The organism is Flavihumibacter solisilvae, from assembly GCF_000814475.1.
Taxonomy (GTDB): Bacteria; Bacteroidota; Bacteroidia; order Chitinophagales; family Chitinophagaceae; genus Flavihumibacter; species Flavihumibacter solisilvae.
The window spans coordinates 1-57,671 of record NZ_JSVC01000001.1; the positions used below are offsets into that span (position 1 = coordinate 1).

General features: G+C 47.1%; 39 protein-coding genes and 1 tRNA gene. 19 read left to right on the top strand and 21 right to left on the bottom strand.

Translation table 11 applies throughout. From position 1 onward, the window contains the following. Positions 1-224: 224 nt before the first annotated feature. Genes OI18_RS00005 through OI18_RS00015 form a run of 3 tightly spaced genes read right to left on the bottom strand, consistent with a single transcriptional unit; the run spans position 225 to position 3,322 of the window. Entirely contained in the window at positions 225-530 is a 306-nt protein-coding gene (locus OI18_RS00005; protein WP_039135927.1) for a hypothetical protein, read from the bottom strand. A gap of 10 nt (positions 531-540) precedes the next feature. After that, positions 541-2,811: a cation:proton antiporter gene (locus tag OI18_RS00010; protein WP_039135929.1), complete on the bottom strand. Its 2,271-nt coding sequence runs from the start codon at positions 2,809-2,811 to the stop codon at positions 541-543. Positions 2,812-2,857: 46 nt separating this feature from the next. Further along, on the bottom strand, positions 2,858-3,322 hold the full coding sequence (locus OI18_RS00015; RefSeq protein WP_205409960.1) for a YceI family protein: 465 nt from the start codon (positions 3,320-3,322) through the stop codon (positions 2,858-2,860). Between the two features lie 176 nt (positions 3,323-3,498). Between OI18_RS00015 and OI18_RS00020 the strand changes: the two genes are divergently transcribed. The 5 genes from OI18_RS00020 (at position 3,499) to OI18_RS00040 (ending at position 10,575) form a co-directional block, all read left to right on the top strand. After that, complete coding sequence (locus OI18_RS00020) at positions 3,499-3,828, top strand: ArsR/SmtB family transcription factor (protein ID WP_039135931.1); 330 nt, start codon at positions 3,499-3,501, stop codon at positions 3,826-3,828. A gap of 50 nt (positions 3,829-3,878) precedes the next feature. Beyond that, complete coding sequence (locus tag OI18_RS00025) at positions 3,879-4,724, top strand: arsenite methyltransferase (protein WP_039135933.1); 846 nt, start codon at positions 3,879-3,881, stop codon at positions 4,722-4,724. Positions 4,725-4,745: 21 nt separating this feature from the next. Next, on the top strand, positions 4,746-5,162 hold the full coding sequence (locus tag OI18_RS00030; protein WP_039135935.1) for an arsenate reductase ArsC: 417 nt from the start codon (positions 4,746-4,748) through the stop codon (positions 5,160-5,162). An 87-nt stretch (positions 5,163-5,249) separates the two neighbouring features. Beyond that, the gene (locus OI18_RS00035; protein WP_039135937.1) at positions 5,250-8,369 is read left to right on the top strand and encodes an AsmA family protein; all 3,120 of its coding nucleotides are present in this window, start codon (positions 5,250-5,252) and stop codon (positions 8,367-8,369) included. A gap of 58 nt (positions 8,370-8,427) precedes the next feature. Continuing rightward, on the top strand, positions 8,428-10,575 hold the full coding sequence (locus OI18_RS00040) for a prolyl oligopeptidase family serine peptidase (protein WP_039135939.1): 2,148 nt from the start codon (positions 8,428-8,430) through the stop codon (positions 10,573-10,575). Here OI18_RS00040 and OI18_RS00045 read toward each other — a convergent pair. Both OI18_RS00045 and OI18_RS00050 read right to left on the bottom strand, forming a co-directional pair. Then, positions 10,569-11,486, bottom strand: a complete 918-nt coding sequence (locus tag OI18_RS00045) for a hypothetical protein (RefSeq protein ID WP_052272721.1) — start codon at positions 11,484-11,486, stop codon at positions 10,569-10,571. The two genes, OI18_RS00040 and OI18_RS00045, sit on opposite strands and share 7 nt — an antisense overlap. Before the next feature lie 34 nt (positions 11,487-11,520). Continuing rightward, entirely contained in the window at positions 11,521-11,979 is a 459-nt protein-coding gene (locus OI18_RS00050) for a pyridoxamine 5'-phosphate oxidase family protein (RefSeq protein ID WP_039135941.1), read from the bottom strand. Between the two features lie 139 nt (positions 11,980-12,118). On the opposite strand from OI18_RS00050, the gene OI18_RS00055 reads away from it, so the two are divergent. After that, positions 12,119-13,045, top strand: coding sequence for an SdiA-regulated domain-containing protein (locus tag OI18_RS00055; protein ID WP_052272722.1), 927 nt, complete (start codon positions 12,119-12,121; stop codon positions 13,043-13,045). Positions 13,046-13,090: 45 nt separating this feature from the next. Then, the gene (locus tag OI18_RS00060) at positions 13,091-14,782 is read left to right on the top strand and encodes a SulP family inorganic anion transporter (RefSeq protein WP_039135945.1); all 1,692 of its coding nucleotides are present in this window, start codon (positions 13,091-13,093) and stop codon (positions 14,780-14,782) included. Between the two features lie 37 nt (positions 14,783-14,819). Here OI18_RS00060 and OI18_RS00065 read toward each other — a convergent pair whose 3' ends face one another. The 15 genes from OI18_RS00065 to OI18_RS00135 form a co-directional block, all read right to left on the bottom strand. Continuing rightward, entirely contained in the window at positions 14,820-16,496 is a 1,677-nt protein-coding gene (locus tag OI18_RS00065; protein ID WP_052272723.1) for a glycoside hydrolase family 32 protein, read from the bottom strand. Between the two features lie 20 nt (positions 16,497-16,516). Next, positions 16,517-17,401, bottom strand: a complete 885-nt coding sequence (locus OI18_RS00070; RefSeq protein WP_039135947.1) for a carbohydrate kinase family protein — start codon at positions 17,399-17,401, stop codon at positions 16,517-16,519. Positions 17,402-17,473: 72 nt separating this feature from the next. Continuing rightward, entirely contained in the window at positions 17,474-18,376 is a 903-nt protein-coding gene (locus OI18_RS00075) for a DUF1338 domain-containing protein (RefSeq protein ID WP_039135949.1), read from the bottom strand. Continuing rightward, complete coding sequence (locus OI18_RS00080) at positions 18,373-20,688, bottom strand: aminotransferase class III-fold pyridoxal phosphate-dependent enzyme (protein ID WP_039135951.1); 2,316 nt, start codon at positions 20,686-20,688, stop codon at positions 18,373-18,375. The genes OI18_RS00075 and OI18_RS00080 overlap by 4 nt, the downstream gene beginning before the upstream one ends. Positions 20,689-20,692: 4 nt before the next feature. Next, positions 20,693-25,627 (bottom strand): glycoside hydrolase family 2 TIM barrel-domain containing protein, encoded by a 4,935-nt coding sequence (locus OI18_RS24115; protein WP_082037796.1) that lies wholly within the window; start codon positions 25,625-25,627, stop codon positions 20,693-20,695. Positions 25,628-25,633: 6 nt separating this feature from the next. Beyond that, a complete protein-coding gene (locus tag OI18_RS00090) occupies positions 25,634-27,190 on the bottom strand; it encodes a RagB/SusD family nutrient uptake outer membrane protein (protein WP_039135953.1) in 1,557 nt (518 codons plus the stop codon). Positions 27,191-27,221: 31 nt separating this feature from the next. Next, positions 27,222-30,602, bottom strand: a complete 3,381-nt coding sequence (locus OI18_RS00095; RefSeq protein ID WP_082037797.1) for a SusC/RagA family TonB-linked outer membrane protein — start codon at positions 30,600-30,602, stop codon at positions 27,222-27,224. A gap of 22 nt (positions 30,603-30,624) precedes the next feature. Further along, a complete protein-coding gene (locus OI18_RS00100) occupies positions 30,625-31,671 on the bottom strand; it encodes a FecR family protein (protein WP_039135957.1) in 1,047 nt (348 codons plus the stop codon). Between the two features lie 93 nt (positions 31,672-31,764). Next, positions 31,765-32,469, bottom strand: coding sequence for an RNA polymerase sigma factor (locus OI18_RS00105; RefSeq protein WP_082037798.1), 705 nt, complete (start codon positions 32,467-32,469; stop codon positions 31,765-31,767). 24 nt (positions 32,470-32,493) lie between these two features. Continuing rightward, positions 32,494-33,474, bottom strand: a complete 981-nt coding sequence (locus OI18_RS25130; protein WP_039135961.1) for a discoidin domain-containing protein — start codon at positions 33,472-33,474, stop codon at positions 32,494-32,496. Between the two features lie 30 nt (positions 33,475-33,504). Further along, a complete protein-coding gene (locus OI18_RS00115) occupies positions 33,505-35,379 on the bottom strand; it encodes a RagB/SusD family nutrient uptake outer membrane protein (protein WP_039135962.1) in 1,875 nt (624 codons plus the stop codon). Between the two features lie 18 nt (positions 35,380-35,397). Further along, positions 35,398-38,772, bottom strand: a complete 3,375-nt coding sequence (locus OI18_RS00120; protein WP_052272724.1) for a TonB-dependent receptor — start codon at positions 38,770-38,772, stop codon at positions 35,398-35,400. Positions 38,773-38,965: 193 nt separating this feature from the next. Next, positions 38,966-40,138, bottom strand: coding sequence for a FecR family protein (locus tag OI18_RS00125; protein WP_039135963.1), 1,173 nt, complete (start codon positions 40,136-40,138; stop codon positions 38,966-38,968). 67 nt (positions 40,139-40,205) lie between these two features. After that, on the bottom strand, positions 40,206-40,814 hold the full coding sequence (locus OI18_RS00130; RefSeq protein ID WP_039135964.1) for an RNA polymerase sigma factor: 609 nt from the start codon (positions 40,812-40,814) through the stop codon (positions 40,206-40,208). A 142-nt stretch (positions 40,815-40,956) separates the two neighbouring features. Continuing rightward, positions 40,957-41,832 carry a glutamate--tRNA ligase family protein gene (locus OI18_RS00135; protein ID WP_039135965.1) on the bottom strand — a complete coding sequence of 292 codons (876 nt, stop codon included), beginning with the start codon at positions 41,830-41,832 and terminating at the stop codon, positions 40,957-40,959. A gap of 74 nt (positions 41,833-41,906) precedes the next feature. Here OI18_RS00135 and OI18_RS00140 point away from each other — a divergent pair. From OI18_RS00140 to OI18_RS00150, 3 genes are all read left to right on the top strand, one after another. Further along, positions 41,907-41,980 (top strand) — tRNA-Asp (locus tag OI18_RS00140). 547 nt (positions 41,981-42,527) lie between these two features. Continuing rightward, positions 42,528-44,873, top strand: a complete 2,346-nt coding sequence (locus OI18_RS00145) for an arylsulfatase (RefSeq protein WP_039136564.1) — start codon at positions 42,528-42,530, stop codon at positions 44,871-44,873. A 272-nt stretch (positions 44,874-45,145) separates the two neighbouring features. Then, on the top strand, positions 45,146-47,509 hold the full coding sequence (locus OI18_RS00150; RefSeq protein ID WP_039135967.1) for an arylsulfatase: 2,364 nt from the start codon (positions 45,146-45,148) through the stop codon (positions 47,507-47,509). A 177-nt stretch (positions 47,510-47,686) separates the two neighbouring features. On the opposite strand, the gene OI18_RS00155 is transcribed toward OI18_RS00150, so the two are convergent. Further along, complete coding sequence (locus tag OI18_RS00155) at positions 47,687-49,228, bottom strand: ADP-ribosylglycohydrolase family protein (protein ID WP_039135969.1); 1,542 nt, start codon at positions 49,226-49,228, stop codon at positions 47,687-47,689. Positions 49,229-49,328: 100 nt separating this feature from the next. Between OI18_RS00155 and OI18_RS00160 the strand changes: the two genes are divergently transcribed. From OI18_RS00160 to OI18_RS00200, 9 genes are all read left to right on the top strand, one after another. After that, positions 49,329-50,786 (top strand): glycoside hydrolase family protein, encoded by a 1,458-nt coding sequence (locus OI18_RS00160; RefSeq protein ID WP_262493984.1) that lies wholly within the window; start codon positions 49,329-49,331, stop codon positions 50,784-50,786. Between the two features lie 5 nt (positions 50,787-50,791). Continuing rightward, positions 50,792-52,342, top strand: a complete 1,551-nt coding sequence (locus OI18_RS00165; RefSeq protein WP_052272725.1) for a family 43 glycosylhydrolase — start codon at positions 50,792-50,794, stop codon at positions 52,340-52,342. Between the two features lie 277 nt (positions 52,343-52,619). Next, positions 52,620-53,642: a fatty acid desaturase gene (locus tag OI18_RS00170; protein WP_039135975.1), complete on the top strand. Its 1,023-nt coding sequence runs from the start codon at positions 52,620-52,622 to the stop codon at positions 53,640-53,642. Between the two features lie 195 nt (positions 53,643-53,837). Further along, entirely contained in the window at positions 53,838-54,107 is a 270-nt protein-coding gene (locus OI18_RS00175; RefSeq protein WP_039135980.1) for an RNA recognition motif domain-containing protein, read from the top strand. A gap of 21 nt (positions 54,108-54,128) precedes the next feature. After that, on the top strand, positions 54,129-54,383 hold the full coding sequence (locus OI18_RS00180) for a hypothetical protein (protein ID WP_039135981.1): 255 nt from the start codon (positions 54,129-54,131) through the stop codon (positions 54,381-54,383). Between the two features lie 178 nt (positions 54,384-54,561). After that, complete coding sequence (gene ygiD, locus OI18_RS00185; RefSeq protein WP_240312685.1) at positions 54,562-55,443, top strand: 4,5-DOPA-extradiol-dioxygenase; 882 nt, start codon at positions 54,562-54,564, stop codon at positions 55,441-55,443. A 116-nt stretch (positions 55,444-55,559) separates the two neighbouring features. Next, entirely contained in the window at positions 55,560-55,898 is a 339-nt protein-coding gene (locus OI18_RS00190) for a hypothetical protein (protein WP_039135983.1), read from the top strand. A 315-nt stretch (positions 55,899-56,213) separates the two neighbouring features. Continuing rightward, complete coding sequence (locus tag OI18_RS00195; protein WP_039135984.1) at positions 56,214-56,666, top strand: chromate resistance protein ChrB domain-containing protein; 453 nt, start codon at positions 56,214-56,216, stop codon at positions 56,664-56,666. Between the two features lie 15 nt (positions 56,667-56,681). Further along, positions 56,682-57,647 (top strand): DUF1259 domain-containing protein, encoded by a 966-nt coding sequence (locus OI18_RS00200; protein ID WP_039135985.1) that lies wholly within the window; start codon positions 56,682-56,684, stop codon positions 57,645-57,647. The last annotated feature ends 24 nt before the right edge of the window (positions 57,648-57,671 follow it).

Below are 57,671 nucleotides of genomic sequence, written 5' to 3' on the forward strand. Positions count from 1 at the left end.
AGGTAAAACTCAATATTATGATACCGATGTTTCCCATACTTTTGATCATTGTTACTGTAATTTTTCTGCTTTCTTCTGCTGATAAAGATTGTACAAAATGATACTGACAAGGGACACAGCAATTACAGTAACAATGATCAAAAGTATGGGAAACATCGGTATCATAATATTGAGTTTTACCTTACAAAATTACCCGATGCTTTGTGCCTGACCATTGACAAAAATCAATCTTTCATTTCCAGCTTTTTTAACATCTCATCCGTTACCGGATCACTATAAATACCATACGCATTTACCAGTATACCTTTTAACTGCTGGCGGTCGGAAGATATCGCATACAGAATCGCCTGGTCCGATGGATTACTCTGACCTTCGAAACGGAAATACTTATCTATTTTAAAATCATCCGCAAACAATTGGAACTCGCCGTTGCGGCATTCCAGGCAGTTTTGCTTCAGGTTGAAGTCCTCCACATAGCCTTCCCTACGCAAATCGTTCATCGTTTCCGAGAGTGTTGAATATGAATACATACGCTTAATTTTAGATGGTGTTCAATTGACGGATCTTTCGTTTATCGCCTACGATCCATACTACATCGCCCCACTCGAGTATCACGCCGGAGTCGGGATTTAATATTCTTTCTTTGTCACGCTCAATACCAACAATAATTCCATCGGTTCGTTCACGCAACCCTGAACTCCGGAGATCTTTTCCTTTCAGCTTAGTATGCTCATTAACAATTATTTTTTGTAAAGAAATTTCTTCAATGTCCCTGTCTTCCATATCACTTGTTTCCAGTGCGTCAAAATTCGGTTTGAATGTCTTGATCTGGTTATCGGTGGCGATAATACCAACATGGTCGAAAGGCATTACTGCACTATCACGTCCAGGCGCCCGCAGCAACCTGTCTCCACGTTTTATGTATATAACATTTATTCCAAACTTCTCCCTCCATTGCAGGTCCAGTAATGTCTTGCCAACATATCCGGCATTCGGGTTTACTTTCATTTCCACAATATGCGCATCCCACGGCTCCAGGTTCGATTGCATTTCTTCGTTCTTCAGCATAATGCTTTGCGCTAGTGAGGGCTCGCTTACTTCTGTCGCAGCCCGTGCATTCAGGTTTGCAAGAAAACGTGTTTCCATTCGCAGGTAAACTTTCTGGATCCTCCTGGAAAACACAAGCAGGATGAGAATCGCTACCGGTACTATTACCAGGATGGCGATTGGCGCAGGCACCAGCCTTTGCACCCAAAACCCGATAAACAGTATACCCAACAGGCTTCTCAGGATCTCTATAACCAGCAATGGGCCACGGTTATAGCTTTTTTCCAGCCACAGCTGTTTATACGTGAGACTGTTTGGCCGTTTTGCCATGAAAGCCCATAAAAAAGGTGCGGCAACACCAAGCGAGATCACAAGAATGATGATGATCCTTAATGTTTCATTCGGCACATTCGCGTTAACAAACGGAACCAAAAAGTTTATGGAAAGCAATGCTGTTGCTAGCAAAAGAATGCCGTTGGTCAATGCGATCCTCAGGTACGATTTCAATACCAATTTCCACTGGCTGTCGGCTTGTATCTTCTGGGCGCCCATGGAATAATTGTTGAGGCGTTTTACCCATTTCTGCGGAAGATGACTGGTTGCGAAATCATAAATTGGCCCGGTGTACTTGATCAGGTAGGGCGTTGTGAATGTGGTTATCGCCGACGCTCCTACCGCAACAGGAAAAAGAAAATCAGAGATCACTCCCAAGGAAAGACCGAGTGTGGCCACAATAAATGCGAATTCACCGATCTGTGCCATACTCATTCCGACCTCTACAGATTGTTTGAGTGGCTGTCCCGACAACAAAGCGCCAAGTGTTGTACTGAACAGTTTTCCAAAGATGGTCAAAAGTGTGATCCAGAGGATTGGCCCGGCATACTGAACCATGGCCCCTGGATCAATCATCATCCCGACGGAAACAAAAAACACTGCGCCAAAAAGGTCTTTTACCGGTTTGATGACATGTTCCACTTTTTCAGCAGATGTGGTTTCGGCAATGATCGATCCCATCACAAAAGCTCCCAGTTCTGCAGAAAATCCTACCCGGGTCGCCAGCAGAACCATACCGAGACAAAGGCCCAAAGAAAGCGTGAGCAAAGTTTCTTCGTCCATCAGCTTCTTTGCTTTCCTGAGGAATGTTGGCAATAAATAAATTCCGCCGATGAACCAGATGGCCAGGAAGAACAGGAGCTTCAGGACAGTATATAACATTTCCGTTCCTTCAAATGCCCTGGTCACAGCCAGCGTGGAAAGTAGTACCATCAGGAGGATCACTACGATGTCTTCCACGATCAGGACGCCAAATACGATCCGGGCAAATTGTTTGGTCTTTACTCCGAGCTCATCGAATGCCCTTAAGATGATCGTTGTGGAAGAACTTGCCAGCATACCACCAAGGAAAAGGCTGTCCATCGTGGTCCAACCCAACATCTTCCCTAAAAAATAGCCACTGACTGTGATGAAAATAATTTCAACGAAAGCTGTTATCGAAGCTGACCCTCCGACACGCAACAATTTCTTGAAGCTGAACTCAAGTCCGAGGCTGAACAAAAGAATGATCACACCTATTTCGGCAAGTGTTTCAATATTCTCACGATCTACGACTGTAGGTGTGATCTGGAAATATGGGCCTACCAAAAATCCTGCGATTATATAACCTAATACGAGAGGCTGCCTGATCTTCCGGAACAACAGGGTAATAATTGCACCAGCCATCAGTATCAGTGCTAAGTCTTCTATCAGTTTTGGTAAATGGCCCATTCTTATATGCTTTTTATTTCAGATAGGCACTTTATCCAGGCCCGGTTTACTGTACAAATTCACCATCCGCTTTAATGTGCACCTCATCACTGATCATGGAAGAAGGAAAATTGTTACCAATATTAAAATCCGAACGCCTGATGCTACCTGTTAACTGAAACCCCACAGTTGGCTTTTTGTTCACCGGGTTTTCGGCATTCCCTTTATATTCCAGGTTCATGGTTACCTGTTTGGTAATTCCACGAAGGGTCAAGGCGCCGGTAAGTTTGTACTTATTCTTTCCTGCTTTTTGGATTGCAGTGCTGGCAAAATGCATAACGGGGAACTTTTCTGCATCAAAAAAATCGGCACTTTTCAGGTGTTTGTCCCTTGCTTCAACACGGGTATCAATAGACGCTACTTTTGCTTTCAGTTCAAACACAGCATCACTGAAATCAGGTTTTGTCGTATTAACTGTAACGTCAAAATCATTGAATACGCCTGACTGCTGCGATAAATGCTGTAAGAACAATAAATACCGACAGAAATATGAATATCTTCTTCATGCTTTGAAATTTGCAAGCAAAGGTACCCGGCGTGTATAGCCCGCTCCATTGCGTTTGAGCAGGAAAAAGCATTGATATTAATCAATGGGGATGAAAATAAATTTGGTTCATTGCAAACATTAATCGTAATATTGCGATACATATGGGAGCAACGAAAACAGAACTTTTTACCCGGCAGCAGAACGAACTGGCGGCTATGGCAAAGGCAATAGCCCATCCCGCACGAATTGCCATTTTGCAATACCTGGTTAAAAAGAATGCATGCGTTTGCGGCGATATAGTAGAAGAACTGGGCCTGGCACAGGCAACGACTTCTCAACACCTGAAGGAACTGAAGAACGCAGGAATTATCCAGGGGAATATCGATGGAGTTAGTGTCTGTTATTGCATTGAGCCAAAAGCATGGAAGCAATATAAAGAGCTGTTTACTGCTTTCTTTAAGGATGTTGACCTGAAGGGCAGCTGCTGCTGATTTTTTTTGACTTAATTCATCGCAATATTACAATAAATAAACTGAATACCATGCAAACCGAAAATGAAATCAAAGAGTTGGTTCGCCAGAAGTATAGCGAGATCGCTCTCCAGGACAAAAGCACAAACCAGTCCTCATGTTGTGGCTCCGGTGGCTGCAGCACCGAAGTGTATAATATCATGACCGATGACTATTCGAAAGTAGATGGTTATAACCCGGATGCAGACCTGGGACTGGGCTGTGGACTTCCGACCCAGTTTGCCAAAATCAAGCAGGGAGATACTGTTATTGATCTTGGAAGCGGAGCCGGCAACGACTGTTTCATCGCACGAAAAGAAGCAGGGGAAACAGGAAAAGTGATTGGGATCGACTTTACACCTGCCATGATCGACCTCGCCCGTGCGAATGCCCAAAAGATAGGCTACACTAATGTTGAATTCAGGCAGGGCGATATTGATAACATGCCTGTTGCCGCCAACACGGCAGACGTGATAGTAAGTAACTGTGTTCTCAACCTTGTACCAAATAAGGATGCAGTTATCAAAGAAATTTACCGGACGCTCAAATCCGGTGGTCACTTCAGCATCTCTGATATTGTTTTGGAAGGAACATTACCCGAAAGCATCCGCGAAGCTGCAGAAATGTATGCCGGTTGTGTTTCAGGAGCGATTCAGAAATCGGTTTACCTGGAATTGATCCACAGCAATGGATTTGAGAACATCACCATCCAGAAGGAAAAAACTATTGAAGTGCCGGATGATATACTTTCAAAATACCTGTCGCCGGAAGATTTATCTGCTTTTCGAAATGGATCAGCCGGGATCTACAGCATCACAGTATTCGCCCAAAAACCAATAACCGAAAAATCCTGCTGCGGGCCTGCCTGCTGCAACTAACCTGCAGTCATATATCATCAAATGAAAAAGATCTTAGTCTTATGCACAGGCAACAGCTGTCGTAGCCAGATAGCCGAAGGTTACCTGAAATCTTTTGCCGGGAACAAAGCGGATATCTACAGCGCCGGCGTAGAAACCCATGGAGTAAACCCGCGCGCTGTAAAAACAATGTCGGAAGATGGCATCGATATATCGGGCCAGACATCCAATAATGTCTCTGAATACCGCGACATCGACTTTGACTATGTGATCACCGTTTGCGATAATGCCAGGGAACACTGCCCTCATTTTCCATCCAATTCCCTGACATTCCATCATAACTTTCCCGACCCGGCAAAAGCTACCGGCCCTGAAATTGAGATCATGAAACAGTTTGCATCAGTCAGGGACCAGATAAAATCCTATTGCAAATCATTTGTTGAGGATCACATTTCGTAATCCAGGAACCTGGCGGGTTAAAAAATTGTGCGGGTCTTAGCGAATTAAAAGTAAGTTGCACGTAGTTACAACAGTGGTAAGCTGGCTATGAAAAAATTAGCAGTCCGCATACTGAAGTTTCTCGCCATCACAGCAACTGCTTTTGTTGCTATCCTGTTTTTATTACCAATCCTGTTCCCCGGTAAGATCGCGGCAAGTATCAGGCAATGGGCAAACCAGTCCATTACAGGAGAGTTGAATTTTTCAAAGGCAAGGTTGTCGTTCTTCAAACATTTCCCGACACTTACCTTAACACTGCACGACTTTTCACTGAAAGGATCCGCGCCATTCGAAAAGGACACGCTTCTTTCCGGTGATGAACTGAGCTTTGGCCTTAAGCTGAACTCTCTTTTCGGCAGCGCCATAGAAGTGGATGAGTTTTACATTCATAAGGCGCTCGTGCAGGTACTTGTTGATAAAAAGGGCAAAGCAAATTATAATATCTATCGGTCAACCGGTAAGCCATCCAGGCCATCGGGAGACACCAAATCGACCGACCTGAAGATCAAAGGGGTCTATTTCACCGATTGCCGGCTGAAATACCACGACCAATCCATTCCCATGATCATCGCGGCAGACGGCTTCAATTATGAAGGCCGGGGCGACCTGGCGAAAGACATTATAGAACTAACCTCGACGATCAGGGCCGACAGTCTCGATTTTATCCATGGCAATAACACATACCTGAGACGACGAAAGCTGAACGCCCAACTTGTAACAGGAATCAATACGCGTTCACTTGCTTTCAGGTTCCAAAAGAACAACCTCCTGATCAATAAGCTCCCGGTCGACTTTTCCGGCACCCTCGCAATCCTTGAGGGTGGTTATGATGTGGACCTGCACGTGATCTCGGGCATCACTGACCTTGCAAATGTGTTCACTGCCCTGCCACCTGATTATGAGCAGTGGTTCAGGGATACGAAATTCAGCGGAACAAGCCAACTACTTGTTGACCTTACCGGACCTTATCGCTCAGGCACCGGGTCATCGCCCGACCTTAGTATCAGGTTATGGGTCAGGAACGGATCCATTCATCACAACAAGGCACCTGCACCGCTGGAAAACCTGAAGGTCAGGGCCGCGCTGCTGATGCCGAAACTCAATGCAGACAGCCTGTATATCACGGCAGACTCCCTGTACTTTACTTTAGGTGGCTCAACCACTTCCGGTGATTTCAAATGGAAAGGAATGACCAATCCATACATTAAAGCCGACCTGGTTTCGAAGATCGACCTCGGCCTGCTCGACAGTGCATTGGGACTCACCGTTGCAGATCTGCGTGGAAAACTGGAAGCTGAACTGCATGCAGATGGTTACTATCGTGCAGGTCGCGATACCAGTCGCTATCGCCCTGGCACTGTTACTCAATCAATCCCGGCATTTCAACTGCACGCATCAGTTTCACAAGGTTATTTCAAACACCGCGAACTTCCGCTGGCTGTTGACCAGCTGACAGCGCAGATCCGTGCTGGTTGCAGCAATGCCAGGTGGCAGGACATTGATCTTGAAATAGAAAATCTCAACGCATCTATCGGCGGCGGTACAGTCGCTGGCTCTGTTGCGGTAAAAGGCCTCACGGCAAGTGACATAAAAGCCGACCTGAAAGTCAACATGCCCCTTGAAAACCTGGCCAGGTCAATGCCGATCCGGGACTATAAACTCAACGGCCAACTTAATTCCGAGATACAAGTGAAGGGCAGGTATGATGCAGCAAACAAAAGATTTCCTGTTGTGAAGTCAGTGCTGAAACTAACTGACGGGCTCATCCAGACGCCGTATTACCCAGCCCCGGTGCAACAGGTAAACCTGGAAGGCGAAATCAACAGCACGAGGGGCAGCCTTGATGATCTCGCGATAAAGATCCAGCCCTTATCTTTTACATTTGAAGGACAGCCATTCCGGCTGGAAGCCGATCTCTTCAACCTGAATAATCTCCGCTATTCGATAAAAGCAAATGGCATCCTGGATCTCGGAAAAATCTACCAGGTGTTTGCCATCCGGGGCTATAATATCAAAGGACTATTGGATGCAAATCTTTCCCTGGCCGGAACGCAGTCAGATGCCCTTAGCAAGCGGATCGACCGGTTATCGAACCATGGTAACCTGCGTGTGGAAAACATGGAATTGTTCGCCGATGAATATCCCTACCCGTTCCTGATACCAACCGGAACACTCACATTCAAGGACGATAAAGCATGGCTTCGCAACCTGCGCCTCAGCTATCGCAACAACGAAATCCAGCTCGACGGGTACGCGCAGAATTACATCGGCTATTATTTGCAGGGCAGTCCGCTGCAGGGAATGCTTACCACGACAAGCAACAAACTGGTCGTGGATGATTTCATGGCCTTCGCCGCCGACAAACCGGGAAACGATTCGGTAGCTGTTGCTGCAAACAGTGAAGGCATCGTGATGTTGCCCGCCAATCTCGACCTTAAACTGAATACATCAATAAAGGAGATCATATACGGCAGTTCCAGGCTGGACAACCTGCAAGGGGAACTGACACTGCAAAAAAGCAGGCTGGCCATGAAAGATGCCCGGGTAGGAATTGCCGGGGCTACCATCCGCGTAAATGGGGAATATGTGCCGGTCAATCTCCGTAACGCTGGCTTCAGCATAAACCTGGAAGCAGATTCCTTTGATGTAAAACGGGCGTACAATGAAGTACCATTGTTCCGCGACATGGTGCCTGCTGCAGCAAAGGCGGAAGGACTAATCTCAGTTCATTATGGGCTTTCCGGCAGGCTCAATTACCAGATGAAGCCTGTTTACCCTTCCATAAAAGGGAAAGGAGAGATCAGGCTGGAACACGTAAAAGTAAACGGGTTGAAATTATTTTCAGCCGTCAGCAAGGCAACAGGTAAGGACAGTATCAACAACCCGGACCTGAAGGCGGTGGTCCTCCGCTCTTCCATCCAGAATAACATAGTTACGCTTGAGCGTACTAAGATGAAAATCTTTGGCTTTCGCCCGCGGATCGAAGGACAAACCTCGCTGGATGGCAAACTGAACCTACGCTTCCGGCTGGGATTACCACCGTTAGGGATAATTGGCATCCCGATGACGGTCACCGGGAATTCTGAGCAACCGATCGTGAAGATCAGGAAAGGGAAAAAGGAAGATGAACTGGAGGAGGTGGAAGATGACCCTGACGAACAGGAATAAGCGCCTATTGCAGCTTCAGAGATTTTGGAATATTTTACCGGTATCCCAATAACTCTCCATGAAATATATTTCACTCCTGGCAGCGGTTGTCTTCTACTTAAGCAATCCTGGTTTTACACAATTAAAATATCCGCAAGTTGCGAAGGTGCCGTTTGACACGGTGATCCAGGGAACCAGGTTGTCCGACAGCTATTTCTGGCTGAGCAGGAATGAAAACAAGCCTGCCCTGCAGGAATACAGTAAACAACAGGGAACACTTGCACTTTCCCTGCTGGATAGTATTCCTGGTATGGAGCAACTGCAAAATGAGAGCGGTGAAGTTTACAACGCATTGCAGGATGAGATCTGGAACCTGGCTCTTGCAGGTGAATCCATTTACTATTACCGTGATATCCCGAAAGAAGGGCCTACGTTGTGCCGCCGGAAAGGGGAAGACGCACCGGAGGAAAAAATCCTCAGGCGCGTGACAATCAATGGCCAATCCTATTCTGTCAGGAAAAGGGCGTTCGCATATAACAAGCCGTTGCTGGCACTCATGCTGACCCAACAGGGCGAGCGCAATCCGCAGATCAGGATCTTTGATCTTGAAAAGAAAGTTTTCCTGCCAGACAGCATCGCACCGGTCATGTTCAATGATTCAAGAGGCGTGTCCATGGCCTGGTTGCCCGGCGACAAGGGAATTCTCTATTCACAGGCCCCGCCAACTGACAAGCATGCAGAAAAGTATTTCAACGGGAAAATCAGGCAACATGAAATCGGCACAAGTGCATTGGGCGACAAAGAGATCTTCGGCATTGGGCTAAACAGGGACATTGCATTGAAGTCCACCGAAACACCCTATATCTATAGCTTTAAAAATTCTCCCTACCTGCTGGCACGGATCCGTTCGGGCAGTGGCGACAACTATGCCTTCGCGGTGCATAAAGACAAATTAAACGGGTCTAAGACGCCGTGGGTAAGGTTGAAGGATTATATCAATCTCGGCGACGCATTCGACGCGAGGGGGAAATTTTTATTTGCTGCAACTACTGGGAGTCCGCGGTACCGTATTGTCAAAATCGATATGGAATCAGGCGCCAGGCCAGAGGAATTCCTGGGTGAGCAGGCCGATGTGATTGCGGGCACTGATTCCTGGCATAATTCGGGGATTGTTTCCGGTAAAGATGCTCTTTATATACTGATGCGAAGGATCGGCGCCATGCAGATCCTGAAAGTTGATTATACCGGGCGGGCAACATTATTGCCCATCAGGGAACGCATAAATATTGCAGAACTGAAATTGAAAGGGGAAAACGATCTTGTTTTTCTAAGTTCATCGCCGACCAAAAGTTTCCGGTATTTACACTATTCATATAGCAAGGACAGCATTACCCCGCTTGCCTTCGCTACGCGGTACCTCGATAAATCAAACGAGCTGGTCTCCGAGGTATTGATGGTGCCCTCGAGGGATGGGAAGATGATTCCGCTGTCGGTTGTGCGCTCTGTCAACACTTCCCTGCAACAAAACAACCCGTTTATCATTGAAGGCTATGGGAATGCAGGAAGGTCGGAGGACATGCATTTCAACCCTTCCTATTTTTCCTGGATAAAACGGGGCGGAATTTATGCGTATGCGCATGTGCGTGGCGGTGGGGAGCTTGGGGAAGACTGGTACCTCAATGGCCAATACCCGCATAAAATGAATTCAGTTAACGACTTCGTGGACATTGCACAATGGCTGGTGAAGAACAACTACTCTTCGCCGTCAAAACTTTTTATCATGGGAGCGAGTGCGGGCTCGTTCCTGGTAGGCAATGCCATAAACCAGCGCCCGGACCTGTTTGCCGGCGGCATTTACCTTGCGGGGTTACCGGATTTGGCAACCCATTCCGATGCCGCAGCAGCGAGGGAGGAAAAATCGATAGGGCCTAAAACCACGAAGGAAGGCTTCTTCTCAAACTACGAGCACAGTGCGTTATACCATATCCCAAAGGGAAAAGCATTGCCCTCCATGCTGATCATTCATGGCGCAACCGATTATATACTGGCAATGCACCCCGCCGCGAGATACGCCGCCACCTTACAGGAAAGGCAACAGGGCAAAAACCCGATCCTGTTCCTTACCGACTGGGAAGGCGGACACGTGGGCAGCGAGAACGAGATCTTTTATATCCTGAAGTTTGCGTTATGGCAATCGGGCCACCCGGATTTCCAGTTAAATCAATAGGCACGCGGACCGTAGTAACGGTACTTTTTTTCTTCGTAAACAGTACCGCATAAGATGGAATGGATGAAGCCATTGAATTCAACCTGTTTCGTATGATAGATGCCCTGGTCGAAATTGTCGAGCAGGTAAAAGCGTATCCTGCCATCCATGGCGCTGAATAGTTGTAATGTATCGTTCCCGTTCTTTTTGAATTCAAACAACCGGGAAAAATGTTTCAGCATCAGGTGTGACCGGTACCAGGTTCCGCCCGTATCGGAAACAAACCGTTTTCCCTGGTACAAAGCGACACTATCATTGTAGGCAAAAATATTGAGGCTGGCCTGGCTGTTGACTTTCAACCATTGTGTCAATTTCGGAAAGTAAGTGGAATCATAACCATAATTACTGTCGAGAAAACTGATCCGGTGTACATAAGACGGGATCCCGGAAACTGATGCGAGATAACCGAAGATGAAACTTCCGCCGCCACTGTGGCCATTCAGGTAAAGCCGGCTTCCCATAGGGAAGGATTGGTATAAACTGTCGACCAGGTGCCTGATCTTCCCGGTTGCGCCGGGGTGCTTTCTTTTCCATGCCGGCCAGCTGCGTAAATTATTCTCAAGATAAATCACAGTCACCGGCACATTCCGCAATTCCTTCCTGATGAATTCCGTTTGTGCGCCAATATTCTGGATGTTGAAACGGGCATCCTCACCCGCTGCTATTGACTTGCCGAATGACTGTTCCGTCGTATTGCCATTTGGAAGCGCGTACAGGATCACAATTCCCGCTTTGCCGCCATGCTTTTGAGGCCTGTCAATGGTTATCCTGACGCTGTCTGCGATCCAGCGTGACGTGGTATCAAGGGTAGCAGGCTTTGCCTGTACTGTAGCGGGCGCAAGAAAAACCAATAGTGATTTGAAAATTTTCATACGCAGGTTAAGGGCAACAAGATACCATAATCAGTTACTCCTTTTCATACCTGCCTGATTTTTCGAGAATTACAATCCGGTAAATCACCGGCCGCGAATCGTTGTGATTGACGGGCGAATAATTTTCTTCGTCAAACCCTTCGGGTGGTACAGCAGTCTCGCTGATCTTAAGGGTGAGTGTACGGTCTACAAAATACCTGACCGCCCTGTACCGGTCCCGTACGTTTGAATATTCCTGGTATTCGCCCTGCAGGATCACACTTTTCCAGTTGGCAAAGTCCTTCACTTCATCAACCTCAAAACACACCTGCGGATTGCGGCGCATCATTTGAATTTTGGTGCCCGGCATGGAGTGAATGATAATATCTTTCCCGTCATACACATAAGTCACCGGTACTACGTAGGTCTTTCCCTCATCGTGGCACCCGATGCGACCCAGGAAGTTATGCGCCAGCACCATCTCGACATCTTTGTCACTTAATTTCCCGATCATAACTTAAGATTTGGTAAAGGATAATGTTCTGTCTAAAGTTATTAATCAGTTTACCGGGATTTGCTGACGCCAGTCAGGTCCGGGAGGGATATTCATCAGGAAATTGCCGGTACCACTTTGGGTTTTAGTAAATTTAAGCATGAAACCCCCGGCAAATTTTGGGAAAGGTGCGTTGGAATACGACCAGAAGAACCGCAGGCAGAATATGCAGGCCCTGTTTGCATTAGTGGTACTGCTGGTTGCCGGTATCATCGGATTCACCTGGCGCAAATCTACGCATCCTGCCGAGCCCTCTTCTTATTCGCCTGACAAGATTACCATCCTCAAAAAATGGGACATGCCCCAATACCTGAAAGAGATCTCGGGACTTACCTATATAGATGAACAACGGCTTGCCTGTGTGCAGGATGAAGCAGGAACGATATTTATCTATAACATAGAAAAGAACACCGTAGAGAAAGAAATACATTTCGGCGAACCGGGCGATTATGAAGGCTTGACGCTTGCCGGCAAAACGGCCTGGGTGCTAAGGGCTGATGGTCTCCTCTTCGAAGTAAAAGACATTCATGCGAAGCAACCAGCAGTTAAAGAGTACCGGACCCACCTTACCGTGAAGGAGAACTGCGAAGGGCTTTGCTATGATAAATCAAGAGGTCGTTTACTGGTTGCCGTGAAGGACCAGGACCCCAACAGTACCAGCTACAAAGGAATTTATGAATTCGATCTCAGCAGCTATACGATGGCAAAGGAGCCGGTTATTAAGATCAACCTGGAAGATGAGATCTTTGCCAATGCAAAAGGCAAGAAAAAGAAAGGCATTACATTTAAGCCAACAGGTATCACCATTCACCCGGTAACCCAGGATCTCTATATAACAGACGGACCCGGCTCACGCCTATTGGTGACCGACAAAACGGGAACCATCAAAAAACTGTTTCAACTGGATCGCAAAATATTTACCCAGCCGGAAGGCATCACTTTCAGTGAAAGGGGCGAACTTTTTATTTCCAATGAAGGAGTGAAAGGATCGGGCAATATTTTAAAGGTTTCGATCGAGCCGAAATAATGGCGATTTTTTTCCTTTTATGTGTCTTACGGTTGAGATGCTAAAATGGTCGCGACGTTATCCAAATATATTCCCGGGTTGAAGATCTTCCATTCGTACCAGCGCGAATGGTGGCAGGCCGACCTTATGGCGGGCGTATCGGTTGCGGCCGTTGCCCTGCCTGTAGGCATTGCTTATGCACAGCTCGCCGGACTTCCACCTGTGGTAGGGATCTATTCCTCGATCTTCCCGGCGGTGGCATATGCATTCTTCGGGTCGTCGAAACAACTGGTGGTGAATCCCGATTCCGCTGCCTGCATGATGGTGGCTTCAACCATTGCCCCGCTGGCGGCAGGGGACGCGCTACGTAACCTCGACCTGGCGATACTACTTACGTTCATGACGGGGGTCCTCTGCCTCGTCGGCGGCATTGCCAAGCTTGGCGTAATCGCCAACTTTCTTTCCCGGCCCATCCTTACCGGGTATCTTAATGGGATTGCGTTCAGTATCATGGCCAGCCAGCTGGGAACCCTGCTGGGTTTCAAGATTCCACGCAGTGGCTTCTTCTTGACAGTGTGGCAGGGCATTTCACGCATGGGCGAAACACACTTCGCCTCGCTGATCCTCGGCCTATCCTTATTCGCCCTGATCCGGTTGATGAAACGGTTTACCCCTAAACTGCCGGCGGCACTATTCGCTACTATCGCCGGCATTCTGGCCGTTACTGTATTTGCTTTACCTGGTCGAGGCGTAGCAACTGTGGGACAAATCCCGGCAGGTTTGCCGGTTCCGAGAATTCCTGCATTTGCGGCTTCAGAACTGGTGCCGCTTTTCTCCGGGGCATGTGGGATTGTACTGGTAAGCTTTTGCAGCATGATGACAACTGCGCGGGCTTTTGCCATCAAAAACGGTTACCCGATCAAAGTGAATCAGGACATGTTTGCCCTTGGCATTTCCGACCTGGCTGCGGCGGTCGGTAGTGGATTCGCCGTAAGCGGGGCCGATTCGCGGACAGCTGTTGCAGATGCATCTGGTGGCAAGTCGCAGGTTACTTCCATTGTTGCCGCTGTTATGATGGCCCTGGTTTTATTGTTCCTGGCCAGGCCGCTTTCTTACGTACCTGCCGCTGCACTGGCGGCCATTCTCATTTCATCCGCGCTGGGACTCTTTGACATCGCCTCACTGCGCAGGTATTATTCCTTCAGTAAACCGGAGTTCTGGTTCTCTATAATCGCAATGCTGGGTGTTATGACCATCGGTGTTTTGCCCGGGGTTTTGGTGGCTGTTGCACTGGCAATTATCAAACTCCTGCAAAGGGCATCACACCCCCACGATGCCGTGCTGTTGCCTGTTTCGGGGCTCGAAGGAGTGTATACTTCAAGTCCTGACGAAGAACACGATAGTCTCCCGGGCGTGCTTATTTACCGGTTTGACGCTTCTCTTCTGTTTTTCAATGCAGATTACTTCAAGGACCGGGTGCAGCTGGCGCTCAGCGAATCCGGCTCGAAACCTGACTGGTTCATCTTTAATACCGAAGCTGTTCCCCTGATTGATATTACCGGTTGCGAGGCGCTGGAAGAAGTAAGGCGTGACCTTGAGAACCAGGGCATCGTGATGGTAGTTGCGCGGGCAAAAGGCATGTTCCTGGCAAACCTGAAAAAATCCGGACTCTGGGATTCGATCGGCAAAACACGGTTTTTCTATTCTGTACATGCTGCAGTACTCGCTTACCAACTGGAACATCCGCAAACTTCATAATAGTACTATGCTTAATTCATGGAGCGACACGGACAAGTTATTCCCAGGCCGACCTCAGTGCAAATACATCAAGCTTTGAAAATTTCACCTTACCGCCTTCCGTCTTTACTGATAAAGCAGGCGCTGCCGCTGAAAGATTTTTATTGATGGGCATATAGAACAGTCCGTCCTGGGCAAATACTTCTATACCGATGCGGTCAACGAAGATCCTCAGCCGCAAATTTTCACCTTCCAGCGGCACTTTAGCCTTTACGCCATCGGCCGATAACTCCTGGCTGGCCACATCGTATGTAAGGTCCAGGCCTTTGATGGCAAACTTAATGGACTTCGCCTTACCCGGCTGTAACTCCGTAATGATCTCCATCAGCTCAGAATACACGCCGGCAGCGGGGTTCGAAGAGTTATCAGAAAGCGTAACGGTACCTGTCATCACCCGTTCGCCCCTTAGCGATTCCAGTTCGACCACCGGTACCCGTTTTACCCTAAGTCCCGCGGGAGTTTCAACCAGTTTAAGTTCCATCGGTACTGTCATGCTCTGGTTAAAACTGCTGTTCCCCTTGTCGGTGTGCGTACGCCACCAGCCTATCTCGATCCTTCTTCCTGTAGGTTCATTGTTGAAAGTCTGTGCAGCATAATAATCCCGGCCCACCTGCGTGAGTAAACGCTCCAGTTCGGGCCTGAATGTTTTTCCGTCGAAAGTGCCGATAGTATACATGCTGTTGGCGGCGGATAAAATCCACCTCTTCTCACCTGGCCTCCCCTCCACTTCGAGCTCATAGAAATCGGGGCATTCGAAGAGGTAGCGATCTTCGCCGACACCACCACTAACCATCGAAGCCGGGGTCCAGTTCTTCAGGTCGGGGGAAGTCAGGAACTCCATGGTATTCTCGCCATTTTGTCTTTCCACCCACAATACCATTACCCAATGTTTTTCCGGGGCGTACCAGAACACTTTCGGATCACGGTTATCTTTATTGATCCTGTTTACAACTGTATGTCCCAGCTTCTGGAAGCTGCGGCCGTCGCGGGTCCATGCGAGTCCCTGGCCCCAGGCGCGGGCACCGGTAAAAAACATCACCATCGGGGGGTCATTGGGTGAACCAAGTCCGCTTGTATTGGCAGAATCGACAACTGCCGATCCGCTGAACATCGGTCCGAACCCGTCGGGGTGGATAGCGTCGCCCACTTCCTTCCAATGAACCATGTCCTTGCTGACCGCATGTCCCCAGGTCATATTGCCCCAGCCCCTGCCATAGGGATTATGCTGGAAAAACAGGTGATACTCGCCCTTGTAGTAGCACATGCCGTTGGGATCATTTGTCCACCCGCGTTTGGGCGAGAAATGGAACTGCCCCCTTAGCTCTTCATTATAGGCTTTGCCGCCATCATTGTCTGACTGGAGGACCTGGTGAAAAGCATTTGAGCTTCTATCCAGTTTATCTACCCGGAGTTCAACCGGCTTCCCTTTCCATTCGGAGATGTCCAGGTAGGCGAGCCAGTCGGCTTCACCGTCTGCCAGCTCCATATCGAAGTAGCGAACCAGGTTTCCATTGAGCCAGAGCTCGAGGTTCTTTTTTGGCGCACCGTTTTTTACCGGCAGTACCAGGTATTTTTTCTCAGGCGTAAAATAGCGGCTGAATTGTTGCTGGGCTATGCCGGTATATGCCAGGCAGCACAGGCCGGCAGCAAAAAGCAAACTTTTGGTTCTCGTCATCATTGTGGTTTGGATGCGGATTATTGTATCAGCAGTCCCGCGTCGGCAGCATCATAAGTTGGACAGCCGCCTGCGAGTGTGGTTATATATGAAGCAAGGCGATTCGCCTGGTCAAGCGCATCTGCAGGATCAGCCTGCCGGATCCTTGCAGTGAGATAGGCCGCCAGGAAGGAGTCGCCGCTGCCGATAGTGTCCTGGACTTTAGCCGGGTAGCCAGGGTGCGTCCAATACCGGTTATCGATCCATGCAGTTGCGCCGTTGGGGCCTTTGGTTACCAGGATGTCGTCGAGATTGAATTTAGCCGCGAGTTCCTGCAGCCATTCCTCCTCCGTTCCGGATTCGAGAAACCATTTTGCGAGCAGCTGCAATTCATCATCATTCACTTTTAGCAGGTTTGCTTCTCCCAATAGCAGTTCGATCATGTCACCGGTGTAGTAAGGTTTCCGCAGGTTTATATCCAGTACTTTTATATTAGCGAGCTTAAGGAGCTCAAACAAAGTTTTCCGGCTCACTTCGCCCCGGGCTACCAGGCTGCCGTAGACGAAATAATCTGCCTGCTCAACCAGCGTTCGGTTGTCTTTATCAGCCTGGATATGATCCCAGGCCACATCATCGACAAACTGGTAGGTCATAACACCTGCCGCATCGGGGAATGCCAGCACTTGCCCGCTCACATGGTCCGCATCTTCCTGCGTGTAGCGGTCGTTAATCTCCCGCGCCGCCAGCTCCTCTTTGATCTCGCGGCCGAGATCATCCCTCCCAATACGGGAGATCATGGCGCTGTTGATTCCGAGCTTACTGATATGGTAACAGGCATTCAGCGGTGCGCCGCCGAGCACTTTGCCAGTAGGAAGTATATCCCACAGGATTTCGCCGAAGCAGGCAATCGTTTTAGTTTCTTTCATTTGTTTTCAGTGCACTGAGAAAGAAATTTACAATTTCCGCGCCGCTTTTGCAAAGTAGTTATAAGTGCCAGGTCAAACGCGACTTTGACCTTCGTATGTACTTTCGAAGATCCTGTCAGCGTTTCCCGCTTCAAAACCCTCACGGCGGTGCTCGCGGGTGAGCGCAAAGGCCGGCAGGTGAGCGAACCTGGCCAGAGGTCTGCGTTCCGCAAATTCTACATAGGAACCCGGGATCATGCGGGTTTTGCCATTGGCGAATTCCGCTTCCACTTTCTGTGCGATCGTTGAACTCTGCAGCAACAGTTTATCAGGACTCACCTTCACCTTTCCGCCAGAATCATTCAATTTGAAACCATGCTGTTCCAGGAATTCGTTAAATGTAGCAACCGTGTTATAGCCTTCGGGCAGGTTATGCACGCTGATGGTGAAATGGTTCAGGTAATAACGGTTGTAAATAGCCCAGGAAGCGTATTCACTTTCTTCCTGCAACTGCAGGTAATCTTCCAGCAGGGGTGTTTGCCAGAGCCCGCTGTGCAGGAAGGTATCTATCGCCTTACCGTTATCCAGGTCCAGCGCATTTACGGGATCCGCGGTTACGGTGTCGGTGTATTTCTTTATCAATGCTGCCGATGCAGTCGACAGGTCATTTACACGCAACTCACTGATGAAGATCCGTGGCAGATCTGGCCGGGGCGGCGCATACCAGTAAGCATCCAGCTTTTTCTGGGTGAAATGATAGTGGTCTTTCTTCGTATAGCCGAGGGCAAGAAAGATCTTTTCCAAAGAAGCAATGCCAAGGTGCGGAACACCCATGGTGCGAAAAGCAATATGATCATTTTCAATATCGGCGGCAGAGTTGATAATACCTGCTGCGGTCATTGCATCAAGAATTGCGTTAACATCAGCTACCCGTTCGCGATAGCGCTGCATGAGTCCGTCCAAAACGGTTTTCAATACCTGTTCTTTGTGGTTCATATTTTTCCGGCTGAAAGTTCTGTGAATGTTTCGTCGAGTGCGGTTACCATATCCATGGCGTTCTTTTCATTGAAAACGAGCGGTGGCTTGATCTTGAGAACGTTATGAAGCGGGCCGTCGGTGCTGAGCAGGAATCCCCTGTCCTTCATTCTTTCCACTACCAGGTCGATTTCCGGAACGGCTGGTTCGAGCGTTTGCCTGTCGCGCACCAGTTCGACGCCAACGAACAACCCTTTCCCGCGCACATCCCCGATCAATGGGTGCCGGGGAGCGAGTTTTCTGAGGGCCTCCATCAGGAGGTTACCGGTCTGCAGGGCGTGTGCCTGCATTTCTTCCCCCTGGATTGCCTGCAAAACTGCTTTTCCGGTGGCCATGGAAACGGGGTTGCCGCCATAGGTGTTGAAGTATTCCATGCCGTTATTGAAGGCGTCGGCGATTTCGTCTGTTACGACCACTGCAGCGAGCGGGTGTCCATTCCCGATAGGCTTTCCCAACACCACGATATCCGGTTCCACATCCTGCAATTCGAAGCCCCAGAATTTTTCACCCACCCTGCCGAAACCGACCTGCACTTCATCTGCGATACAGAGGCCGCCGGCGCGCCTGACGTGTTCATACACTGCCTTAAGGTAGCCGTCGGGCAAGGGAATTTGTCCACCGACTCCCAGCAGCGTTTCGCAAATAAAGGCGGCGGGGGACTTTCCTGCCTGTTTCAGGCTTTCAACAATTCGTGCGATGTCAGTTGCATATTTGTTCCCTGCTTCCGGATCACTGTTGCGGAACGGGCCCCTGAAGCCGTCGGGGTTCATTGCTTTGTGGATATATGGCATGCGGCCGAATCCGCCTTTGCCATCGAACTTATATGGACTCATTTCGATGGCGGTCGTGCTGGTACCATGATATGCATGATCCAGCACGATCACATCCTTCTGCCCGGTGAAATGCCTGCTCATCCGGATTGCCAGGTCATTGGCCTCGCTTCCTGAATTGGTGAAGTAACATACCCGAAGCTTCCCGGGAAGCGTGGCGGTTAGCATTTTCGCATAATCCACCAGGTGGTCGTTCAGGTACCGCGTGTTAGTATTGAGGATCGCCACCTGCTTTTGTGTTGCCCTAACAACGATGGGGTGACAATGCCCGACATGGCTTACGTTATTCACGCAATCGACATAGGTATTGCCTTCATCGTCGTAGAGATATTGTAAGGCACCCCTGACGATCTTTAATTTCTTTTTATAACTGATACTGAGGTTGCGGCCGATATGCTGTTTTCGTTGTTCCAGCAATTCTTCGTGGTTTTGGGCTGTGTTGATGAGGCCTTCCATCCCGCAGGCTTCACGGAGGGTATGCTGCATGCGCAGCGGGTTGATGGCAACCAGTTTCTCCAACAGTTGCCAGGCCGGCTTTTCCGTAATGTAGTGGTGTTCGTTATCACTATCTGACTCGCGCTTATTTGCCGACCTGCAGACGCTGATACAGAGGCGGGCAGCCACGAGATAATAAAGCAGGTCAGTCTCGGCGGGTTTGAGCGCGTGCTGCTGGTGGTAGGCTGCGGTTACGTGTATAGCAGCAGACACAGGATCTTCTTTGCCCAGCATCGCATAGGTACAGGCTACTGCCACATTATTAATAAGCGGGGCATACACCATATCGCCGAAATCGATGAGACCGGAGATGGTACCATTTTTTACAAGCACATTATAGTCGTTGGCGTCGTTGTGGATGTACGCCTTCCGCAGCTTATGCAGCACTGGCAACACTTCGGCTTCAAACTGGAGCAGGAAGTACCCGGCGATCCGTCGTTGTTCATGGTTTTTAATAGAGGGGATAAACTGGTTTACATCGGCTGCATTGGAGATATCCCATTCGTAATGCCGGTGCATGCCGTGGTGGCGGAAGCCGGCGAGACTGGCATCCATTTTACCGAGTACAGTGCCAATACTTTCCAGCAAAGCAGGTTCGTGGTCAGGAAGGTCAACCATGAAATCCCCTTCGAGATAATTGAGTACACGCAGGTAATATTCCCTTCCCGCGATTTCAAGGTGGGTGACCGGTTCGTTTTGCCTGTTGCGGATATGCTTTTGAAAATAAGCGGCTACAGGTGAAGCTTGCAGGTGATCGGTAATGGCTACCTGCGCGTCGAGGAAATAGCGATCGTGTTCCGGGGTGGAGATCTTGCAGATATAACGTTCATTATTGCCCGAAGTCAGCAACAGGTTCTGTTCATCATAACCGTTGAGTGGCTCGAGTGATCCATGAAGGTCATAATGTAATGCCAGTGCGTCTCCGATTTCTTTTTCTGCTATATACATAACATTAGTTGTTGCTTGAGTTCAATAATATGAGGATCATTGCGGCGGACCAGCTAAAATTAACTGCATTAAGGCCTTTGCCGGTCAGCGGGTGATAATTCTCGAAGATCGGACTGCTGCCGGTCAGTCCTTCCGCCTGCGAAAAAAGTGCCTGCTGCAGCTCCTGCGCGTCACTGCAATAGCCATATTTTTTCAATCCTTCCAACCCAAAATAAACCTGGTCGAGCCATACGGGTCCGCGCCAGTAACCGTTTTTAGGGTCGAAGGCCGGGTGGGATAAATTGAGTGTTGGCAATGGTAACCGGGAACGGAACAGTTTTGGATCGAGCATTTTCGAGCGTACCTGTGCTGCCTGGTTGGGGTTTGTGATTCCGGCCCAAAGGGGCAGCCAGCCTTCAGGGCCGCAGATCTTTACCAGGTTTTGCTGTGATATTTGGCGATCGTAGTAGAATCCGGATTTTCCGTCAAAGAAATATGTATTGATCTGGCGGCTAAGCAGCTCAGCTTCTTTGGTTAATCGTTGTGCTTCTTCTTTCATTCCAATTGTAGCTGCCAGGGTGGCGAGACAGGTTTTCTCTTTATAGAGAAAAGTATTGAGGTCAACAGATTCCTGGTTCAGCGACCAGGCGCTATTGTTGTTCCTGAGCATTGTGGCACTGTCGAACCGTACGGCATTGTCCATCCCGCTTTCCCAGGCTGCCGCGATCCGGGTGCCGTCGGTAGAACCGAATTCGCAGAGGCCGTTCCCGTTATGGTCGCGGTTGCGGTACCACCACTGATGGTATTGCAGCAGTCGATCATACATTTCTGCTACAAATGCGGTATCATTAGTTTGCCGGAAGATGGCAAGCACAGCCCAGGCGGCGAGCGGGGATTTGGTGTTCCGGAGATTGTTTTCCTTTTTGTCTGAGTAAATGCAGTCCGGGATCATGCCGCTGTTATCCTGGTAATCGAACATACAACGGATGTTGTCCTTTGCCAATGCAGGATCGATATAGCTCAGTGCAACGGCATGTTTCCAGCTGTCCCAACTCCAGAAGCCATAAAATCCCTGGTAGGAAGCCGAGGGAAATACGCCGTCGTGCAGCAGGTCCTTTGAAGCGGATCGCCAGTTGGTAATAAGGGTCATGATGGATTTGACGGCGAGTGCCCTTTGTTCATCGGGCATTGCAGGAGCGCTTTCAAAATATCGGCTGAGGTAGTTCTTCCACCTTAACTGGTTATCTTCTTTTATCTTCTTAAGATCGACCGTTATTTTTTGTTGCCGGTTACTATCAGGGTAGAACGATTGTAATTGCCAGGTTGAAAAGGTTGAGCCGACTGGTACCCGGATGCCTTTCATTGTGGCCGTGTACTGCCCTGGCCCGGTTTGCCATTCAACCGGTCTGTCTGCAGGATGATCCATGCGGAGCAGTCTGGCAGTGCCGGGGAAGCTCAATGTTAATGAATTGCCGGTTGCCTGGATCTGCTGATTCTTTGCCAGGCTTTGCCCGTGCCATTGCAGGTCGATGGTTTTTGCAGAACCTGAAATATTCAGGAGGTTCAGTTCCACGACGGACTGGCGATTACCTGCAAACCGCAATACCATTTCGAGTTGCCATCCTTCATAGAACAGTTTTTGTTCCAGCCGGCCCGGGAAATAATGGAGAATGGTACGGGTTGTGTCAGGTTGAAGGGTGCGTCCGTTTTCCAGGATCCTTACCTGGCTGAAGGCATTCGCCAGCCATTCGCCTTTCATGTCCATGAGAAGCGGGCCAACAAAACTACCGTGGTCCTTTCCGGCGGCCGGTAGCGCGTATGCATGCCATGCTCCGAGATCGCTGAAGAAGGATGTTTCGATGGCCTCGGGGTCGGTTATTTCATTCCGGATGTCTATAAGGTCGGCATTGGTCTGTTGTACGGGTTCGATGGTGAAGCGGTAAGCGTAATCATGGTAAGGCAGAAGATACGGGGAATGTGTCCGCGCACCCCAGCTGTTGTCGCCGCCGACGCCCATCTGTCCGAGGTCGATGTTCACCCAGCTGAAGGAAGCGGGATCGATAGTGGAACCATGGATGTTCTTCTTCCTGTTGAATTCCAGCTCACTCCTGTCGAACGGGAGGATCCCAAAAGAAAACAGGCTGTCGCTGCTGAACCTGATTCCTGTACCCGCTTTGTCCGTCATTGTCATCCACCGGGTGTCGGTACGATAACCGCTTTCCTGCGCCCGGGGGTAGGGATGGAAAAATTGGTTGGCCGTTGTTGTATAGAGATCAATATCAGCAGCTGTCTTCCTGTCTGCGTAATTATCGAATGGGCCGCGACCGAACCAGCTCACCTGGTCGTAGTTTTTTTCCAGCAACAGCCGCATTCCGAAGCGTGGCAGTGCAGGAAGGTCGTTACTGCGGGTGGACATGCTCATAGAGACATCGACTTTGCCGGAACCGTAGAGCTTATAGTTTAATTCGATAGTCGACTGCACAGTTGGGAGGTAGTGCCGTGTTGTGAGCTCCCAGCAGGAGGGCGATATCATGCTGAGACACCTGTAAACCCGTGTGGCTGAATCGGCCGGGTTCCGCCACATCGCCGCACGCAATTGAAGGCTGTTACCGATATCATTATCCGTAACAGGGCGCCAGAAATCAGGCCTGATTTCACCGTTTAGCATTTGCTTCTGCCCGTAGCGGATTGCTTTCACCCAGCCTGTAGTGCGATCCCATTCGATGGCGAAAGCGGCATTGCCAAGCGTGTATGAGTTGAGGGTGTCGATGACCGTTAGTGCGGTACCAACATGATTGACCTGCTGTTTTACCGGCTGTGATGCCGGCAGTCGAAACTGCTCCGATGCAACCAGGTGCCCGGCAGGCACGAGCGCAGTTGAATTTTTTGTTCGGGCTTCGAGTAACAGGTATTGTTCGTCGCCTGCTTCCGGAGGAAGCGGCAACCGGATAATGTTATCCCTTCCGGCAGGTATTTGGATTTGTTCCAGTTTCCCTTCTGCAGTGAGCCTTCCCCCGGATTTCAGGCTCCAGCGGAATTCCAGCTGGTCAAGCGAAAGAAAATCATGGCGGTTGGTGATATTAATAAGATCCCTGCTTAACGGTAGCGCTTCGAAGGCAACCGGCTGGTAAACCTTTTTCACTTCGTAAGCCTGGGGATGAGGCTTCCGGTCGGCCTGGAACAGGCCATCTGCACAAAAGCTGGTGTCGCTGGTTGCGCCCACGGTACCCATATCACTGCCGTAGGCCCAATAATTTCTGCCTTTCCCATCTGTTTTGAGGAAGGCCTGGTCAGAAAAATCCCAGATAAATCCGCCCTGTAACTGCGGGTAGCGGTAGATCAGGTCCCAGTAATCTTTCAGGTTGCCGCCACTATTGCCCATCATGTGGGCGTACTCGCTTTGGATGAGCGGGCGCCGTTGCCAGTCTTTGACGTAACCGAGCAGTACATCGGTTGATTTATACATCGGGCAGAAGATATCCGTGTAAGGATTATCCTTTGCTTCTTCATACTGAACTGGACGGGTGTTATCACGGCTTTTGGTCCAATTGTAAGTTGCCACCATATTCCTTCCAAACCTGCTTTCATTTCCGAGGGACCAGGTGATGATGCAGGTAAAGTTTTTGTCGCGTTCCACCATTCTCCGCGTACGATCCAGGTAGGCAGCCGTCCAATCGGGGTGATCGGACAATGTCTGCAGCGGGTGAAAGGCCATACCGTCGCATTCAATGTTTGCCTCATCCACCACATAAATTCCAAATTGGTCGCAGAGTGCATACCATTCCTCGCGATTAGGGTAGTGGCTGTTGCGCACGGCGTTGATATTGTACTGCTTCATCAGCCTGATATCTTCTACCATACTTTCCACTGTAATGACCTTGCCCTTCCGCATATCATGTTCGTGCCGGTTGACACCCTTGAGTTTGATCGCTTTCCCGTTTACAAGGAAGAGCCCGTTTCTTACTTCGACACGCCGGAACCCGACGCGGTGACGGATCACTTCGAGTGTTTTTCCCCGATGATCTTTATGCGTAACGGCCAGGTTGTACAGGTTGGGAGTTTCGGCACTCCAGGTGCGGACCGAAGGGAGATCGTATTCCAGGTGGGCAGAATCGCCCTTCAGGATTTTGTCGGCTTTCAGAACCTGTTTGCCCTTGGTATCAACCAGGCTGATCTCAACCACATGCGACCGGTATGGCTTAGGGCCTGCAAATTCAAGATCCAATGAAAACCTGCCTGTACTGTAATCATCACCGAGCCCTGCTTTCACAAAAAAATCCCGAAGATGGTATGCTGGTCGTTGATACAGGTATACAGAACGTTCGATCCCGCTGAGTTTCCACATGTCCTGTCCCTCAAGGTAGGTGCCGTCGCTGAACCTGAACACCTGCACTGCGATCCTGTTCTTCCCCTTGCGCAGGTACTCCGTCACATCAAACTCGGCAGGCGTTTTACTATCCTTGCTGAATCCCAGCAGGTGTCCGTTCACCCAACAGTAGAAAAAGGAGTTGACTGCACCGAAGTGAAGCACCACCCGTCGGGTCTCACCCGTCGGGTGCCACCCGACGGGTAAATTAAATTCCCTGAGGTAAGAGCCCACGGGGTTGTAGTCCTTCGGCACGAAGGGGGGATCGGGTTTGATCGGGTATTCGACGTCCGTAAAGATGAAGCGGTCGTAGCCTTCGGTCTGCCAGTTGGAAGGAACTGTGATTTCAGGCCAGGAGGCCGCATCGAAACCCGGCTGCTGGAAGGCCCGGGGCCGTTCGGCTACGGTACTTACCCAGTTGAACTTCCATAAGCCGTCGAGCGGTAATTTCTGTTCGCGTTCAACATGTGCCGACGGCGGAAGGGTACCCTGTGAAACCATCGCAGGATTTTCCCAATCGTTTGCCGGTTGTGCAAAGCTTACCTGCTGCAGGACCATTGCCACGATCATGCATAAAAACTTGATTGATTTCATGTTCACTTACCAGTTCTGTGCCTGCCTGCTGTTGGGGTTCTTATTGATCTCGGATAATGGTACCGGGTAGATATCATGTTTGCCGTCGATATAGTTGTTAGCAAACTCATGGTTGTGGCCAGTCATGATGGTCTTGATCTTTTCGGGCGAAGTTTTGCTCCTTGACCAGCGGTACAGGTCGGCCCAGCGAATGCCGTATTCCATAGCAAGCTCGCAGGGGCGCTCATGATGTCGGATCTGCTGTCGCAGTGCATCCTGGCTCATGGTTGCCAGGGCCTCGGCTTTTGAACGGGTACGCACCTGGTTTACGAGGTCAAGGGCTTCAGAGGTTTGTCCACCTTCATTCAGTGCCTCTGCCTGCATGAGCAATACATCAGCATACCGCATCAGGTTGATGTTGATGCCGGTGTAGGATCCATTGTCCGCGAGGTCGGTCGGGGTAGTGTATTTCTTGAAATAAATCGGGTGGTTGAGATCATTCTTCACATCTGCGTATGACTTTACCACACCAGGCTGGTCAACCACCGGCGCTTTTGACAATGGGTCATCGAAGAACATGGTACCATATACGCGGTCGCTGTAACCGCCGTCAGTGCGCTTATCTTTCTTCAGTTCTGCCGCAAGCCATTCAGATGGATAAAACAGTTCCCAGCCATTCAGCGCATAAGCGCTTACTTCCCAGGGCATGGGTGTGCGTTCATCATTGCCGTTGGTACGGTCGGCAGAGAACTGGATCTCGAACAAAGATTCTGCACCATTTTCCTGCAGACCGTTGAAATTGTCTTCGTAATTGGCGAGCAACTGGTATTTACCACTGTTGATCACCGCGGCGAATGCTGTGTTCGCTTCACTGAATTTTTCCTGGAAAAGCTGGGCCTTTCCAAGATAGGCCTGGGCCGTATATTTTGTGACGCGACCTTTTTCGAGATCAGACCTTGTTTCAGGAAGCTGCGAAATGCCTTCCTGCAAGTCGCTTTCAACCTGTGCCCAGATCTCCGCTTCGGTAGCGGGACCAGGGTAAAACTCAGCATTGCTTTTCGGTGTAACGGTGACCAGCGGAATATTGGTAAAATAGTTTTGCAGAAGCATGTAGAAATATGCTCGCAGGAATTTCGCTTCGGCAACAAGCGAGGCTTTTTCAGCATCGGATAATCCATTCTGTGCATTACCGGAAACCTGCGGGATATTCTCGATGCACTGGTTCGCACGATTTATACCGGCGAAGCACATGTGCCAAAGATTGGTGAAGCTGCTTTCATCCGTTGTGTAGGTGAACGACTGCAGCGGTTTACCATAGCCTTCCGCCTTGTTGTTCATCATTTCATCGGTTTTGTATTCCGAAGCCACGTAGGTTTCTTCAAACCAGGTCCATTTTGATCCGTCTGCAGCCTGGAGAGATGCATAGGCAGCAGTGATGGCCTGCTGGGCCTGTTCGCGGGTCTTCCAGAAAGAAGAGCCGGACAATTCATTCTGGTTTTCCTTATCGAGGAAAGTTTTGCTGCATCCGGTGCCGCCCAAAAGTGATGCCGCCAGGATCGTGCTATATAAGATGTATTTGGTCATGACAATTTTTTTAATCGTTAGAGATAGCCGGTCAGAATTCAAGATTTACTCCTGCGAAAATGCTGCGTGACAATGGGTACAATCCACGGTCAACACCCCTTGCAAAAGATGAATAGTTCACCACGCCCGGGTCATAGCCACTGTATTTTGTAATGGTGAATACGTTAGTTGCGCCAACATAAGCGCGCAGCAGGTTGAAGCCTTTTACGTTAAACCGGTACCCGAGCTGCATGCTTTTCAACCGGAAGTAGGAGGCTTTTTCCAGGAACAGGTTGGAAGGGCGGCTCATGTTGCCGTTTGCATCCACCACGGTTACCCGTGGGATATCGCTGCTGGCATTATCTGGTGTCCAGGCACTAAGCAGGTCGGTTGATTTGTTGAAGATGGTGTTCTGGTACATGAGGCGTTTGGCCCCGTTGTACATATAGTTGCCTTGCGTACCCTGGAAGAAAATATTGAGGTCAAAATTCCGGTAGGTGAAATTGGTGGTCAGACCATACTCGATGCGAGGCAGGCCACTACCCATGAATGTGCGGTCATCATCATTCAATTCACCATCACCGTTTACATCTACGAATCGGAGATCGCCAAGCTGGGCATTGGGTTGAAGTGCGCGGGCATCATCCAGCTCTTTCTGCGAGCGGATCACTCCTGAAGTTTCGTAGAGGAAGAAACGGCCGATCTCTCCACCAACTTCTGTGCGGGTGGTGGGGAAATTGTTGTAGTCCATATAACCATCGGTGAATGCCTCGTCGGCATACCCGAGCTTCAGGATCTTGTTGCGGCTGGCAGCTGCATTGGCAGTAATGTCAAACTTCAGTGCGCCTTCGGTTTTGCGGTAGGTGAGCGCAAGGTCGATTCCCTGGTTCTGCATTTCACCACCATTGCGGATGGGGTTGGAAAGCAGTCCTGAGCTGGGTGGAAGCGGAATGGTAACCAGCATGTCGGTGGTTTTGGTGCGGAAGAAATCTGCCACCAGCAAAAGCTTTTCATTCCAGAAGGAGAGGTCGAAACCTGCATTGAAGGTTGCGGATTGTTCCCAGCGGATGTCAGGCGAAGATGCCTTGGTTATAATAGAACCAACGGCTATGCTTTGACGTAAGCCTGTTCCGAATGGATAGTTAACGGTAGGATCACCGGATGTAACGGTTGCCGGCAGGTAGAGGTAATCGGGAATGCCCTGGTTACCGAGAATGCCGTAACTGGCACGAAGTTTCAGGTCGCTGACGCCGTTTACGTTGTCGCGGAAAAACTTCTCTTCGCTTACACGCCAGCCGCCTGATACAGAATAGAAAGTGCCGTATTTGTTCTTGTCGGAGAAGCGGGAAGAGCCGTCGCGACGCACGCTTGCGCCAAGCAGGTAACGGCCGTCATAAGCATAGTTCAGTCTTGCGAACCAGGACCGCAGGGTGCTTTCGAGCAGGGAGCCGTCAGAGGATTTGTCACCGATACCTCCGCCCAATGACAGCAGGTCGTTAGAGGGCAGGTTGTTGTTGCTGCCTGAAAGACTTTTGTATTTATCATTCTCCTGGGAATAACCAGCGATAGCATTTACACTGTGTTCACCTTTGAATACTTTATTGAAACTGAAGATGGCATTAAGTACATCGCGGAAGTGACGGTCGCGTGCCTCGAACAGTTGCGCGGTCGGGTTCTGCACTTTGTCGCCCATATAATAAGTGGGAACATGCGTGTAGGAATAACCTTCATTTGAATTGAAGCCATATTGCAATTTGAAGCTGAGGGGCTTCAGGATCTGGTATTCCCCAAACACGTTGCCGATAAAATAAGTGGGTTCATCCATGCTGGTAACCAGGGTCTGGTATCCAACCGGGTTTACCGCGTCGGTCATCTGGAAACCGATCCGTCCGCCGAAGCCACCATCGTTATTGGCATCATAGAGTTTATGATGTGGCACGCGGTTGAGCATTTCGTAGATCAGGGGGTAGCCGGCATTCTGGCCGTTACTGCGGCTTTCGTTAGAGCCCTGTAGTACGCGGCGTTGTGATTTTGAGAAGGTAAAGGATTCGCCGAATTTGAATTTTCCTTTGGTGAAATCTGTGTTGACCTGGATGTTGTAGCGTTCGAAATTTGTGTGGATGGCAATTCCTTCCTGGTAGAACCTGCCGAAGGAAACATTCATCCGCATATCTTTTGTTCCGCCCGAAACGGATACATCGATCTTGTTTTCGGGAGCATTTTCGAAGAAGGCGGATTGCCAGTCGGTATCAGGATACTGTTGCGTTTGTCCATTTGCGTCGGTGTAGGTATCGCTGGAAACATAGTCGAGCGGTTCGGTGCCATCGTTAAGTGCAACCTGGTTCAGGATTGAATTATACTGAACGCGATTGGTGAGCGGCAGGCGTTTTGCCATGGAGTTGACGCCGTAGTAGGAATTTACTCCAATAAGGATCTTCCCGGTTTTTCCCCTGCGGGTGGTCACCATGATCACACCGTTCGATGCACGGGAGCCATAGATGGTAGCTGCGGAAGCATCTTTCAGTACGTCGATGGATTGGATGTCGGCAGGGTTGATGGCATTGATATCCCCAGGTACACCGTCGATTACATACAATGGTTGGTTATTGCCGATGGTAGATAATCCGCGAACGAGAACTACCGGTGCGGCACCGGGATCACCGGAACCGGGCGCAGCATTTACGCCGGCCACCTGGCCCTGCAGCATACCCGCTACATTGGCGCCGGTAAGTTTTTCCATATTCTTCGTATTCACGGAAGACACGGCGCCGATCACGTCTTTCTTTCTTTGGGTTCCATACCCGATCACAACCACCTGCTCCATCTGGCGGCTGGTCGGAGCAAGGGTAATGCCCAGCTGGTTGCGGCCGTTTACGGGTTCAGTCACCGGATCGTAGCCAACAAGGCTGACTTCGAGCACAGCGTTTCCCGGGAGATTCGGCAGGGTGAAATTGCCGGCATCATCACTTGCTACGCCTGCACTGCTATTTCTTACCCTGATGGTTGCGCCGGCAAGCGGGTCGCCGCCTGAAGCTTTCACGGAACCACGGACCAGTTGCGCACCGGTCAATTCGGTAGGATTGTTTTCATCCATCCGTTTTACCAGCACGAGGTCGTTCTCAATTTTGAATTCCAGGTTTGTCTGCTGGCCGACCGCTGTGAGCAATTCACCAACCGTACGTTCCTTTTTTTCGATGTTTACTTTTTGTGAACGGTCGAGATCGTCGTTGTTGTAAGAGAACTTAAGATTTGTTTTTTCGGTGATCCGTTTGAATACCGAAAGGATGTCAGCATCCCTGAAAGCAAGGTTAACTTTTTGCGAGGAAGGGTTCTTTGCCTGTGCATGTGTTTCCTGGACAGACAGGCAAAAGATGACGAGGAGGGGCAATAGAAGGTAGCGATGCCACACTGTTGCCAGTTGCATTTTTCTCATATAGCAGCGTTAAATGGTGGTCCTAATTTGAAAGAATCATTATTCGTTTCCCGTCGACTGAACATTTCAGCCCGGTTACATAGGATATGGCTTTCAAAACTTCGTTCAATTCTTTTTGTACAAATTCTCCATTGAAATGGATCGGTGAGGATGGTTTCGCATTGATCACGACTTCCATCCCATACCAGTACTGTAGTTTTTGACCGATCTCATCCAGTGAGGCGTTGGAAAACAGCAGCGCACCGGATTTCCACACTTCTTCTTCATGCGGGTCGAAGCTGTTTTGCTGAGTCGTGCGCGAGGAGCGGTCAATATAGATTGACTGACCCGGCGTCATTATTACAGGTTCCGATGGTTTCCGTTGGTCGTCCACCTTCACTTTTCCTTCCATCAGGGCAGTGCGGATGCCGGGTTCAAACCCGTACGCCCGTACTTTGAAAGAAGTACCGACAGCCTGTACAGCAACTTCGTCAGCTATTACTATAAAGGGCCGCTGCGGGTCTTTCGCTACATCGAAGAGGGCTTCACCCTGCAGATCGAGCATCCGGTTCTCGCGGTTATAGGTGACAGGGATCTTCAGTGTGCTGTTTGAATTCAGCATTACGGTTGATCCATCGGTGAGCTGGATATTCTTTCTTTCGCCGTTGTGCGTGGAATAAGTTTCATAGGCGAGGGTGCCGATAGTTGGCTCATTGTGGCCCGACATGTATTCCCTCAACTGGTAACCGGCAAACAGGAGCAACATTGCAGCTGCTGCACTACCGATCCATCTCCAGAGAGGAGTAACAGCCGTGCGTTCCTTAATGGTCGGTTCGCTTTGCCCATTCTGCAGATTACGGATGGCCTGCTTCAGTTTCTCAAACTCGATCGCTTTTTCTTCCCTGGAAATCCGCATGCCCAGCGAAAATAGAAGCCTGCGGGCTGCATCTGCTTTCGGTTGCTGATCGGGGTTAGCGGTCAGCCAGGTGCGCCAGGTTTCCGTTGCCTCATCATCCGTGTCGAGGCAAAAATGCACGAAGGAGTCATCGAGCAGCAGGTCTTCAATACTATGGTCGCGTCTGTTGGTCATCGGCTATATTTATTAAAGAGGGAAGGGTTGAAAGATTTTTACCATGAAATCCGGAAATATTTTTGGATTTTCTTCGGCCGCCGCCGGAAACTCTTACCAGTTCTGCATCATGGCCAGCCAAGCCACCAGCAAAGGTGTGTCGCCCAGCTCCTGCCGGAGGCGATTAATGGCGGTATGGATGGTATTGTAGACGGTCCGGATGGAGGTATTGCTTTGTTCGGCGATCTCCTCGAAGCTCAGTTCTTCGAAGAAGCGCAGCTGGATGAAGGACCTTTGTCTTTCGGTAAGGCAGGACATAGCTTTGCGGATGAGGGCGCGGCGTAATTCATCGAGCTCGTGGTTTACCAGCGCGTCTTCATATGAGGATTCGGTGAGCAGGGTTGCCGTTGGTTCGGTGGATGAAATCCTGCTGTTACTGGATGCCTGTTGCCGGATGTCCTGGAACAGTTGCCGTTTGAACCAGATAAAAAGATACCCGCGAACGTTTTCCACATCCGGGAGTGTGTGGCGTTTGGCCCAGAGGTTCACAAAAGTGGAATTGATGGCTGATTTTACCAATACCGGGTCTTTTGCGGAGAGGATTCCGAAGCGGTAGAAACGATCGTATTCAGCATGGTATAGCCTGTACAGTCCATTTTCATTATTATGGCGTACGGCCTGCCAGCAATCCTGGTACTCGTTTTGGTCAGTTATCTGGGTCTGCTCACTCATGCTCCGCTCAACGCCGAAAATACTGATAAAAACCATCGGCACAAATCCCAGCGATAAGATGGGCTTTTGTGCCGATGGAAGGATCAATTACAGTAAAAGCTGATTTCCCACTTACTTCTCTTCGTAAGCGTCAAATTCAGCCAGGAAAGTAAAATCGTTACCGCCCCAGTTGCCTTCCAACGCAGTATAACGGAGGAACCTGCATTTTGTAATCGAAAACGAATATGTCTGTTCGCTGTAGTTTTCGGGATCCATCGCCAGGTTATCGCCGAGAATTATCCAATCAGTACCATTCAGGCTTCCTTCCAGTTTAAACAAGGAACAGCCCCTGTCATCGTTCTGGCGCGTCGTTAAACCAACTTTGCTGATATAACGGGGTTCCTTCATATCCACTTTCAGCCAAAGGGGTAACGGTGGATTGGCATTGGACCACTCACTATGCCAGAAACTTTCCACCTTTCCATCAATCGCGAACCGCGCAGCGCCATTGTCAGGCCCTTCACCTTCCAGTTCTTCACTTTCGGCAGTTATATCCCATCCCGATTTGCTTAATTTAACTGTCTGGAGTTTACCTACCATGACATACACAGTTTTCAGGTCTTTATTGACGGCATAACCGGATGCATCCTTTATCCTTATTGCCATCATATACTCCTTTTCCCGGTCAAATTTCCCGGAATAATATTGAAATGTCATAAAGTCCAAAGATGTGGTCTGGCTGCGTGGTATGGTAAGTGTCCACTTGTCGATAGTATAAGCATCAGAGGGAAAGCTTTCATAAGCCGGCAATCCGGCAGCAAGGCGGACATTGTTGATACTATCCAGCGCATGCAGGTCTTCTTCCAATTGAATAACGATATCTGTTCCTGGCAATCCCATCGCGCCATAATTCACGTTAATGACTTCTGAACTTGCCCCATCAACGGGAGGAAATGTTTTCAGTTTTAAAATATGACCTTCCTTGAATGCCTGTTGAATATATACCAGTCCCTGATCCGCATCCATTTCCTTTTCAAATTCCGGTGTTTTATTGCAGGAACCGATTAGCAATGTACCACACACGAAAAAGTATATTGATTTAAAGAATTTCATTTTAGATCCGTTTAAGCGTCAATAAAATAGTTACCACATCGGGTTTTGTGTCAACTGCCGGTTTTTGTCAATTTCTGACTGTGGAATGGGCAGGAAATAATTCTTCATGTTGAACAGGCGTGTTTCGAAAACATAGTTTTCATTCCAGAATTCCTCGCCACTTTTTTGTATGTCAAAACCATGTTTGGGTCCGCCTTCCCTTTCGGCGTCCAGCCAACGTCGGTTATCAAAATAGCGGTGCCCCTCAAAGGCCAGTTCCACCCGGCGTTCCCGGTGTATCAATTCCCTGAGCTTATTAACCGTGAGTGGTATACCTGCTGCCGCATAGGCTGCTTTTACACCCGGGAGGCCCACTCGGCTTCTAACCTGGTCCCAGGCAAAAAACATATCACCATCGCCCAGGGGATCTATGCCTTTCGCCACATCGTCTTCAAACGCCGCCTCCATATAGTTCAACAACAATTCTGTATAGCGAAATATCGGGATGGCATTATCGCCCAGTGAATTGGAAGTAGCGGTGCGGGGCAACCATTTGATGGTTAACATCCCGGTAATGGTGTAGTCACGGCCCCTTTTGTTTGCGTACCCATCCTGGCCGTCATTCCAGGAGCGGAACCAGTTTTTATTATCATCTGAATTGTTTGCCCACCGCGAGCCGGTAGATTCATTGGAGCCGGTAAGCATGGCATAAGAATACTGTCCGGGGAATAAAATATTCGAATAGAAGCGCGGATCCCTTTTCCGGAAACGGTTATAGATGCTGATGTTTTTATCATTCCAGGAGTATTCATAAAATCCTGTTGCATTTACCCAGTCGGCATCATCTTCCGGCAATAATCCTTTCGCGGTAAAATATTCGTTTGCATGTTCGAGAGTAGGACAAATTCCACTGTATCCGCCCCAGCTTAATGGCAATGCATGCTGGTTAAATTCCCATGGTGAAGGACTTTGGGCATAAAATATACATTCCCTGCTCGGCTCACCTCCACGCGGATAAGTAAATAAACGCTTATAGGCGTCAAGACCAATTACGGGTTCCGCCATCAAACCATAGTTTCCGGTTGCAGCAATTTCTATTGCTTCTTTGGCAGCCTGCCTGGCCTTCGCCCATTTTTCAACATCAACCGAGGCATTCAATAAATCCTGTCCATCGCTGCCATGGATCATCAATTCGGAGTATTGCCTGCCTGTTGCCGGGTTTGTTAACCCGTTATATAATGGACTGGCTGCGTATAACCATAAACGTGCTCTCAGGAATTTCGCAGCTGTTGCATTGGCTCTTCCTACCCGATCAGCGTAACTGAAGGTAATATCCAGTTTGCCGGCAGCTGATTCGCACAAACTATCAATATATGCTACTGCCCTGTTATAATCCGGACGTGGAATACCAGCCGCAATGGCTTCTGTGAGTTCAGGACCACTGTAGATTTTTGTCATTATTGGCACAGGTCCATATTGTCTCAACAACAAAAAATTATAGTAGGCCAATAAAAACTCGGCTTCACCCTTCCACCAGTTTCTTTCCTGTTCCGAAAGCTTTTCATCCTTGCATTCATCAATCCTGCCCAGGAAATACAAGGCGGTTCTCACCTGCTTATACCATTCGGTCCATTTTTCATACACCTGGAAAGTCTGGCTGTAATTACCCATATCTAAACGGTAAGGATCGTAACTGCTCCAGATAAAATCCCCTTCGTCGCCACACATGCCAAGATTTCCACCGAAAAAATCGAGAGGATCAGGATTGGCGGAATAAATCTGGGTCAGTACTTTAACTACATCGTCTTTCGATTTAAACAGTGTAGGTTCATCGAGTTTTTCAGCAGGTACCTGGTCGAGATATTTTGTGCATGAACTGATGAGAAATACCAGCAGGCACAGTATGGTGATTTTATTTTTTTTCATAATGCTCAGCTTAATCGTTTAGAATTTAATATCCAGGCCAACATTCAGCACCTTCTGTACGGGATAATACATACCCGTTGAATTTTTGGATTCGGGATCCCACCATTTGAAAGAAGAAATGGTAAAGAGATTGAGGCCACTGCAATAAACCCGGAAAGATTTCATCCATTTTGAATTGTTAAAGAACCGGTTGGAAAGGGAATAGCCTATTTCTAATTGTTTGAGCCTGGCATAACTTCCGTTCTCCAGCCAGTGCGTCGATGCGACATAATTGTTATCCTGGCTACCCACACCCAACCGTGGAAATGTAGCGTGTATGTTCTGGTTTTCCTTTGTCCACCTGTCTTCCATAATGGTCAACACACCACTGCTTTTATCCACTTCAGCAAAAGGTTTTGGGTTAGCTATGAAAGACACCCTGGCAGCGCCCTGCAGTAAAAAAGAAAGGTCAAAGTTTTTATAAACGATTGAAGCGCCAAAACCAAATGTGAGCTCGGGGATGGTGGGATTACCGATAAATACGCGGTCGAACTGGTCAATTTTTCCATCGCCGTTGATGTCTTTATATTTTATATCTCCCGGCCTCGTCGCCCCTAATATATTCTGATCGGGACTTTTCAATATTTCAGTTGAATCTGTGAAGAGGCCTTGAGCCACATAACCTAAGGTCCTGCCAAAGGGCTGCCCGATGTTGGACTGGTAGGCATACTTAGGAGTGATATCACCAGTAGCCAGGATCTTGTTCCTCCCGTAATAGAATGTGCCTTTGAACGTAATGTTTAGGTTCTTTGCGAATTGCTGTTGGTATTCAAGGAAGCCATCCACCCCTTTGTTTTCCATGGCACCTGCATTGGCACTGGGGATAGAACTGAAGCCGTAAATATCAGGCACATTATTTAAGGGTACCCAGATGTTGGTTCTTTTTTCATAAAACAGGTCGGCATTCAGGCGAAAATGTTTCAGGAAATTCACTTCAAGACCGAGGTCTGATTTTTTGGCAATTTCCCATGTAGCATTTGGGTTGCCGTAATAGGTAATATTTATGCCGGCGCCTGAACCATAACCATAGCCATTATTTGACCCGAAGCCATAGTTAGTGGTGGTATTTTCAACACGGGTTAAATACGCAAACCTGTTATTGATAGCGTCATTACCCACTTTACCAGATGACAGCCTTATTTTCAGGAAGTCTACAGCACCTAGCAAAGGCCTGAAAAATTTTTCTTTAGACAACACCCAGCCGATTGCATAAGAAGGAAAGAAGCCCATCCTGCTTCCCTCGGCATAATTCTCTGACCCGTTATAGCCGAAATTGAATTCAACAAAATACCTGTCACTGAATCCATAGGTTGCCCGGCCGGTTAGTCCCTGCCTGCGTTGGGGAATTGAACCAAATAAACTTTCATCAGAAGGATCGAGATAATCGTTCCGGTTGAACAACAGCAAACCTCCAACAGTATGTTTCGAAAATGTGCGGTTATAATTGAGCGATAGCTCAGTATACATGTTCCTGTTATTACCTTTTTCTCCTTCCCGCGTTAAATAACTGGTATAACCGGAATTGCCTGGGTCCTGGTCTTCATAACGGTAATTACCTTCAGCATCCATAAGAATATAGTTGCCCTTGGCATCGCGGTCCGGTTCTCCGTCGCCGTCAAGGTCCTGGGGAACGATCAGGTACTTTCTCGGGTTCATTGATCTTCTTAAAACAGAAGACGTATACGTATCGAAGGAGAAATTGAATCTTGCCGACAGTCCGTTGGTAATAAAATTCAAATGCTGGTTAACGATAAAGTTAGATTGCAACCTGGAGTAATACTCTGTCGTGTATCCGGAATGAGCCAGCATCTGCCAGGGATTATTCACGCCCTTGCGACCAGGTATTTTTGTTTTATCGGGATAAGCCACCGGAAACCATGTAGGCGCTGCCCTTCGCATGGCATCAAAAATGGCCTGTGTTCCATTACCGGGATAATTCCTGTTTTCAAGGGATCCGGCAAGTGTTAATCCTAACACAGTCGACGAAGTAACATTTACATCTACATTGGATCGGAAATTATAACGCTTCAGGTTGATATTATTATTGTAGCTATTTTCCCTGGCTCCCTTAAACATGCCGTTCTGGTTTAAAAAAGCTGCCGAAACAAAATATCGGGTCTTATCGTTTCCTCCCGAAATGTTCATGGTTGCGTGTTGTGAATTAGCCCATGGTTTCAACATGGCATTTGTCCAGTCAACATTGGGGTAATAATATGGATCAGCAACACCGCTTCGCGTGGAGTCAATCACACCCTGTGAAAAAATCGGCAGTCCGCCGGGCTTGTTTGTTTCCGCCTCATTCATCATTTCCATGTAAGTAGGGCCATCAACCATTTTTGCCAGCTTCGAGTTTTTGGAGAAGCTTGTTTCGATGCTGAAGTTGATCTGCGGTTTGCCAGCCGTTCCTCTTTTAGTGGTAATAATAACAACGCCGTTGGCACCCCGCACACCATATACCGCGGTTGCAGTTGCATCTTTCAAAATGGCAAAGTCAGCGATCTCATCCGGGTCAATCATATCTATGCTCCGTTCAACACCGTCTACCAGGATCAGGGGCCGTTGGTTACCGGTAAACGTATTGATACCGCGGATCCAGAATTCAGCTCCGTCGTAGCCGGGTTCGCCGGTTCCCTGGACGGCAATAACTCCCGCCAAACGACCGGCAAGAGACGTACTGATGGTACGGGTGGGCACTTTAAGATCGGCAGGATTGACTTTATCAATGGAACCCACTACACTGATCTTCTTTTGTTTGCCGAATGCAACCACAACGGCACTTTCTTCAGCTTTGATTTTTTTGCGAAGGGTAATATTGATGACTGACTGTTTACCGATGTTTATTTCCTGGGATTCAAAACCGATGGAAGAAAATACCAACACTTTTTCCGGCTGATCGGGGATCTTAATACTGTATACACCGTTTGCATCGGAGGTTGTTCCAATGTCTGTGCCTTTCAGGAGAATGGAAACATCGGCTACTGGTTTTCCATCTTCATCGGTAACCCGGCCAATGACCGTAACCGGTGGTGAAGGAGGTGAGATGGGCGGCCGTTTTCGTTCTTCGGATTTGACAATGACAACTGTATTATCAATGATCCTGAAAGAAACAGGCAGGTCTTTGAAACAGATCTTCAGCACTTCTTCCACAGGCACATTTGCAACCCGGATATCAACATGACGTGCCTGCCTGAGCAGGTTGTTGTTATACACGAAGTTGAGTCCTCCCTGCCTGCGTATTTCAACGAATACTTTTTTGAGGGAGGCATCTTTTAAATCGAGTGTAATGTTTTGCGCTTTAATTCCGGCGTTTGCATGGAGTACCAGCGCCAGGATGAAAATGGCAGTTAATTTCATACGCAACCACGTTTTGGCTAATAAATCCCTTGAACCACAAAGAACATTTTGCATAGCTTTGTTTTGAATTTGGGTTAAACAATAAGCAGTCTTCCATCGATTGTATATAGAGTTGACCCAACCATTGCCGGGGAGTGCCGCGAACACTTCCCGGTTTCTGTTGAAGCAACCAGAAAACATCTATTTACGTAGTTTATTCCCTGACCTTATTACAGGTAATCTTTTTCCCCTCGACTATAAAATGTACTCCTCCGCTTAATTCAATGAACCGGAGCAATTTCGAAAGGGATACGTTTCTCGGGATGTCGATTGTGTACGTATCTGTTATCTTACCATCAATCACTACGTCCACATCGTACCACCTGGCGATTTGCCGCATCAGGCTTTCGAGGCGGGCATTGTTAAATGAAAACCTTCCATTTTTCCAGGCCATCAAAGTTTCAGCATCTACATCATCGGTTATATCAATACCATCTTTTACCCGGGCCTGCTGGCCGGGTTTAATCGTAGCCTGCTCATTGTTTTTTGAAACAATTACACTGCCTTCCAAAAGCGTGGTATTTATGGATTCCTCGTCCGCATAGGCATTTACATTGAAGTGGGTACCTAATACTTTTACTTCAATACCACTTGCGGTTACACGAAAGGGTTGTTGAGTATTCTTTGCGACTTCGAAGTAAACTTCACCGGTCATCTCCACTCTTCTTTCACTGCCACTGAAAACTGTAGGAAAACGCAGCGATGACGCAGCATTCAGCCAAACTTTTGTTCCATCCGGCAATATTACCTGGTACTGCCCCCCGCGTGGAGTGGATACAGTGTTGTAAACCACTTTTCCCGTTTTATTTTCCGGGGCATAGGCAAGGTGATTGTTGTTTTGTTTTACAACTTTTGTATCGCCCTGGAGGATCAGTGTATCATTGATTTCATCCAATACGATCGAACTGCCATCGCCCAAAGTCAATGTAGCTCTGTTGCCGTCAGGAAGGGTATCATTATTAAGGAATCGATCGATTTGTTTTGTTTGTACTATTTCATTCCCGGATTGACGCTTGAAAAAAAGGTACGATGCAGTTCCAGCGAGCACTATTATTACTGAAGCAGCAGCCATCCACCAGGTTGGCCTAAACCGGAATCTTTCACGTTCACCTGCCTTTTGAAGGATACCCTGGAAAAGAATATCAGCCCTGCTTTTGTCGCTTAGCCCTGCATAGGCATTTTCTTCCAGCGCACGATCAATAGCTTTTTGCAATGTCGCCTGGCTCTCTTCCCTGCGCAGGTATTCTTCCAACTGTTCCGTTTCACGCGCATCAAGAGTATTATCCAGGTAACCTTGCAACAACTCATTCAATTGCTTGTTGTTCATGCAAATCAGGTTTTAGGATCAGCATCACTGCCTTCCTTAGTAAAGACACAGAATTTATAAAGTGGTATTAATGAGAACTAAAAAAAACTGAAGCGGCAAACAGCAGTGACAGGGTTTCGATCTCAGCATGCATCCGGAGAGAATTCCGGATCACTTGTAGAGCTTTATTCATATGGCTTTTCACAGTGTGCCGTGATATTTGAAGCAGTGTTGCTATTTCTTCCTGGCTTAGGCCCTGCTGGCGACTAAGGGTATAGATCCTGCGCTGTTGCGGCGGAAGCTGTTCCACAACTTTATTGACCAATCGCTCATAATCTTTTACCAGGACCCTATCGTCAGGAAGATTCGTAGTTTCCGGGATACATTCCAGCGACCACATGGACAGAGGTTCTTCCATTATTTTTTTTCTCATCACATTATAGATGTGATTGCGGGCAACTATGAACAGGTATTGATCAAATCTTTCAATGGTGAGAAGCTTTTCCCGGTTCAGCCAGATCTTTAAAAAGACATCCTGTACAATCTCTTCCGCATTTGCATGCGACTTAGTGAAAGAAAAGGCCACTCCGTAAATATTATCCCAGTATCTGTCAAACAATTGCCTGAAGGCAGATTCATCTCCTTCAGCCACTTGTGACAACAGGGCAGCATCGTCTGGTAAAAGCAGAAAAGGCAAGTCTTAAGCAGTTGGTTATCGATAAAAATAAAAAATATTGCGTGACTATCACTATTTTAAGCAACCGATTGACTAACCCGATCCAGACAGAAAGCCTTTTGCCATAGAGCTGCAAGCAAACAAGCAAACCTGATAAAGGCGGTTAGTAAACGGAAGGAGAAAGAACGTTGAATAATTGCTCCCAATTGCATGGAGCACCCTCACAGTTCAGCATTTTGCCGAGCATTGTGTAAATACCGGCGGCGTTTTCCCCTTGCCCACGGAGATAGCGGATGGAAGTGGCGCCGGCCGTTTTGGAGAGTTTCTGTTTATCGGGGCCTGTCAACAGGGAATGGTGATAAAACCCTGTTTCCGTAAAATTGTTTCCCGGCAATAGTGAGGCCAGGTACACCTGTGCCAATGTTGACTCCCAAAGATCCTGTCCCCTGACAACCAGGTCAACACCAAAATAACTGTCATCAATAACCGAGCTAAGCTGGTAGGCAACATTGCCATCTTTTTTGCGGATAATAAAATGCTGCATGGAATCGGGCAATGAGTAGCTGGAGGCGGTTCCGGGACAAGCTGTTATACTTACCGTTATAGACTGGTCAGTTCTGAGACGCCAATTGAACGAATCAACTCCCAGTGACAGGTTCTTTTCAAGGCAGGCTCCGGGGTAATTTACAGAACGGGAGCAATTGCATGCGAATACCTGTTTTACTGACCGTAGATATTGGAGGCCCTGTTCATATAAAGGTACCCGGTGCACCTGCGACCATGAGTTCGTATATTCTTCGTAATTACGCGGACCTTCATCCCAGGGTATTCCCATGAATTCCAGCGTGTCGAAAATATCTTCCACATATTCCTTTCTGACCCTGGGTTGATCCAGGTCGTCTATACGGAGCAGGATGGAAGCCTTGTGTCTGCGCGCAAGTCCGGCGGTAATGGTAAATGAGAGCAGGTTGCCCAGGTGCAGGTAGCCGCTTGGAGTCGGAGCAATTCGGGTTTTATTAAATACAGGAACCTGGCTCATTATCGAAATAGGCTTTGAAACTAAAATAAAAATCCGGATTTAGTTTTTATATTCGCGGCCCGGAAATCGGGAATGGATCGGTAGTTCAGTTGGTTAGAATGCCGCCCTGTCACGGCGGAGGTCGCGGGTTCGAGTCCCGTCCGGTCCGCAGAGTAACCACGGAAAAGCTTGTAAAATGTAGATTTTACAGGCTTTTTTGTTTGTATACCCTCCTCCAATAGCGCTAAATACTCAACTCTTGAGGTAACGCATTCGGTGATTCTGGAAATAGTGGTTTTTGATTCACCGAAATCCGTTGAATATGCAGATGCACCGGTGTGGATATCGGTTCACTTGTTTTCATGCACTATAATCAAAACGCACCTTTTAAGTTTAACGGAAAAATACATACTATGAAAGTCGATCTTTTATAACGTAAGGAATGTAAGATCTCTTATTTAATGTGTCGTGCTACAGACATTTTAAAAAAGGCAAGTTCAGTTTGGCGGATTTTGTAAGTAAGAAGTGTCTAACTAATTGGCTTCATTGAGCATATGGCTTTGTACAGACAAAATTGGTCCCCGGCTATTAAACGAAACCTGAAATGAGTTTACAGGATTGTGGTATGTATGGTTCAGTGGAATGTATTATTAGCGTTTGAACAACAAAGCCTTTCGGCGTTCGAGAAGCGTGGCAAAAAAACAAACAGGATAATTATGAAAATAAAATCCCTTGCATTGGTTGCTTCGTACTTGTTTTTACAAAATGTACAGGCGCAGGTTCCTGCCGGCACTCCGGAAGTATTGCCAAGACCTGATTTTAAATTTCCTGGAACAGTGGGCCGCACGTACCTTGAATCTGATCCTGCACAATTTCCGCAAATGGTGAAAGCGCAAAAAGGTGCACCCAATATTGTACTCATTCTGATTGATGATGCTGGATTTGGGCAGTTCAGCACTTTTGGTGGTGGCGTACCATCGCCTACATTGGATAAGCTGGCAACCAACGGACTTCGATTCAATCGCTTTCATACTACTGCACTTTGTTCACCTACAAGAGCAGCTCTTATTACTGGAAGAAATCATCATTCCGCTGCTTTTGCCGGGATAACAGAAATCGCCACTGGTTATGACGGCTACACCTGTGTATTACCCAAAAGTTGCGGCACGGTTGGTGAAGTACTTCGCCAGAATGGTTATTCAACGGCCTGGATCGGTAAAAATCATAACACACCACCTTGGGAAACCAGCCAGGCAGGCCCATTCGACCGCTGGGCCAATGGCCTTGGATTTGACTATTTCTACGGCTTCAATGCAGGCGACATGAATCACTGGAACCCGATTTTGTATGAGAACAAAAACCTGGTGCCTGCATCAAAAGATCCCAACTATTATCTCACCACCGATCTTGTCGATCATGCAATTTCCTGGATAAGAGAAATGAAAAGCATTGCACCCGACAAACCCTATTTTTTATATGTAGCACCAGGTGCTACACACGCACCGCACCAGGTTTCAAAAGAATGGATCGATAAGTTCAAAGGAAAGTTTGACCAGGGATGGGATAAGTACAGGGAAGAGACTTTAGAACGCCAGAAAAAATTGGGTGTAGTACCGTCAAATACCAAATTGACGGACCGTTCGAAAGGATTGCCTGCCTGGGATACTTTAAATGCCGACCAGAAACGTTTGTATGCACACATGATGGAAGTGTTTGCCGCTTATGGTGCAGAATGTGATTATGAAATGGGAAGGGTAATTGATGCGGTAAAAGCTTTGCCCGATGCAGACAATACCATGATCATTTATATTGTTGGAGATAATGGTTCCAGTGCAGAAGGTGGTTTGGAAGGATCGCTGAGTGAGAATATGTTCTTCAATGGCTACGCCGAAAAATGGCAGGATAATATTAAAGCCATTAATGACCTGGGTAGTTCTAAATATTTCAATCATTTTCCGAGTTCCTGGGCACATGCTATGAATACGCCTTTTCAATGGACAAAACAGGTGGCCAGTCATTTTGGCGGCACTCGTAATCCAATGTTCATCGACTGGCCAGCAAAGATCAAAGATAAAGGAGGCATGCGCAGCCAGTTTATGCATGTGATCGATATTGTACCCACTATCTATGAAGTCTGTGGTATTACAGCTCCTACCTCACTGAATGGAGTAGAACAAAAGCCTATTGAAGGCACCAGCATCGCTTATACTTTTTCCAAAGACAGTGTGAATGCGAAAGGAAGGCATGAAGTACAATATTTTGAACTGGGAGTTAATCGTGGCATGTACGACCACGGCTGGATGGCTTCAGCCGTGTCTTTTGAACCCTGGAACCCGAACAGGCCAAGTTTTGATCCTGATAAACAAAAATGGGAACTCTATAATATTAATGATGATTTTTCACAGGCGGAGGATTTGGCAGCAACATACCCTCTAAAACTTCGACAATTGCAGGATCTCTGGTGGGTTCAGGCTGCCAAATACAATGTATTGCCGCTTGATTGGAGAGGAACTGAACGCTTTAACTCCGAAGCGATGGGCAGACCGAGTTTAACTCGTGGCCGCAAATCAATGACCTATTATCCGGGTACCGTAGGCTTACCCGACCAAGCTTCTCCACCCATGTTGAATAAATCATGGACAATTACTGCGGATATCGAAGTACCAGATGCCAAAGCAAACGGGATGATTATTACTCAGGGCGGGCTGGAAGGCGGTTATGGCGTATATATTCGGGATAGCAAAGTAAATTTCGTGTACAATTTCCTTGGAACAACACGGTTTTCCATTAAAGCCAACACTCCACTGGCAAAAGGAAAGCATACCGTGGTAGTAGATTTTGAGTATGATGGCAATGGAATTGGCAAAGGCGGTAATATTTCCATTACCGATAACGGAAAAAAGATCGGGGGCGGCAGGCTGGAGAAAACTATACCTGCACAAATGAGTTTGGGAGAAGGGCTTGATATCGGAATGGACGTGGGATCACCAGTCGATTTTACTTATAAACTGCCTTTTGCATTTACAGGTAAAATAGAAAAAGTAACGGTAGACTTGAAATGATAGCTTTTTTGAGGAAATAAACAAATATGAAATTGAAACCTATCCCAAATTTCATCGGATGCTAAATCACCAGAGCAGGGCTATTGCTTTATTACCGATTGAAAGTAATTCCTACAGCCATAGAAGAAAATTTAAAAAGATTCGGTGAAATTGGTAAGCCTGGATCCTAGCCACATTCTCCGGATCAAAATTATTGGCAGCATAGAAACAGGAGGGAAAACATTTTTCTTGCTATTCACCCTAAAGGTTTTGAACCAGAAAAACGTAAAATCATGAATCGATTATTTCGCGTTATTCTTTTCGTGTGTCTATTTTCAATTTCGGATATTCAGGCACAACAGGTATTACCATTCCCTCCTACACCATCAGCATCGAAGGCGGGTGTAACAATGGAGACTTCTACTTATAAAAAAAGGGTTGAGGAAAGACATTTACCAAAGAATGCGCCGAATATTCTGATCATTCTTATCGATGATGCAGGAGCCGGTGCTCCCTCTACTTATGGTGGCGAAGTAAACACTCCTACATTGAGCCGTGTTGCCAATCAGGGCATCTCCTATAACCGGTTTCACTCTACAGCGATGTGTTCTCCCACTCGGGCAGCGTTACTGACTGGCCGCAATCATACTCGCGTAGGAAATGGCCAGATTGCAGCTATTGCAAATGACTTTGACGGATTCAGCGGGATTATCCCCAAATCTTGTGCTACAGTTGCTGAAGTGCTGAAAGATTATGGCTATAATACATCTGCGTTTGGAAAATGGCACAATACCCCGGAAGATCAGATCACGTCAAAAGGACCATTTGACTATTGGCCCACCGGTTATGGTTTTGAATATTTTTATGGCTTCCTCGCCGGAGAAGCTTCTCAATGGGAACCCACTCTTGTGCGCAATAACATTTATGTAGAACATCCAAAAACTTCTGGTGGTCATAAATACTATCACCTTTCTGAGGATATCGCTGATGATGCAATCCACTGGTTGCGCGAACAAAAAGCATATGCTCCCGATAAACCATTCTTCATATACTGGGCACCAGGGGCTGCACATGGTCCGCACCAGGTTCCTAAAGAGTGGTCAGATAAATACAAAGGCAAATTTGATGATGGCTGGGATAAATACCGGGAAAGAGTTTTTGCCCGAGAAAAAAAACTGGGATGGATCCCGCCAAATACGCAACTAACACCCAGACCTGAATCCATGGCTTCATGGGAATCCATTCCTGAATCTGAAAAACCATTTCAGCGTCGCCTGATGGAAATCTGGGCCGGCTTTGCCGAACATGCGGATTTCAATGCAGGAAGGGTAATCGATGAAATTGAAAAAATGGGTGAACTTGACAATACATTGATTTTTTATATCTGGGGTGATAATGGTTCCTCGTCAGAAGGTTTAAATGGTACCATTAGCGAACAGCTGGCACAGAATGGAATTTCTACAACCATCGGGGATCATATAAAAGCATTGAATGAATTGGGCGGCCTTGACATTTTAGGTGGTCCCAAAACCGACAACATGTTTCATGCGGGATGGGCCTGGGCATGCAGTGCGCCTTACCGGGGAACTAAACTGCAGGGAGCTTATTTTGGCGGCACGCGTCAGCCAATGGCCATTATGTGGCCAAAGGGAATTAAACATGATAATGCACCAAGATCACAATTTCATCATGTGGTGGATATCGTTCCTACCATTTATGAAATAGATAGTATTCCAAACCCGGAAATAGTCAATGGTTTTGCGCAGGATGAAATTGATGGAGTAAGTATTAAGTATTCATTCAATGATGCTAAAGCTGCAGGTACACGGCATACACAATTTTTTGATATCATGGCAAGCAGGGGAATATACCAGGATGGTTGGTTTGCCAGTGCGCGTGGTCCAAGAGAACCCTGGGTAAGTGGTATACCAAAAGGAATTAAAGAATGGAATCCGTTGACCGATCAATGGCAGTTGTATCATATCGATGAAGACTGGAGCCAGGCGAATGATCTTGCTGCTAAAGAACCTAAAAAGCTCGAGGAGTTAAAAGCGTTATTTCTCACTGAATCTGCTCGGAATAAAAACTTGCCTATAGGCGGAGGTTTATGGTCCACCCCGTTTTATCACCCGGAAGATGCTCCCGCATCCCCTTTTACTGAATGGTCCTTTGATCATCCCATTGTTGGGATGCCTGAATCTACTGCACCAAAATTGGGGAAGAATAGCAGTAAAGTGAAAATGGATGTGAAGGTACCGGCTAATGCAAATGGAGTGCTTTATGCGCTTGCAGGTTTTTCGGGCGGTATAACCTGTTTTGTAAAAGACGGGTACCTGAACTATGAATTTAATTTATTTGAAGTGGAACGCACAAAGGTCAAATCGAAAGAAAAGTTGCCGGTCGGCGATATAAAGATCGAAGTAGAATCGCGGTTAACGGACAAAATCGGAGGACCGATGAAGGTAACATTAAAAGTAAATGGCAAAACTGTCGGAGAGGGAAAGGTTTCGAGAGCGATGTCATTACATTTTACATCCAATGCCACTTTTGACCTAGGAGCCGACCTTGATTCGCCAGTTTCGCTGGATTATTTCGATAAATCCCCATTCATGTTCAATGGTACAATTGGCAAAACTGTAATTAAGTACTTAAAATAACCACACTTCTTGATGAGGGATTCATTTGGACATTCTGCATTTTACATTTTTGAAAACATACTATCGGACAAGGACATATGGAGCCAGATGGGTTCCCGTCCTCCGCAAGCGTCTACCAAAAGTAAAAGCATGCAAATCTTTGAATTGCAGCTTCTTTTTGTTTTCGACAAATACGGCTTAACGCTTTTCATTAGCTCTTATGCCGTTTGATGGCTGGTTGGAATAAACAATGGCTTCCCATGCTTTGATCGGTTCGTCAGCAGACGGGTTTTTTATTTTCAGGCGGACGGCATACTTTCCCTTTGGTAAATCGTACTTCCAGCAAAGTTCATAGCGGCGGGTGGTAAAATTGGCTGGCAATATTGGTGATTCGATAAGCTTATCATTAATGTAAAGTTCAGTGTTGAACACGTAAGGAGACTCACTTGCCCACCTGGCAGTCTCACCTCTTATTACGAAGCCGGTGCCTTCGAATTCAAAAACAAGTTCGTTTATTGGGGAGTTCCATTTCACCGGAATTTTGGCTACGGGGTAAAGGCCTTCGAAGCTTTTTTCAAATTTTACCGCGCGGGGTTGTTGTGTTTTAATAATTATACTATCGCCCTTTATAGATCCACCGTTCCTTTCAAGGTTCAGAAGCGCGTGCTTAAAGCCTGTATCATAAACCTCTTCGAGACTTATGGTCGTATATTTGAAATCAATCGCTTCCGCTTCCTTCAAGCCCATTCTCCAATAGGCCGGGATCTGATCGTAACCCAACACTGTTCCCAGTATGCCGCCTGCACTGGAAGGATTGCAATCCGCATCCTGTCCGCAGCGGGTTGTAATTTCAAGCGTCTTAGTAAAGTCCCCATGTCCGTACAGCAGACCAATGACCACATAGGCAGCATTTACTTTCGCATCAATATTGAATGGAACGAATACCCCTTCAGGGCAACCGATATCATCGGCCCATTTTTTCTGTACTTCGAACCAGGTTTGTTTCCAATCTGAGGGATATTTTTTATGCCAGTTAATGACGTCACTGATGCATTGATGGAATTCGCTTCGGGCGGGAATTGTCTTTAATGCCTCCCGGACGATGAAGTCAAGATCTTTAGAAACAAAAGCAAGTGAGTACATCGCTCCAATATAGACACCTCCATACCAGCCATCGCCATAATTCATGATATGCCCGATCTTATCGCTGATAGCTGATGCTGAGTTGGGCATACCAGGACTCATCAGTCCCGCAAAATCGCTTTCGATCTGGTAATCGATACAATCGGCATGCGGGTTGTTCATCCAGTGACCGCTGAGCGGTGGCCTGAGACCCTGCAAAATATTATAGCGGCCCGCCTGGTTGGCATGCCATAAGGCATAACCAGCATGTGCATAGGCGTTGGCAAAGGAATCGACCGGCGCGTCCAGGCCATACTTGTCAAATACCTCTACGAAGGTCAGGTCCATATAAAGGTCATCATATAACCCCGGGCTATTGATCATGGTCTGTTTCACATAACCATCGTACCATTTCAACGGCTGATAGTCGCCAATAAGAGTGCCGTTAAACTGGAATTCATAAGGGCCGCCAAATGTGACACCGATGGTTTGACCGGCCCATCCACCTTTGATCTTATCCTTCAGCTGTTGGCGGCTGAGTACAAATGTCTTTTCCTGCGCAGAGGCAAAAGATGCAGTGGCCATTAGCATGTAGAGGGTCACCCAAATTTTTCTCATTGCAACTTATGTTTTAAATATTTATATGTTGGGGCAGGACAGCACAGTACACTTTCCAGACAGCGATTTACTAATTTATTCAAAAGTGAAAGACTGCCATATGCCCCAGGTAAGAATTTCTTATTTTTTGTTAGTATGCCTTAGCGTGATTCTCGTGTTAAACGGACATCGGGCTCATGCTCAAAACCGTCAAAAAATAACAAGAATCCAATTCAGGCCCGAAAATGCCAAAGCGGGCGATGTGATACCGTTTTATTATAAAGGTGAGTATCATATATTTTATATGCGAAACAGTAGTTGGGGACATATTGTAAGCAAAGACCTTGTAAACTGGAACGAGTTGCCGGACGCACTTGCAAAAGGTATTGACTCATTGGCGCCTGATGGAGAAGGTTGCTGGACGGGTAGTATCGTCGAGAACAAAGGCATGTTTTACCTCTTTTACACCGGCAAAAACGCCGCAGATCCTAAAGGCGATCAAAAAGTAATGCTGGCAACGAGTAAAGACCTGGTTCAATGGACAAAAGAGCCCAGCCATACTTTTTATGCCGACGGCAATATTTACTGGAATAAAACAATAAACGGCAAGATAGACGACAAATTGATCTATCATCACCAGGCATTCCGTGATCCTGACGTATTCTGGAATAAAGAAAAAAACGAATGGTGGATGATTCTTCATGCGACTGTTGCGGATCAATCTTTCCCAGCGACAGGATTGTATATTTCAAAAGACCTGATTAACTGGAGGCCGTCGAAGCCATTGGTGGTTTATCCGGTGAATACAAATGTTTCAGGTGATTGTCCCTTCGTTTTTCAATCCAATGGAAAATGGTTCCTGAATTTTGCAGACTACCACTATAAAACCGCCAACCGAGCTGAAGGTCCGTACGATGATCAACCAAGAGAATTTGATTGCGGTGATCTTCGTGTGCCCAAGGTGATGTGGGATGGACGTCGCAACATTCTCATGGGATGGATAGCTGACTATGAAGATAACGTTGATTCAGGGCGGATCTCATGGGGAGGAACACTTTGCATGCCCAGGGAACTATGGACTGATTCCTCTGGAAATGAATTTCAGCGACCGGTAAAAGAAGTCATCGAAAGTTTTCGTTCCCTGGCTATTCAACGCCCCCAAAATTTCATTAGGGAACATGTCCTAAAAATTCCGGCTGACTACATGTTTCACGCACAATTAGTAGCAAAAACAACCGACACAAAACTAGTCATAAGGTTTCCCCAAACAAGCCGGAATGATGAATCAGACTACCACCTGAAGATTGACTTTACAACCAAAGAGATTGAAATGGGAAGCAGGTATAAGTCATACAAAAGAGTATGCGATTTCGATCCCCGGCAGGCAATGGATATCCGGATTTTCAGGTTGGGAGATGTGTTGGAATGTTTCATCAATGATGCCTGGGCATTTACTATGCGGGCTTATAAGAGAGAGAGTGGAAAATTGACGCTTATCGCCACCGAAGGGACCTTTAAAATTCTACGGGGCGAAATATCTGAACCCAGGTCTGCTTATTCCGAAACCATTTCCAAATAAAGTATATGAAAAGAAGAAACTTTCTGCGTGCATCCGGTATGTTTCCATTTATCGCCGGAAGCCTGGCAACCAGTATTCCGGCAAAAACAAATGCAACAAGCCCTGATTGCGATGAAGGAAATTCTCCTGTCCGCCCCAGGGATTTTTTTTACAAACCGGAAAATGCATGGGCAGCAGATTTCATACCAATGTATGCCGAAGGAAAATTCCAGTTGTTTTACCTCCTGGATTGGAGGGATGGGGAAAAGCACGGAGAAGGAACGCCCTGGTTCCGGTTATCCACAACCGACTTTGTGAACTACGAAGAACATGGCGAAGTGATTCCGCGTGGCACCAAAGAGGACCAGGACCTGTTTATATTCACCGGCAGCGCTTTGCTGGCAAAGGACAAATACCACATTTTTTATACGGGCCATAATCATCATTATGCTAATTCCGGAAAGCCAATGCAGGCCGTGATGCATGCGGTTAGTGATGATCTGCAACACTGGACAAAAATTCCCGAACATACTTTTTTCGCGCCAACTGACAAGTATGAGAAAAACGACTGGCGTGATCCTTTTGTATTCTACAATGAAGAGACGAAAGAATACAATATGTTACTCGCTGCAAGATTCAATAAAGGTATACCAAGGCGTCGCGGGCTGACTGCTCTCTGTACATCTAAAGACCTGGTGAAATGGGAAGTAAGGGAATCTTTTTATGCGCCTGGTCAGTTCTTTACGCATGAATGTCCTGACCTGTTTAAAATGGGAGACTGGTGGTATCTTATATTCTCTGAATTTACAGATCTTGTTGCCACCCGATACCGGATGAGCCGTTCATTGAAAGGACCCTGGCTGACACCAAGCCAGGACACCTTTGACGGCCACGCATTCTATGCTGCCAAAACAGCTTCAGATGGAAAGAACAGGTTCATATTTGGCTGGAACCCTACACGAAGCGAAAACCAGGACAACGGTGGATGGAACTGGGGCGGAAACCTGGTAGTACATCAAATCGTTCAACAACCTAATGGAGAGCTCACTGTTCAGGTACCGGATACAGTTCGCAAAGCATTTAATAAACCTTTGAACCAACAGTTTACGTCAGCTTCCGGTGAAGTAATTGGCAATAAAAAAGAAATAGAAGTAAAAGCGGATGGGATATTTAATGCCGTATCTGCAGGTAAAATGCCGGAGACCTGCAGAATTAGCTCCACAATATTGTTTACAAAAGCACCTAAAGATCTTGGAATTATGTTGCGTTGCAGTGATGACCTCGATAAAAGCTACTACATCCGGTTGGAGCCAGGAAAGAACAGGCTTGTATTTGACATGTGGCCGCGAAGAGTGAGTGAAGTAACGCATATGGTAGAGCTGGAACGTGCGGTCACATTGAAACCCGGAGTTCCGGTTTCTATTGACATACTCATCGACGGCAATAAAGGAGTCGTGTATGTTAATAATACTGTAGCGATGAACTTTCGTGCCTATGATATCCCGGAAGGCAACTGGGGATTTTTTGTCACGGAAGGAAGCGCCGGTTTTAAGAACATAGAAATAGCCACGTTATAAATAAATGCCCCGCAGATCATTGGAACATGAAATGTTAAGCTTTGGGCTGTGGGGTGTATTATTCCTTCAGTAGAAGGATTAAATAGTATCTTCAATTAAATCAGATAAAAATACTTCACCAGTTAGTTTCGATCAGTCACGATTCTTACTCTTCGTTTCAGTAGTAGTCATTTCTTCTCTTTACTCCTTGTTGCTGTTTTTTACCGATTTATTCCAATGTTTCATTGGACAACGGCCGAATGTGTCATTTAATCGATAATCAGCAGATAAGAAAACTATGTCATTTATAGACAATATCCTACAAAAACCTTCATACGGTTGGAAGAATGAGAAAGGAGAACTGGTAATACCCAGCACCCGCGAACTTTTTACAGAAGCGCTTAATCGTGTGAATGTGTTCAAATCGAGAAAAAACTGGATCTCAATGATCAGTTGGTTCATGATCGTTTGTATGATACCCTTTATTGTTTTGTTCGTTGCCAAACATTTTTCATGGCCCTTATTTATTTGTGCAGCTGTTTATAGCCTTATCATAATGGGCACACACGGTACAATTTGGTTTCATCGATATTGTACGCATAAGTCCTACAAATTCAGTCACCCGGTTTGGCGCTTCTTCACACAGAACCTTGTAATCAAAACGTTTCCTGAAGAGATCTATGTGCTTTCACATCACGTCCACCACGCAAAATCAGATCTGCCAGGCGACCCTTATAATTCCAATGGGGGTTTGCTCTATTGTATGTTGTCAGATGTGAATCATCAAAGTATAGCAAGGGATCTGTCGGAAAAAGATTATTATAAAGCTGCAGGTTTACTTGCACATACAGGGGTTCAAACCAATTCTTATAAGGGATACCAGGAATGGGGTTCTGTTGCTACGCCTTCATATACCATCCTTCTTTGGGTTTTAAATTGGGCGTTTTGGTACGCCGCGTTTTATCTCCTTGGCGGCCATGCTTTGGCCTGTGCGCTGTTCAGCAGCGCAATGCTCTGGTTCATCTTCGTGCGGGCGTTTAATTACACAGGACATGGCAAGGGGGAAAAAATGCATGTGGACGGCCTGGATTTCGACCGCTCGAACCTCTCCATAAACCAGACGAGGCCTGGATTGTTCACAGGCGAATGGCACAACAATCACCACCTGTATCCGGGAAGTGCTCGAGCGGGATTCCTCCCTTACCAACTTGATCTTGCGTGGATTTTTATCTTTTCCATGTATAAAATGAAATTGGTATCCAGTTATCACGACTCCAAAAAGGAGTTCTTACAAAAGTATCAGTCGAACCGGAATGCATAGCAACGTCAACAGGCAGCCGGAAATATAATTTGATTTGCCGGTTCAAAAAGGTATCTTTACCATAACAGATAAAATACTCCATCATTCAGTTCTGATCAGTTACGATTCTTACTTTTCGATTCAGTAATAGTTTCCTCCTCTCTACTTTTTGTTGCCTGTGTTTTTTCTAATTACCCACATTTAAATTTAATCAGCATGAACATGTATGTATCAAATCTTGGATTTCATGTAACTGAGCATGATCTTAGAAAACTATTTGAAGCCTTCGGAGAAGTAACTTCAGCCAAATTGGTCATGGACCGGGAAACAGGCAGAAGCCGTGGATTCGGCTTCGTGGAAATGGCTTCCGATAATGACGCGAACCAGGCGATTAGCCGCTTGAATGGAAAAGAAATAGAAGGTAGAAGCATTTCCGTTGCGATAGCAAAGGAAAGAGAAGAGCGACCTGCAAGAAAAAAATGGTAACTTATATATTAAATTTTGACAATGACCAACGACCAGATCGCATCAGCAATTGGAACACCTACTTCTAAAAGTGATGTATTTGAGATCAGGTTCAAAGCACGGAACCCGATAAAAGGTATGTTCATTGAAACATCCGATTACAGAGAACTGAGCCGTAAAAATTTATGGCGCATTGTTCATGAAAATAACCTGGAAGAATATACCAGATCCCAAAATGAAGCGCTGGCCCGGATATTCAACGGAAACGAGTTTACAAAGCTACGGCGTCTATCTTAAGGCAAAAATATTTCTGACAAAACCCGCTATTGCATAGCGGGTTTTTTTGTCCGTTTCTTTAAAAAGCATTGATAAAAATCAATGCTTTTGCTTGTGCAAACGCAAGTACTTTTCTTGCGCATAATCAGTGGAGGAGATATTTTCCAATATTAGTTTTGCACTGACCAATGTTTCAAACATGGAAAGAAGACACTTTATTCAAACTATTATAACAGGAACAGTTAGTATGACCTCATTAGCAGCATTCAAAAATTTTACCTGTGGCCTGAACGAGCAGGAACAAATCATGCCAGTGCTGTTCATCGGGCATGGCTCGCCGATGAATGGGATAGAAGATTCTGAATTCAGTCGCCGGTGGACACAAATCGCAAAGGAAATTCCAACACCTAAAGCTGTGCTGGTAGTTTCGGCCCATTGGTTTACCAGTGGAACCAGGATTACAGCGATGGACTTTCCAAAAACCATTCATGATTTTGGCGGATTTCCACAGGAATTATTTGATGTGCAGTATCCTGCACCTGGCAACCCGGCATTGGCTAATGAAACGGCGGGTTTGCTTCATTCGGCTCATGTTGAGTTAGATCATGATTGGGGACTGGACCATGGGGCGTGGACAATTATCCGGCACATGTACCCGGATGCCAATATTCCCGTATTGCAGTTAAGCATAGATTACACAAAAGGCCCACAATTTCATTATGACTTAGGGAAAGAGCTTTATGCCCTGCGAAAAAAGGGAGTGTTGCTTATAGGCAGTGGCAATATGGTTCACAATCTTAGGATGGTAGCATGGGATAAACTGAATGACCAGGATTATGGCTATGACTGGGCCAAAGACATCAACGAAAAGTTTAAGTCATTAATACAGGAAGGGAACTATAAGCCTTTGATTAATTATAGTTCATTAGGCAAAGAAGCCCTATTAGCTATTCCCACTCCGGAACATTACCTGCCATTGATGTATACATTGGGAGCTAAAGGCGGCAAAGACGACATTTCCATTTTTAATGATAAGGCAGTAGGTGGCTCATTAACGATGACATCAGTAAAAATCGGATAAGAAAGTCCTGATCCCATTTGACTGAAAACCCTGTTGACATTAATCAATGCTATTCATTAACCAAACGCAATGGACAGGATTTTGACTGGTCATAGCTTTACCTAAAGCTTATTAGAATGAAAAACAGGAAAATACCAAATGGAGTTGTCATCGACATTCAGGCAGTTGATATGACTATCAATAAGAAATTGCAGAATCGGATCTTTGAGATGCTGGAAAATTTTCAGCGCTATTTCACAAAGATCAAATGGGCCGGTTTCCATGTGCAGCAATCCTCAAAGCGAAAAGCATTTCCACGGACGATTAAAATTCACCTTGACATTCCCGGCCCGGATATTCTTGTTTCGGATTCAGGCAAGAGCTGGAAGACATTGATGAGAAAGGTCGAGCAAACGATCATTACGCAATTAAAGAATCGAAATCATGTTACGAAATCAACAGCAGGCTTCTGCTAGCAAAACGCTGATAGCCGTTCTGATTCTTCTCAACACTATTTTTCTGGAATTTGCCTACGAAAAGAATGAAAAATATTTCTGGGCATTGCTTATTTCGCTGCCATTATTGATCTTCTCCCTGTGGCACCAGGGGAAAAATTAACTCCCAAGGGCGCCCCCGGAAAGCCGGGAATTCCTGAGTATCCTTGAGAAAATAGCTTTGCAATTCCGGTAAATTTTAAACCAGACGGTAAGATTCATTCTATTCTGCGTTTTACCAGCTTCTTAAATTGTGCCTGAAGCCAAACACCGTCTGACTCCTTAAAAAGAAAAGAAATGAAATGGATAACGCGGGAAAGACCAAAGATTGACAGGATTGCCTGTCCCTGGTTGATTAAACACTTTGTAGACAGCGAGGCAGAATTCATTTTTGTCCCGAAAGAACAGGTATTTGAAGAAGCCAGGAGGCTTGGCGCCATTCCATACGACATTCCAGGAGCCGAATATTCCCATTATGGTGAAGAATGTACATTCGACTATGTAGTTAAAAAACACCAGGTAACTGATAAGGCAGTACTTGAAATTGCAAAGATCGTGAGGGGAGCAGACACGCATCGCTTTGACCTGGCGCCGCAGTCTGCGGGGCTGTGGGCAATTTCTGCGGGTCTGTCGGTAAATTTCAACGACGATCTGGAACAATTAGAAATGGGGATGAAACTTTATGACGCATTATACAGTTGGGCAAAATATGCCCAGAATGAAGTTCACACCTGGGAAAGCAAATTATAATTGAAATCGTTTACCATGAAATACATTTTCATTCCGGGACTCGCATTATCCATTCTCGCAAGTTGTAATAACGGCACTGCCAACCGGAATAACACAAGCGATGCAACAAGCAGGAAAAATGAAGCAATTGCGTGCCCACCTGGCAGCAGCAAACTTGACATTGCAGCAATCGAACAAATAACCGGCATGAAAGGAGCAGAAAAGAATGGTGAATATAAAATCACTATCCCTCAAAATGATCTACAGATTATCGTCGACGGATTTAAGATAATTCCGCCGATGGGCTTAGGAAGTTGGACGGCATTCACTCCCTGTGGAGATAGCGCAATGGTGATGGGGGACATCATATTAACAGAAACAGATCTTAAAGCTGTCCAGAAAGAAGTGATCAGGCAGGGTTTTGCCATCACCGCTATACATAATCATTTTGTGCGCAATCGCCCAAATGTTATGTACATGCATATAGATCGTTCAGCAGATCTGAAATCACTTGCCACAGGAGTGAAAGCAATTTTTGATAAAGTCAGGGAAGCGAGAGGCACAGATCCAAAGTCAGCAAAAGCAGACAGCGTTGCAAATACACTCGATCTCGCATCACTCGATTCAATAATCGGTTATAAAGGTGAGCTGGCAAAAGGCGTTTATAAATATACAATTGGAAGACCCGATGTTCAACTTGCTGAACATGGAATACCGGTGAGCAGCTTTATGGGATTTAATACCTGGGCAGCATGGCAGGGGACACCGGATCATGCGGCAGTTTGCGGTGATTTCACAATGCTGGAAAATGAAGTTGCTCCAGTTATCAAAGCTCTGGTCGAAAATGATATCGAGGTGGTAGCTGTACATAACCATATGGTACATGAAGACCCGAAAGTATTCTTCCTGCATTATTGGGGCGTGGGAAATGCCGGACAGCTTGCGAGAGGACTGCGAGCCGCCCTCAATGAGACGGGGAAAAATGGTAAGTCACATGGATAAAGAACAAAACAAGAAACCCACGAA

What these genes read in the sequence shown, in the direction of transcription:
- OI18_RS00060 (WP_039135945.1), top strand. Translation starts at nt 13,091, where the DNA reads ATGGTCGCGACGTTATCCAAATATATTCCCGGGTTGAAGATCTTCCAT.
- OI18_RS00090 (WP_039135953.1), bottom strand. Translation starts at nt 27,190, where the DNA reads ATGACCAAATACATCTTATATAGCACGATCCTGGCGGCATCACTTTTG.
- OI18_RS00165 (WP_052272725.1), top strand. Translation starts at nt 50,792, where the DNA reads ATGAAAAGAAGAAACTTTCTGCGTGCATCCGGTATGTTTCCATTTATC.
- OI18_RS00035 (WP_039135937.1), top strand. Translation starts at nt 5,250, where the DNA reads ATGAAAAAATTAGCAGTCCGCATACTGAAGTTTCTCGCCATCACAGCA.
- OI18_RS00030 (WP_039135935.1), top strand. Translation starts at nt 4,746, where the DNA reads ATGAAAAAGATCTTAGTCTTATGCACAGGCAACAGCTGTCGTAGCCAG.
- OI18_RS00005 (WP_039135927.1), bottom strand. Translation starts at nt 530, where the DNA reads ATGTATTCATATTCAACACTCTCGGAAACGATGAACGATTTGCGTAGG.
- OI18_RS00040 (WP_039135939.1), top strand. Translation starts at nt 8,428, where the DNA reads ATGAAATATATTTCACTCCTGGCAGCGGTTGTCTTCTACTTAAGCAAT.
- OI18_RS00150 (WP_039135967.1), top strand. Translation starts at nt 45,146, where the DNA reads ATGAATCGATTATTTCGCGTTATTCTTTTCGTGTGTCTATTTTCAATT.
- OI18_RS00120 (WP_052272724.1), bottom strand. Translation starts at nt 38,772, where the DNA reads ATGAAATTAACTGCCATTTTCATCCTGGCGCTGGTACTCCATGCAAAC.
- OI18_RS00020 (WP_039135931.1), top strand. Translation starts at nt 3,499, where the DNA reads ATGGGAGCAACGAAAACAGAACTTTTTACCCGGCAGCAGAACGAACTG.
- OI18_RS00070 (WP_039135947.1), bottom strand. Translation starts at nt 17,401, where the DNA reads ATGAAAGAAACTAAAACGATTGCCTGCTTCGGCGAAATCCTGTGGGAT.
- OI18_RS00080 (WP_039135951.1), bottom strand. Translation starts at nt 20,688, where the DNA reads ATGTATATAGCAGAAAAAGAAATCGGAGACGCACTGGCATTACATTAT.
- ygiD (WP_240312685.1), top strand. Translation starts at nt 54,562, where the DNA reads ATGGAAAGAAGACACTTTATTCAAACTATTATAACAGGAACAGTTAGT.
- OI18_RS00195 (WP_039135984.1), top strand. Translation starts at nt 56,214, where the DNA reads ATGAAATGGATAACGCGGGAAAGACCAAAGATTGACAGGATTGCCTGT.
- OI18_RS00170 (WP_039135975.1), top strand. Translation starts at nt 52,620, where the DNA reads ATGTCATTTATAGACAATATCCTACAAAAACCTTCATACGGTTGGAAG.
- OI18_RS00100 (WP_039135957.1), bottom strand. Translation starts at nt 31,671, where the DNA reads ATGACCAACAGACGCGACCATAGTATTGAAGACCTGCTGCTCGATGAC.
- OI18_RS00045 (WP_052272721.1), bottom strand. Translation starts at nt 11,486, where the DNA reads ATGAAAATTTTCAAATCACTATTGGTTTTTCTTGCGCCCGCTACAGTA.
- OI18_RS00115 (WP_039135962.1), bottom strand. Translation starts at nt 35,379, where the DNA reads ATGAAAAAAAATAAAATCACCATACTGTGCCTGCTGGTATTTCTCATC.
- OI18_RS00075 (WP_039135949.1), bottom strand. Translation starts at nt 18,376, where the DNA reads ATGAACCACAAAGAACAGGTATTGAAAACCGTTTTGGACGGACTCATG.
- OI18_RS24115 (WP_082037796.1), bottom strand. Translation starts at nt 25,627, where the DNA reads ATGAAATCAATCAAGTTTTTATGCATGATCGTGGCAATGGTCCTGCAG.
- OI18_RS00160 (WP_262493984.1), top strand. Translation starts at nt 49,329, where the DNA reads ATGCCCCAGGTAAGAATTTCTTATTTTTTGTTAGTATGCCTTAGCGTG.
- OI18_RS25130 (WP_039135961.1), bottom strand. Translation starts at nt 33,474, where the DNA reads ATGAAATTCTTTAAATCAATATACTTTTTCGTGTGTGGTACATTGCTA.
- OI18_RS00025 (WP_039135933.1), top strand. Translation starts at nt 3,879, where the DNA reads ATGCAAACCGAAAATGAAATCAAAGAGTTGGTTCGCCAGAAGTATAGC.
- OI18_RS00050 (WP_039135941.1), bottom strand. Translation starts at nt 11,979, where the DNA reads ATGATCGGGAAATTAAGTGACAAAGATGTCGAGATGGTGCTGGCGCAT.
- OI18_RS00125 (WP_039135963.1), bottom strand. Translation starts at nt 40,138, where the DNA reads ATGAACAACAAGCAATTGAATGAGTTGTTGCAAGGTTACCTGGATAAT.
- OI18_RS00155 (WP_039135969.1), bottom strand. Translation starts at nt 49,228, where the DNA reads ATGAGAAAAATTTGGGTGACCCTCTACATGCTAATGGCCACTGCATCT.
- OI18_RS00065 (WP_052272723.1), bottom strand. Translation starts at nt 16,496, where the DNA reads ATGACGAGAACCAAAAGTTTGCTTTTTGCTGCCGGCCTGTGCTGCCTG.
- OI18_RS00190 (WP_039135983.1), top strand. Translation starts at nt 55,560, where the DNA reads ATGAAAAACAGGAAAATACCAAATGGAGTTGTCATCGACATTCAGGCA.
- OI18_RS00175 (WP_039135980.1), top strand. Translation starts at nt 53,838, where the DNA reads ATGAACATGTATGTATCAAATCTTGGATTTCATGTAACTGAGCATGAT.
- OI18_RS00135 (WP_039135965.1), bottom strand. Translation starts at nt 41,832, where the DNA reads ATGAGCCAGGTTCCTGTATTTAATAAAACCCGAATTGCTCCGACTCCA.
- OI18_RS00055 (WP_052272722.1), top strand. Translation starts at nt 12,119, where the DNA reads ATGAAACCCCCGGCAAATTTTGGGAAAGGTGCGTTGGAATACGACCAG.
- OI18_RS00200 (WP_039135985.1), top strand. Translation starts at nt 56,682, where the DNA reads ATGAAATACATTTTCATTCCGGGACTCGCATTATCCATTCTCGCAAGT.
- OI18_RS00180 (WP_039135981.1), top strand. Translation starts at nt 54,129, where the DNA reads ATGACCAACGACCAGATCGCATCAGCAATTGGAACACCTACTTCTAAA.
- OI18_RS00145 (WP_039136564.1), top strand. Translation starts at nt 42,528, where the DNA reads ATGAAAATAAAATCCCTTGCATTGGTTGCTTCGTACTTGTTTTTACAA.
- OI18_RS00010 (WP_039135929.1), bottom strand. Translation starts at nt 2,811, where the DNA reads ATGGGCCATTTACCAAAACTGATAGAAGACTTAGCACTGATACTGATG.
- OI18_RS00095 (WP_082037797.1), bottom strand. Translation starts at nt 30,602, where the DNA reads ATGAGAAAAATGCAACTGGCAACAGTGTGGCATCGCTACCTTCTATTG.